Origin of the sequence: Corynebacterium faecium, from assembly GCF_027257105.1 — a bacterium.
GTDB lineage: Bacteria > Actinomycetota > Actinomycetes > Mycobacteriales > Mycobacteriaceae > Corynebacterium > Corynebacterium lehmanniae.
In genome coordinates this window covers 226,227-280,684 of record NZ_JAPYJX010000003.1, presented here as the reverse complement: position 1 = coordinate 280,684, position 54,458 = coordinate 226,227, and the positions used below count along the sequence as shown (strand labels likewise).

60 protein-coding genes and 1 tRNA gene (1 of these 61 only partly in view) are annotated in these 54,458 nt (G+C 66.6%); 32 read left to right on the top strand and 29 right to left on the bottom strand.

Annotation, left to right across the window (positions count from 1 at the left end; genetic code table 11):
- Positions 1–129: 129 nt before the first annotated feature.
- Positions 130–843 carry a resuscitation-promoting factor Rpf1 domain-containing protein gene (locus O5O53_RS04870; RefSeq protein WP_181890030.1) on the bottom strand — a complete coding sequence of 238 codons (714 nt, stop codon included), beginning with the start codon at positions 841–843 and terminating at the stop codon, positions 130–132.
- A 252-nt stretch (positions 844–1,095) separates the two neighbouring features.
- On the opposite strand from O5O53_RS04870, the gene O5O53_RS04865 reads away from it, so the two are divergent.
- Complete coding sequence (locus O5O53_RS04865; protein WP_181890031.1) at positions 1,096–1,479, top strand: cold-shock protein; 384 nt, start codon at positions 1,096–1,098, stop codon at positions 1,477–1,479.
- Here O5O53_RS04865 and O5O53_RS04860 read toward each other — a convergent pair.
- Positions 1,476–1,979: a DUF2771 family protein gene (locus O5O53_RS04860; RefSeq protein WP_269509511.1), complete on the bottom strand. Its 504-nt coding sequence runs from the start codon at positions 1,977–1,979 to the stop codon at positions 1,476–1,478. The genes O5O53_RS04865 and O5O53_RS04860 overlap by 4 nt on opposite strands.
- 11 nt (positions 1,980–1,990) lie before the next feature.
- Positions 1,991–2,779, bottom strand: coding sequence for a glutaminyl-peptide cyclotransferase (locus O5O53_RS04855; RefSeq protein ID WP_269509509.1), 789 nt, complete (start codon positions 2,777–2,779; stop codon positions 1,991–1,993).
- 39 nt (positions 2,780–2,818) lie between these two features.
- Here O5O53_RS04855 and O5O53_RS04850 point away from each other — a divergent pair, with 39 nt between their 5' ends.
- From O5O53_RS04850 to O5O53_RS04840, 3 genes are all read left to right on the top strand, one after another.
- Positions 2,819–3,499, top strand: a complete 681-nt coding sequence (locus tag O5O53_RS04850) for a DUF3027 domain-containing protein (RefSeq protein ID WP_269509507.1) — start codon at positions 2,819–2,821, stop codon at positions 3,497–3,499.
- A gap of 64 nt (positions 3,500–3,563) precedes the next feature.
- Positions 3,564–5,033, top strand: coding sequence for an NCS2 family permease (locus tag O5O53_RS04845; protein ID WP_269509505.1), 1,470 nt, complete (start codon positions 3,564–3,566; stop codon positions 5,031–5,033).
- Positions 5,034–5,834: a TrmH family RNA methyltransferase gene (locus O5O53_RS04840; RefSeq protein WP_269509503.1), complete on the top strand. Its 801-nt coding sequence runs from the start codon at positions 5,034–5,036 to the stop codon at positions 5,832–5,834.
- On the opposite strand, the gene O5O53_RS04835 is transcribed toward O5O53_RS04840, so the two are convergent.
- Positions 5,831–6,676 (bottom strand): DUF6928 family protein, encoded by an 846-nt coding sequence (locus tag O5O53_RS04835; protein WP_269509501.1) that lies wholly within the window; start codon positions 6,674–6,676, stop codon positions 5,831–5,833. The genes O5O53_RS04840 and O5O53_RS04835 overlap by 4 nt on opposite strands.
- An 18-nt stretch (positions 6,677–6,694) precedes the next feature.
- Entirely contained in the window at positions 6,695–7,696 is a 1,002-nt protein-coding gene (sepH, locus tag O5O53_RS04830) for a septation protein SepH (protein WP_269509499.1), read from the bottom strand.
- 209 nt (positions 7,697–7,905) lie between these two features.
- Between sepH and O5O53_RS04825 the strand changes: the two genes are divergently transcribed.
- The 5 genes from O5O53_RS04825 to O5O53_RS04805 all read left to right on the top strand — a co-directional run bounded on the left by O5O53_RS04825 (position 7,906) and on the right by O5O53_RS04805 (position 12,746).
- On the top strand, positions 7,906–9,201 hold the full coding sequence (locus tag O5O53_RS04825) for a citrate synthase (protein ID WP_239307682.1): 1,296 nt from the start codon (positions 7,906–7,908) through the stop codon (positions 9,199–9,201).
- Between the two features lie 148 nt (positions 9,202–9,349).
- Positions 9,350–9,709 (top strand): FKBP-type peptidyl-prolyl cis-trans isomerase FkpA, encoded by a 360-nt coding sequence (gene fkpA, locus O5O53_RS04820; RefSeq protein WP_063938216.1) that lies wholly within the window; start codon positions 9,350–9,352, stop codon positions 9,707–9,709.
- Between the two features lie 9 nt (positions 9,710–9,718).
- The gene (locus O5O53_RS04815) at positions 9,719–10,546 is read left to right on the top strand and encodes an aldo/keto reductase (RefSeq protein WP_239355692.1); all 828 of its coding nucleotides are present in this window, start codon (positions 9,719–9,721) and stop codon (positions 10,544–10,546) included.
- 208 nt (positions 10,547–10,754) lie between these two features.
- Positions 10,755–11,093, top strand: coding sequence for a DUF485 domain-containing protein (locus O5O53_RS04810; protein ID WP_269509497.1), 339 nt, complete (start codon positions 10,755–10,757; stop codon positions 11,091–11,093).
- Between the two features lie 3 nt (positions 11,094–11,096).
- Positions 11,097–12,746 (top strand): monocarboxylic acid transporter, encoded by a 1,650-nt coding sequence (locus O5O53_RS04805; protein ID WP_269509495.1) that lies wholly within the window; start codon positions 11,097–11,099, stop codon positions 12,744–12,746.
- Between the two features lie 60 nt (positions 12,747–12,806).
- Here the strand turns inward: O5O53_RS04805 and O5O53_RS04800 are convergent, their stop codons facing one another.
- A complete protein-coding gene (locus O5O53_RS04800) occupies positions 12,807–13,646 on the bottom strand; it encodes a DUF1906 domain-containing protein (protein ID WP_437177839.1) in 840 nt (279 codons plus the stop codon).
- Positions 13,647–13,653: 7 nt separating this feature from the next.
- Entirely contained in the window at positions 13,654–14,352 is a 699-nt protein-coding gene (trhA, locus tag O5O53_RS04795) for a PAQR family membrane homeostasis protein TrhA (protein ID WP_269509493.1), read from the bottom strand.
- A 120-nt stretch (positions 14,353–14,472) separates the two neighbouring features.
- Here trhA and O5O53_RS04790 point away from each other — a divergent pair.
- Positions 14,473–14,545 (top strand) — tRNA-Arg (locus O5O53_RS04790).
- Between the two features lie 286 nt (positions 14,546–14,831).
- Here the strand turns inward: O5O53_RS04790 and O5O53_RS04785 are convergent.
- On the bottom strand, positions 14,832–15,866 hold the full coding sequence (locus tag O5O53_RS04785) for a hypothetical protein (RefSeq protein ID WP_269509491.1): 1,035 nt from the start codon (positions 15,864–15,866) through the stop codon (positions 14,832–14,834).
- Between O5O53_RS04785 and O5O53_RS04780 the strand changes: the two genes are divergently transcribed.
- Positions 15,865–17,283 carry a phytoene desaturase family protein gene (locus O5O53_RS04780; RefSeq protein WP_269509489.1) on the top strand — a complete coding sequence of 473 codons (1,419 nt, stop codon included), beginning with the start codon at positions 15,865–15,867 and terminating at the stop codon, positions 17,281–17,283. The genes O5O53_RS04785 and O5O53_RS04780 overlap by 2 nt on opposite strands.
- Here the strand turns inward: O5O53_RS04780 and O5O53_RS04775 are convergent, their stop codons facing one another.
- Genes O5O53_RS04775 through O5O53_RS04760 form a run of 4 tightly spaced genes read right to left on the bottom strand, consistent with a single transcriptional unit; the run spans position 17,284 to position 19,613 of the window.
- Positions 17,284–17,568 (bottom strand): glutaredoxin domain-containing protein, encoded by a 285-nt coding sequence (locus O5O53_RS04775; RefSeq protein WP_269509487.1) that lies wholly within the window; start codon positions 17,566–17,568, stop codon positions 17,284–17,286. It abuts the gene before it with no gap.
- Between the two features lies 1 nt (position 17,569).
- Positions 17,570–18,049, bottom strand: a complete 480-nt coding sequence (locus O5O53_RS04770) for a dihydrofolate reductase (protein WP_269509485.1) — start codon at positions 18,047–18,049, stop codon at positions 17,570–17,572.
- Complete coding sequence (locus O5O53_RS04765; protein ID WP_269509483.1) at positions 18,046–18,843, bottom strand: thymidylate synthase; 798 nt, start codon at positions 18,841–18,843, stop codon at positions 18,046–18,048. The genes O5O53_RS04770 and O5O53_RS04765 overlap by 4 nt, the downstream gene beginning before the upstream one ends.
- The gene (locus tag O5O53_RS04760; RefSeq protein WP_269509481.1) at positions 18,840–19,613 is read right to left on the bottom strand and encodes a 3'(2'),5'-bisphosphate nucleotidase CysQ; all 774 of its coding nucleotides are present in this window, start codon (positions 19,611–19,613) and stop codon (positions 18,840–18,842) included. The genes O5O53_RS04765 and O5O53_RS04760 overlap by 4 nt, the downstream gene beginning before the upstream one ends.
- Before the next feature lie 30 nt (positions 19,614–19,643).
- Between O5O53_RS04760 and O5O53_RS04755 the strand changes: the two genes are divergently transcribed.
- Positions 19,644–24,320 carry an ATP-dependent helicase gene (locus O5O53_RS04755; protein WP_269509479.1) on the top strand — a complete coding sequence of 1,559 codons (4,677 nt, stop codon included), beginning with the start codon at positions 19,644–19,646 and terminating at the stop codon, positions 24,318–24,320.
- Between the two features lie 35 nt (positions 24,321–24,355).
- On the opposite strand, the gene O5O53_RS11705 is transcribed toward O5O53_RS04755, so the two are convergent.
- Both O5O53_RS11705 and O5O53_RS04745 read right to left on the bottom strand, forming a co-directional pair.
- Positions 24,356–25,930 (bottom strand): HNH endonuclease signature motif containing protein, encoded by a 1,575-nt coding sequence (locus O5O53_RS11705; protein ID WP_269509477.1) that lies wholly within the window; start codon positions 25,928–25,930, stop codon positions 24,356–24,358.
- An 89-nt stretch (positions 25,931–26,019) separates the two neighbouring features.
- Positions 26,020–26,259: a hypothetical protein gene (locus O5O53_RS04745; protein ID WP_181890154.1), complete on the bottom strand. Its 240-nt coding sequence runs from the start codon at positions 26,257–26,259 to the stop codon at positions 26,020–26,022.
- Positions 26,260–26,269: 10 nt separating this feature from the next.
- On the opposite strand from O5O53_RS04745, the gene O5O53_RS04740 reads away from it, so the two are divergent.
- From O5O53_RS04740 to O5O53_RS04730, 3 genes are read left to right on the top strand one after another with little or no spacing between them, the layout of a single operon-like run.
- A complete protein-coding gene (locus O5O53_RS04740) occupies positions 26,270–27,106 on the top strand; it encodes a DNA-formamidopyrimidine glycosylase family protein (protein WP_269509475.1) in 837 nt (278 codons plus the stop codon).
- Positions 27,106–28,008: a RelA/SpoT-related domain-containing protein gene (locus O5O53_RS04735; protein WP_239355678.1), complete on the top strand. Its 903-nt coding sequence runs from the start codon at positions 27,106–27,108 to the stop codon at positions 28,006–28,008. Before O5O53_RS04740 ends, O5O53_RS04735 begins: the two co-directional genes overlap by 1 nt.
- Positions 28,005–28,262 (top strand): hypothetical protein, encoded by a 258-nt coding sequence (locus tag O5O53_RS04730; RefSeq protein ID WP_269509473.1) that lies wholly within the window; start codon positions 28,005–28,007, stop codon positions 28,260–28,262. Before O5O53_RS04735 ends, O5O53_RS04730 begins: the two co-directional genes overlap by 4 nt.
- A gap of 53 nt (positions 28,263–28,315) precedes the next feature.
- Here O5O53_RS04730 and O5O53_RS04725 read toward each other — a convergent pair whose 3' ends face one another.
- The 3 genes from O5O53_RS04725 to pgi are packed head-to-tail and all read right to left on the bottom strand — an operon-like array spanning position 28,316 to position 32,085.
- On the bottom strand, positions 28,316–28,945 hold the full coding sequence (locus O5O53_RS04725) for a DedA family protein (RefSeq protein WP_269509471.1): 630 nt from the start codon (positions 28,943–28,945) through the stop codon (positions 28,316–28,318).
- A 15-nt stretch (positions 28,946–28,960) separates the two neighbouring features.
- Entirely contained in the window at positions 28,961–30,448 is a 1,488-nt protein-coding gene (locus tag O5O53_RS04720) for a glutamate-cysteine ligase family protein (RefSeq protein WP_269509469.1), read from the bottom strand.
- Positions 30,448–32,085 (bottom strand): glucose-6-phosphate isomerase, encoded by a 1,638-nt coding sequence (gene pgi / locus O5O53_RS04715; protein WP_269509467.1) that lies wholly within the window; start codon positions 32,083–32,085, stop codon positions 30,448–30,450. Before pgi ends, O5O53_RS04720 begins: the two co-directional genes overlap by 1 nt.
- 110 nt (positions 32,086–32,195) lie before the next feature.
- Here pgi and O5O53_RS04710 point away from each other — a divergent pair, with 110 nt between their 5' ends.
- Positions 32,196–32,525, top strand: a complete 330-nt coding sequence (locus O5O53_RS04710; RefSeq protein WP_239307337.1) for an antibiotic biosynthesis monooxygenase family protein — start codon at positions 32,196–32,198, stop codon at positions 32,523–32,525.
- On the opposite strand, the gene O5O53_RS04705 is transcribed toward O5O53_RS04710, so the two are convergent.
- Positions 32,522–32,815, bottom strand: a complete 294-nt coding sequence (locus O5O53_RS04705; RefSeq protein WP_070472910.1) for a chorismate mutase — start codon at positions 32,813–32,815, stop codon at positions 32,522–32,524. The two genes, O5O53_RS04710 and O5O53_RS04705, sit on opposite strands and share 4 nt — an antisense overlap.
- Between O5O53_RS04705 and pcrA the strand changes: the two genes are divergently transcribed.
- The gene (gene pcrA / locus O5O53_RS04700; protein WP_437177843.1) at positions 32,754–35,195 is read left to right on the top strand and encodes a DNA helicase PcrA; all 2,442 of its coding nucleotides are present in this window, start codon (positions 32,754–32,756) and stop codon (positions 35,193–35,195) included. The genes O5O53_RS04705 and pcrA overlap by 62 nt on opposite strands.
- A gap of 4 nt (positions 35,196–35,199) precedes the next feature.
- On the opposite strand, the gene O5O53_RS04695 is transcribed toward pcrA, so the two are convergent.
- On the bottom strand, positions 35,200–35,898 hold the full coding sequence (locus O5O53_RS04695) for a M23 family metallopeptidase (protein ID WP_269509463.1): 699 nt from the start codon (positions 35,896–35,898) through the stop codon (positions 35,200–35,202).
- A 317-nt stretch (positions 35,899–36,215) separates the two neighbouring features.
- Positions 36,216–36,956, bottom strand: coding sequence for a M23 family metallopeptidase (locus O5O53_RS04690; RefSeq protein WP_269509461.1), 741 nt, complete (start codon positions 36,954–36,956; stop codon positions 36,216–36,218).
- A gap of 306 nt (positions 36,957–37,262) precedes the next feature.
- Between O5O53_RS04690 and O5O53_RS04685 the strand changes: the two genes are divergently transcribed.
- The 6 genes from O5O53_RS04685 to O5O53_RS04660 are packed head-to-tail and all read left to right on the top strand — an operon-like array spanning position 37,263 to position 42,890.
- Complete coding sequence (locus tag O5O53_RS04685) at positions 37,263–38,498, top strand: cell division protein PerM (protein ID WP_269509459.1); 1,236 nt, start codon at positions 37,263–37,265, stop codon at positions 38,496–38,498.
- A gap of 10 nt (positions 38,499–38,508) precedes the next feature.
- Positions 38,509–39,093, top strand: a complete 585-nt coding sequence (purN, locus tag O5O53_RS04680; RefSeq protein ID WP_269509457.1) for a phosphoribosylglycinamide formyltransferase — start codon at positions 38,509–38,511, stop codon at positions 39,091–39,093.
- Positions 39,086–40,621: a bifunctional phosphoribosylaminoimidazolecarboxamide formyltransferase/IMP cyclohydrolase gene (purH, locus tag O5O53_RS04675; protein WP_269509455.1), complete on the top strand. Its 1,536-nt coding sequence runs from the start codon at positions 39,086–39,088 to the stop codon at positions 40,619–40,621. The genes purN and purH overlap by 8 nt, the downstream gene beginning before the upstream one ends.
- A gap of 14 nt (positions 40,622–40,635) precedes the next feature.
- Positions 40,636–41,505 (top strand): serine hydrolase, encoded by an 870-nt coding sequence (locus O5O53_RS04670; protein ID WP_269509454.1) that lies wholly within the window; start codon positions 40,636–40,638, stop codon positions 41,503–41,505.
- Positions 41,506–41,514: 9 nt separating this feature from the next.
- Positions 41,515–42,078, top strand: coding sequence for a hypothetical protein (locus O5O53_RS04665; RefSeq protein ID WP_269509452.1), 564 nt, complete (start codon positions 41,515–41,517; stop codon positions 42,076–42,078).
- Positions 42,072–42,890 (top strand): serine hydrolase, encoded by an 819-nt coding sequence (locus O5O53_RS04660; RefSeq protein WP_269509450.1) that lies wholly within the window; start codon positions 42,072–42,074, stop codon positions 42,888–42,890. The genes O5O53_RS04665 and O5O53_RS04660 overlap by 7 nt, the downstream gene beginning before the upstream one ends.
- Here O5O53_RS04660 and O5O53_RS04655 read toward each other — a convergent pair.
- From O5O53_RS04655 to O5O53_RS04630, 6 genes are all read right to left on the bottom strand, one after another.
- Complete coding sequence (locus tag O5O53_RS04655) at positions 42,887–43,570, bottom strand: TetR/AcrR family transcriptional regulator (RefSeq protein WP_269509448.1); 684 nt, start codon at positions 43,568–43,570, stop codon at positions 42,887–42,889. The genes O5O53_RS04660 and O5O53_RS04655 overlap by 4 nt on opposite strands.
- 146 nt (positions 43,571–43,716) lie before the next feature.
- A complete protein-coding gene (rpsR, locus tag O5O53_RS04650) occupies positions 43,717–43,968 on the bottom strand; it encodes a 30S ribosomal protein S18 (protein ID WP_172796731.1) in 252 nt (83 codons plus the stop codon).
- An 11-nt stretch (positions 43,969–43,979) separates the two neighbouring features.
- On the bottom strand, positions 43,980–44,285 hold the full coding sequence (gene rpsN, locus O5O53_RS04645; RefSeq protein WP_239217378.1) for a 30S ribosomal protein S14: 306 nt from the start codon (positions 44,283–44,285) through the stop codon (positions 43,980–43,982).
- 3 nt (positions 44,286–44,288) lie between these two features.
- Positions 44,289–44,453, bottom strand: a complete 165-nt coding sequence (rpmG, locus tag O5O53_RS04640) for a 50S ribosomal protein L33 (RefSeq protein ID WP_070362828.1) — start codon at positions 44,451–44,453, stop codon at positions 44,289–44,291.
- The gene (rpmB, locus tag O5O53_RS04635; protein WP_181888011.1) at positions 44,453–44,689 is read right to left on the bottom strand and encodes a 50S ribosomal protein L28; all 237 of its coding nucleotides are present in this window, start codon (positions 44,687–44,689) and stop codon (positions 44,453–44,455) included. Before rpmB ends, rpmG begins: the two co-directional genes overlap by 1 nt.
- 202 nt (positions 44,690–44,891) lie before the next feature.
- Complete coding sequence (locus tag O5O53_RS04630) at positions 44,892–46,022, bottom strand: SLC13 family permease (protein WP_269509446.1); 1,131 nt, start codon at positions 46,020–46,022, stop codon at positions 44,892–44,894.
- A gap of 188 nt (positions 46,023–46,210) precedes the next feature.
- Here O5O53_RS04630 and O5O53_RS04625 point away from each other — a divergent pair, with 188 nt between their 5' ends.
- From O5O53_RS04625 to O5O53_RS04595, 7 genes are all read left to right on the top strand, one after another.
- Positions 46,211–46,480 carry a type B 50S ribosomal protein L31 gene (locus O5O53_RS04625; protein WP_181888012.1) on the top strand — a complete coding sequence of 90 codons (270 nt, stop codon included), beginning with the start codon at positions 46,211–46,213 and terminating at the stop codon, positions 46,478–46,480.
- Positions 46,481–46,501: 21 nt separating this feature from the next.
- Positions 46,502–46,675, top strand: coding sequence for a 50S ribosomal protein L32 (rpmF, locus tag O5O53_RS04620; RefSeq protein WP_181888013.1), 174 nt, complete (start codon positions 46,502–46,504; stop codon positions 46,673–46,675).
- Between the two features lie 108 nt (positions 46,676–46,783).
- The gene (locus O5O53_RS04615) at positions 46,784–47,482 is read left to right on the top strand and encodes a response regulator transcription factor (protein ID WP_181888014.1); all 699 of its coding nucleotides are present in this window, start codon (positions 46,784–46,786) and stop codon (positions 47,480–47,482) included.
- Positions 47,479–48,960: a HAMP domain-containing sensor histidine kinase gene (locus tag O5O53_RS04610; RefSeq protein ID WP_269509444.1), complete on the top strand. Its 1,482-nt coding sequence runs from the start codon at positions 47,479–47,481 to the stop codon at positions 48,958–48,960. The genes O5O53_RS04615 and O5O53_RS04610 overlap by 4 nt, the downstream gene beginning before the upstream one ends.
- 101 nt (positions 48,961–49,061) lie before the next feature.
- On the top strand, positions 49,062–50,294 hold the full coding sequence (locus tag O5O53_RS04605) for a S1C family serine protease (RefSeq protein ID WP_239307350.1): 1,233 nt from the start codon (positions 49,062–49,064) through the stop codon (positions 50,292–50,294).
- A 51-nt stretch (positions 50,295–50,345) separates the two neighbouring features.
- A complete protein-coding gene (locus O5O53_RS04600; protein ID WP_181888017.1) occupies positions 50,346–50,906 on the top strand; it encodes a MogA/MoaB family molybdenum cofactor biosynthesis protein in 561 nt (186 codons plus the stop codon).
- Between the two features lie 18 nt (positions 50,907–50,924).
- Positions 50,925–51,122, top strand: a complete 198-nt coding sequence (locus tag O5O53_RS04595; protein ID WP_181888018.1) for a hypothetical protein — start codon at positions 50,925–50,927, stop codon at positions 51,120–51,122.
- 28 nt (positions 51,123–51,150) lie between these two features.
- Here the strand turns inward: O5O53_RS04595 and mscL are convergent, their stop codons facing one another.
- The 3 genes from mscL to O5O53_RS04580 are packed head-to-tail and all read right to left on the bottom strand — an operon-like array spanning position 51,151 to position 52,820.
- Positions 51,151–51,573, bottom strand: a complete 423-nt coding sequence (gene mscL / locus O5O53_RS04590) for a large conductance mechanosensitive channel protein MscL (RefSeq protein WP_181888019.1) — start codon at positions 51,571–51,573, stop codon at positions 51,151–51,153.
- A complete protein-coding gene (locus O5O53_RS04585; protein WP_269509442.1) occupies positions 51,557–52,201 on the bottom strand; it encodes an SAF domain-containing protein in 645 nt (214 codons plus the stop codon). The genes mscL and O5O53_RS04585 overlap by 17 nt, the downstream gene beginning before the upstream one ends.
- Before the next feature lie 34 nt (positions 52,202–52,235).
- The gene (locus O5O53_RS04580) at positions 52,236–52,820 is read right to left on the bottom strand and encodes a 5-formyltetrahydrofolate cyclo-ligase (RefSeq protein ID WP_269509440.1); all 585 of its coding nucleotides are present in this window, start codon (positions 52,818–52,820) and stop codon (positions 52,236–52,238) included.
- A 63-nt stretch (positions 52,821–52,883) separates the two neighbouring features.
- Between O5O53_RS04580 and O5O53_RS04575 the strand changes: the two genes are divergently transcribed.
- Positions 52,884–53,858 carry a UTP--glucose-1-phosphate uridylyltransferase gene (locus O5O53_RS04575; protein ID WP_269509438.1) on the top strand — a complete coding sequence of 325 codons (975 nt, stop codon included), beginning with the start codon at positions 52,884–52,886 and terminating at the stop codon, positions 53,856–53,858.
- An 18-nt stretch (positions 53,859–53,876) separates the two neighbouring features.
- Positions 53,877–54,458, top strand: partial view of a molybdotransferase-like divisome protein Glp gene (gene glp, locus O5O53_RS04570; protein ID WP_269509436.1) — the start only. Its footprint extends 726 nt past the window's final position; 582 of the gene's 1,308 nt are visible here — the first part of the coding sequence; it begins with the start codon at positions 53,877–53,879; its stop codon lies beyond the right edge, outside the window.

Here is a 54,458-nt window from a genome sequence, read left to right as displayed (position 1 = left end):
CAATACGACCTGGGGGAAACGTATGGCGCGGATCGTGATCGTCTAGCAGGCCTGCCCTCCGCGCTAGACGGTCCGCCTTGGGGGGCAAAAAGAAAGCCCGCCCGGAGGCGGGGTTTTGGCGTGTAGTTCTTAGCGCGGCAGGTAGGCCTGCTGCAGGGAAGCCAGGGTGTCGTTGACCTGGTTGCTGAAGTTGGCGCCGACGAGCTGGGCGACCTTGGCGTAGTCGCCGGCCAGGGCGGCGTCCACCAGCGGCTGGTTGGCTGTGTAGAACGCGTTGTAGTCGTTGCGGTTAGCGGCGTAGTTGTCCTGGACGGAAGCCGGGACCTGGAAGCCGAGGCCGTTGATGGCGTCGCGCAGCTTCGCGTACAGCTCATCGGTCTCGGTGCGGTTGGAGGAGGTCTGCGCGGCCGGTGCCGGAGCAGCCGGTGCGGGGGCCGGTGCCGGCTTCGGGGCCGGAGCAGCCTGCGCGTCGCGGTTGGTCGGCGCGGAGTTCAGTCCGTAGCGCGCGGAGCACGCCGGCCATGCGCCCCAGCCCTGCTGTGCCAGGGTGCGCTCAGCGACGATGATCTGCTGCTCGCGGGTGGCCTGGTCTGCGGTCGGCGCGAACTCGCCGCCGCCGTACGCCTGCCAGGTGCCGTAGTTGAACTGCAGGCCACCGTAGTAGCCGTTGCCGGTGTTGATTGCCCAGTTGCCGCCGGACTCGCACTGTGCGAGCTTGTCCCAGTCGGAATCCGGTGCTGCGGTTGCCTGCGGGGCGACGATGCCTGCCAGTGCTGCAACTGCTGCGGTACCTGCCAGAGCCTTCTTGCCCGTGGAGGTGGTCTTCTTGGAGTGGCGTCCCATGATTCGTTTCCTCTCGTCGTTGACCGCCAATTCTCGGGACAGCCTAACCATTTGTAACGATTGTGTCACGCAACCGGCACGAAATGGTGCGTATGTGACTGTGGTGCTCCGCGTTTGCGCAGGTCGCGCCCCGCGGGAGGAATTTTGGTGTTCTGGGCCACAGTCGCGGTTTTCGGGGCGGAGGTGTAAGGTAAAGCCTTTATTTTGGCCTGCAATCGGCGGGCCAAGTACCGGAACCTGAAGGAGGATGCCATGCCTATTGGAAAGGTGAAGTGGTACGACACCGAGAAGGGCTTCGGCTTCGCGTCCAACCCGGGCGACGACGATGTCTTCATCGGCAAGTCCGTGCTTCCCGATGGCGTGGACGAGCTGGTCGCCGGCCAGCGCATCGAGTTCGATTTCGCCGCCGGCCGCCGCGGCCCGCAGGCTCTGCGCGTTAAGGTGCTCGATGAGCCGAAGCGCCGCCCCGTGCACCGTCGCAAGCCGGAGGAGCTGGGCAGCATGCTGGCCGATGTCATGACCCTGATTGAGACGCAGGTCCAGCCCGCGCTGACCAACGGCCGCTACCCGGACCGCAAGGAGGGCCGCCAGGTCGCGGAGATCCTGCGGGCGGTGGCCAGGGAGCTGGACGCTTAGTCGAAGCCGACGGACCACGTGGCGATGACGGGAGTTTCTTCCCCGTCGTCGCCTTTTTCAATGTCCAAGGTGGTCACCTCCGCGACGACGAGCTTCGCGCCGGACTCGGTGACTGCCGGTGCGGTTTCCTCGCCGGACTCGCCGGAGGTGAACACGCGCTCGGTGTTGGCGGCAGGGTCGTCGTAGATGAGCAGCAGGCGCCAGCTGTTGCGCTCGATCTCGCGGGGCACGGTGAAGGTCACGTCCCCCTGATCGGGCAGGCGCACGCTCGGCGGTTCGCCGCCGGGGCACTCCACGTCCAGCTCGCACACTGTATATACGGGCACCTGTTCGGTCTGCCCGCCGGCGGCCACGGCGACCTCGAGGTCGCGCACCGGGGTGCCCGGCTTGTTCTGCTGGTAGCTCATGAAGGCGTAGACCGCCCCTACCAGCACCACCACGCCAACTAGGGCGATGGCCAGGACTTTCCACTGCTGAGTTGCTGCGCGTTTGCGTGCCATGGCGCAAGATCCTACTTGGCGGCGGTCTCAGGCTTAAACGTCACGCGGTACATGTCGGGCCAGCGCTTGCCGGCGAGGTAGAACTCCTCGGTGCCGGGGATGTGCGCGATGCCGTTGAGCACGTTGTTCGGGTCGGGCGCGGCGTTGTTGTCCAGCGCGGAGGCGTCGATGACGGCGGTGACCTTCCCCGAGTCAGCGTCGATGCGCATGATGTTGGTGGTGGTGAAGACGTTGGCGTAGACCTCGTCGCCGACGCACTCGAGCTCGTTGAGGCCCTCCACCGGCTGGCCGTCCATGGTCACGGTGAAGCGCTCGCGTTCCTCGAACGTCTCCGGGTCCATGCGGCGCAGCTCGGCCGTACCGTCGGAGAAGATCAGCTCGTCGGCGCGGGAGCACAGGCCCCACCCCTCGCCGGCGAAGTCTGCCCGGCCGGTCTCTTCCAACGTCGTGGCATCCCGCTTGATTGCGGTGCCGTTTTGCCAGGTCAGTTGCCACAGGATGCCGTCGTGAAGCGTGATGCCCTCTCCGAAGAACTGCGGATCGATGTCCACGGAGCGCAACTCCTCGCCCTCGGGCGTGCGCGTGTACAGGCGCGATTCGCCCACCTGGCCGGTGCCGACGTAGATGGTGCCGTCGTCGGCGACCTCCAGTCCCTGGGTGAAGCTGGTGTCGTCGAAAGGCAGGCGCTCCTCGACGTGCGCGGTGAGGCGCTGCGTGTCCGGCCCCGCGGTCTCGGGGGAGGAGCAGCTGGACAGGAGAGCGAGCGCGGAGCAGACGGCGGCAAGTGTGAATCGACCCATGGCAACCATCCTGCACCACGTGGGCAATAATGGGGAACCGTGTCACGATCCAACAACCGATCCCGCAACCCCCGAAAGCGCAGCCCCCTGCTGTCCACCGACGCAGTCGACACTGCACGGGAGGCGCTGGCCGAGATCGCCGACGGGGAAGTCGGCGAGCACATCGGCGTGACCGGGCTGGGCCGCAACGTGGCCACCCACCGCTTCGCCGCCGACGTGCCCGGCTACGCAGGCTGGGAGTGGAACGCCGTGGTGGCCTGCGCCGACGGCGCGGACTGGGTCACGGTCAACGAGGTCGCGCTCGTGCCGTCGCAAGGCGCGCTCGAAGCGCCGGACTGGGTGCCGTACTCCGACCGCCTGCGCCCCGGAGACCTGGGCCCCGGCGACATCATGGAGCTTTCGCCTGACGACGAGCGCGTCACCGACGACTCCTTTTCCCGCGAGGCCGTCACGTTCACCGGCCGCGACACCAAGCGCTACCTCACCACAACCGGCCTTGAGGACGCGAAGAAGCGCTGGCGCACCGGTGAGTTCGGCCCCAACAGCGAGTTCGCCGAAAAGGCCGCGCTGTCGTGCCGTTCCTGCGCCTTCTACATCCCGCTGGACCAGCCGGTGGGCGAGAACTTCGGCATCTGCGCCAACGAGTACTCCGCGGACGGGCACGTGGTGGCCTCCTCCTACGGCTGCGGGGCGCACTCGGACACCACGGTGGCGGAGTAGGCGTATTCGTTGGTGCACCCCAACGATTGGTGTTTTCGCAGGCAGGGTGCGACACTAATGCGACGTGAGTACCACCACCGGAGCAAAACTGCATAAGGACCAGCCGCAGCCGCGCGGCGCGCTGGACGCCTTCTTCCACATCAGCGAGCGCGGATCCACGGTCGGCACCGAGGTGCGCGCCGGGGTAGTGACGTTCTTCGCGATGGCCTACATCGTGCTGCTCAACCCGCTGATCATCGGCACCAGCCCGGACCGCGAAGGCGTGGTCCTGGGCATCCCGCAGGTCGCCGCAGCCACGGCGCTGGCCGCCGGCGTGATGAGCATCCTGTTCGGCGTGATTGCCAAGTACCCGTTCGGCATCGCCACCGGCCTGGGCATCAACACCCTGGTCGCGGTGACCATGGTGGGGCAGCAGGGCCTGACGTGGCCCGAGGCCATGGGGCTGGTAGTCATCGACGGCATCATCATCGTGCTGCTGGCCATCTCCGGTTTCCGCACCGCCGTGTTCAACGCCATCCCGGATTCTATGAAGGTGGCCATGAGCGTGGGCATCGGCATGTTCATCGCCACCATCGGGATGGTGGACGCCGGCTTCGTCCGCCGCATCCCCGACGCCGCGATGACCACCGTGCCGGTGCAGCTGGGCACCGGCGGCTCGATTGCGTCCTGGCCCACCTTCGTGTTCATTATCGGCCTGTTCATCTGCGGCTTCATGGTTGTGCGCAACGTCCGCGGCGGTCTGTTCATCGGCATCCTGCTCACCACCGTCATCGCCATGGTGGTCGAGGCGCTGACCGGCGCCGGCTCCTCTGCCGACAACCCGGAGGGCTGGGGCATGGCGGTTCCAGGCCTGCCGGAGAGCTTCGGCGGTGTCCCGGACCTGTCCATCGTGGGCAACGTCGACCTGTTCGGCGCGTTTGTGAACATCGGCGTCATCTCCGCGTCGCTGCTGGTGTTCACCCTCGTGCTGGCGAATTTCTTCGACGCCATGGGCACCATGACCGCGCTCGGCCGCCAGGCCGAGCTCACCGACGAGCACGCTGTGCTGCCGGACATGAAGCGCGCCCTGGTGGTTGAGGGTTTCGGCGCCGTCGTCGGCGGCGCAACCTCCGCGTCGTCGAACACTGTGTTCGTGGATTCGTCGGCAGGCATCGCGGACGGCGCACGCACCGGCCTGGCCAACGTGGTCACCGGCGTGCTGTTCCTGGTCGCGATGTTTTTCACCCCGCTCTACGAGATCGTGCCGATCGAGGCCGCGGCCCCCGTGCTGGTGGTCGTCGGTGCGCTGATGATGATGCAGGTCGGCCAGATTAACTGGTCCGAGTTCACCGTCGCGCTGCCGGCGTTTCTGACCATCGTGACTATGCCGCTGACCTACTCCATCGCCAACGGCATCGGCGTCGGCTTCATCTCGTTTACCCTGATGAGCCTGTTCGCCGGCAAGGCGAAGGACATCCACTGGATCATGTGGCTCATCTCCGCCCTGTTCGTGGTGTACTTCGCGCAGGGACCGATCCTGGCGGCGCTGAGCTAAATGCTTGTGCCTATCGACGACCCGTCGGACCCCCACCTCGACGACATCCGCGACCTGAAGCACTCCGACAAGGAAAAAAGGCTGGTCTTCGCCGAAGGGCCGCTCGTGGCCGGGCGGCTGGTGGAGTCCCGCTTCCCGGTGCGCGCCGTGTTCGGCTTCGGCGGGCGGCTGGAATCCTTCATGGCCGACTACGGCGACGAGCTTGAGCGCCGCGGCGTGCCGGTGTACCAGATCACCCGCGAAATCATGGGCGAGGTCGCCGGCTACGACATGCACCGCGGGCTGCTGGTCTCCGCCGACAAGCCGGAGCCGCTTTCCGTCGCGGAGGTGCTCGACGGCGCACGCACCCTAGTGATCCTGGAGGGCGTGGGCGACCACGAGAACATCGGGTCGATCTTCCGCAACGCCGCCGGCATGGGCGTCGACGGGGTGCTTTTCGGCGCCGCCACCGCCGACCCGCTGTACCGTCGCAGCGTGCGCGTGTCCATGGGGCACGTGCTGCGCACCCCGTTCGCGCACTTCGACGGCACGCCGACGACGTGGCAGCGCTCCCTGGATGAGCTGCGCGAGGCCGGCTGGTGGCTCGTCTCGCTGACCCCGGCCGACGACGCCGTCGAGCTGAAAGAGGCGATCCAGGGCCACGACAAGGTGGCCTTCCTAGTCGGCGGGGAGGGCCCGGGCCTGACCCCGCACGCGATGCGCGCCACCGACGTGCGCGCCAAGATCCCCATGGCGCCGGGCACGGACTCGCTCAACGTGGCGACGTCCGCCGCGATCGCGTTTTACGAAAGAAATCGCTAGCGGTCGAAGTGGCGGATGCGCTGCGCAAGCGTCTTCCACAGCTCTGCCGCGCGGGAACGCAGACCCCGGCCGATGCGCTTTGCGGCGGCCACGGAGGCGTCGGCAAGCTCGGCGAACTCGTCGCCGCGCTGGTCGTCGGGGGTGTCCTCGTAGTCGTCGTACGCCTTCGACTTCTCCGCGAACTTCGCGGCCACCGCGTCCACAGATTTCACCGCGGGCGCCTTCTTTTCCTCGATCTTCGGCTCCGGGCGGCCGTCTACCGCGTAGCCGACGACGTTGATGTCGGGGCCGTCCTCGCCGATGTCCACGCCCAACCAGTGCCGCTCCGCGGACAAGGCCAAGTCGCGCGGCTCGAACGGCAGCGAGATGCCCCCGGCGGCCTCGGCGCGCTCGCCGGCCCAATACGGCGCCTCGAACGGCTCCGGCAGGCCGAGGTCCTCGATGACCTGGGTGCGGGTGGCGCTGAAGCTGCGCACCACGGTCTCGCCGGTGAAGTGGGCGAACCCGCCGTAGTCAGAGTCCGTGCCGGTGGCGATGACAAACACGTCAGAGGCGGGAAGAGCCGAAAGCCACGGGGTGGTGGTGGACAGGGCCGAGCAATCGTCGACAAGCATCCGCACCACAGAGACCCCGGGGAAGCCCGCGATGTAGAACTCGTCGCGGCCCGGCACCGAGGAGCGGTTCAGCGGGAACGAACCGATCGGGGTGATCGGCCACGCCGGGTTGACCTGGGAAAGCAGCTTGCGGCCGAACCCGCGGTCGGCCTTCGGCTCGCGCTCGAGCACGCCAGCCGGATCGGCGGTGTTGACAAACCAAAGCGTAAGAACCGCTGGGAAACTCATGCACACATCCTAAGGTGCTCAGCGCTTCGGGCGCTTGGTGTTCGTGCGAACCCCCAGCAGCACGTCCTCCCAGTGCGGGGTGACAGCCTTGCGGCGGCGCTTCTTCGGCTGCTCGTCCTCGTCCGGGTGGCGCAGGAAGTCGCCCTCGAGCACATCGTCTCGCGTATCGACGACCTCCGGTTTGCCCTCCACCGGCAACTCCGTGACACCAGCTTCGGGAGCGTCATCGGCCACGTCCTCGTCACTGACGTCGGCACGGTCCGCGCGCACCGCGGACAGCGAGCGCACCGGCTGCGCGAAATCCGGGTCCGTCAGGTCCGCGGCCATGGCGTTGCGCGCCTCCGTCTGGGCGGCGGAGCCCATGGAACGCTTGAAGGTCCACAGCGCCTCGTTCTCCGTCAGCCCTGCCTTCCAGGTGACGTGGACGACCCAGCTGTCACCCTGCTCGCGGGTGGCGTCCCACTCCGCGTCGCTGATCGAGTGCCCGCGGGCCGCGAACGCCGTGGCCAGGATCTCAAACAGGGTCTGCTTGGCCGGGCCGTCCTCGCGCACCGGGTGGGACTGTTTCGCGGCCTCCGCCACCTGAGCGCGCTCGAGGCGCACCGGGTGGGCGTAGACGTCCAGACGGCTTTCCGCCACGCCCATCTCCTCGGCCAGCTCGGTGGCGGTGGCACCGGCGCGCAGGCGCGCCTGGATCTCGTTCGGGCGCATGGACAGGGGAGTGGCGTAGAGCGGGTCCGGCTCCGGCAGGGAGCGCTCCACCGGTGCCGGCTCGGGCGCGGCGGGTTCCTCTACGTCGGCGGCCTCGGTCCCGGGTGCGTCGGCGGTGTCCTCCAGTGGGGCCGGCCCGTTGTCGTCGGCGGGGGTGGAAGGGGTAGAGGCAGAATCGGTGACGGAATCGCCGTCGATAAGCGAAGGCTCAAGCTCGGTGCGCGCCAACTGGTAACGCATCCCGTTCTCGTCGCGGAGGACGAAAAACGTCTCCGTCGACTCGTCTTCCAAGAAGTACAGCTCGCGCATACGTCACCTTTCCGCCGGGCAGATACCCGACCAGCTTAACGGACGTGCCCGCACCAGCGGGCGTACCCGCCCGGTTATCTGTGGTGTGTCCAGACAGTTGCCATTGTTGTCAGACGGGTCACAAACTTTGATACAGTGCCTTACGTAAAAACAGGTTGCCGGGAGGTATCCCAAAGACAGCCGAGAAAACTACCTGGAAGGGGAAATCAGTGGCTACTGAGAACAAGGACAAGGCCGTACTCCACTACCCGGGCGGCGAGTATGAGATGGACATCATGCGCGCCACCGAAGGCAACGACGGCGTCGTGCTGGGCAAGCTTCTCGGCGAGACCGGCCTGGTCACCTTCGACCCCGGCTACGTCTCCACCGGCTCCACCGAGTCCAAGATCACCTACATCGACGGCGACGAAGGCATCCTGCGCTACCGTGGCTACGACATCGCTGACCTGGCAGAAAACGCCACTTTCAACGAGGTGTCCTACCTGCTGATCAACGGCGAGTTGCCCACCACCGACGAGCTGGACAACTTCAACTCCGAGCTGCGCCACCACACCCTGCTGGACGAGGACTTCAAGGCCGCGTTCAACATCTTCCCGCGCAACGCCCACCCGATGGCCGTGCTCGCCTCCTCAGTGAACATTCTCTCCGCCTACTACCAGGACCAGCTCGACCCGCTGGATGAGGAGCAGCTGGATAAGGCAACCGTGCGCCTCATGGCCAAGGTGCCGATGCTCGCCGCGTACGCCTACCGCGCATCCCGCGGCAAGCCGTACATGTACCCGGACAACTCCCTGAACCCGCGCGAGAACTTCATGCGCATGATGTTCGGGTACCCGACCGAGGACTACCACGTCGACCCGGTGCTGACCAAGGCCCTGGACAAGCTGCTCATCCTGCACGCGGACCACGAGCAGAACTGCTCCACCTCCACCGTGCGCATGATCGCCTCGGCCCAGGCCAACATGTTCGTCTCCATCGCCGGCGGCATCAACGCCCTGGCAGGCCCGCTGCACGGCGGCGCAAACCAGGCCGTGCTGGAGATGCTCGAGGACATCAAGAACAACCACGACGGCGACGCCACCGACTTCATGAACCGCGTGAAGAACAAGGAAAAGGGCGTGCGCCTGATGGGCTTCGGCCACCGCGTGTACAAGAACTACGACCCGCGCGCGGCGATCGTCAAGGACACCGCGCACGAGGTGCTCGAGCACCTCGGCGGCGACGAGCTGCTGGACCTGGCCATGAAGCTCGAGGAGATCGCGCTCAACGACGAGTACTTCATCCAGCGCAAGCTCTACCCGAACGTCGACTTCTACACCGGCCTGATCTACCGCGCCATGGGCTTCCCGACGGACTTCTTCACCGTCCTGTTCGCCATCGGCCGCCTGCCGGGCTGGATCGCCCAGTACCGCGAGCAGCTGGAGATGAACACCAAGATCAACCGCCCGCGCCAGATCTACACCGGCTACCAGCAGCGCGAATTCGTGCCGCGCGACCAGCGCTAGGCGCAACCGAAGGGCGTCGATAAGCAGCATGCTTCGGCGCGCCACCGCCGAGAACTGAGCTTCCCTTATAATTTCGGGAGGAAGTTCTCGGCGGTTTTGTATTGGGCCGCACAACTTGCCCACATAATTTGCAAGGAGTTTCAACGCTATGGAAAAGCCGTTCATCGACAAGCCGGAGGGCCCGGCGCCTGCAGACCTCGTCATTGAGGACATCACTGTCGGCGAGGGCGCAGAGGCCGTGGCCGGCGGTTTTGTCAAGGTCCACTACCTTGGCGTGGACTTTGAAACGGGCGAGGAGTTCGACTCCTCCTGGGACCGCGGCGAGGCCGCAGAGTTCCCGCTCACCGGCCTGATCCAGGGCTGGCAGGAAGGCATCCCCGGCATGAAGGTCGGCGGCCGCCGCCAGCTGACCATCCCGCCGGAAAAGGCATACGGCCCCGCGGGCGGCGGACACCCGCTGTCCGGCCGCACCCTCGTGTTCATCATCGACCTGCTCGACGCCAGCTAGGAGGCTGCCATGCGCATCCCGGTCACCACGCTTAACGACGGCTACGATTTCCCCCTCCTCGGCCTCGGCACCTACAAGCTGACCGGCGACGAGGTGGAGCCCATCGTGCGCACCGCGATCGAGCTCGGCTACCGCCACATCGACACCGCGGCGCTCTACGACAACGAAGTTGAGGTGGGCAAGGCCATCAACGCCGCGATCAAGGCTGGCGACGTCACGCGCGAAGAACTGTTCGTGACCACGAAGCTGTGGAACGACGACCAGGAGCGCGTGGCCGAGGCCTACCACGAGTCGCTCAAGCGCCTCGACCTGGAGTTCATCGACCTCTACCTCGTGCACTGGCCGTGGCCGCAGCACGGCACCTACGTCAAGGCCTTCGAACAGATCGCGGAACTGCAGGGCATGGGCCGGCTGCAGTCCGCTGGCGTGGCCAACTTCTACCCGGAGGTGCTCGACGAGATCATCGCGGCCACCGGCATCACCCCGGTGCTCAACCAGGTGGAGCTGCACGCCGGGTTCACCCAGCCCGAGCTGCGCGCCTACCACGACGAGCACGACATCGTGACCGAGGCGTGGGCGCCGCTCGCGCGCGGCGGCAACTTCGACGACCCGGCCATTCAGGCAGTGGCCGACAAGCACGGAGCCACCCCGGCGCAGGTCTCGCTGGCCTACCTGATGCAGCTCGGCTGCTCGGTGGTGCCGAAGACCGCCAACCCAAAGCGCCTGGAGGAAAACCTCGGCGCGGTGGGCATCACGCTGGATAGCGAGGATGTCGCCGCCCTTGATGGGGTCGCAGGCGAGCGCCTCTCGGGCGACCCGCTGACTTTCCCGGGGTAGGGGATTTATGAAGAACCGCCCGGCCGCGTTTATTGCGACCGGGCGGTTTTGCATTGCTGCGATTTTTCCTGGGAGAAAAATTAAAGCGATTTACGGAACAACCAACATGTGACTGTGTGTTAGGTTACATTCACATTGTTGAGTCGGAGATCACATACTTCCGGCGCGGCAAAGACCTAATTCCCGTGCACTAGAAAGGATCGAGGCCATGGCCGGTTCCACCGCTGTCCCGCAACGCCGCGAGCCAACTCCTGACGAGTTCGTGGCCATGCAGCAAAGCCCCGAATTCCAGGACCTGCGAGGCACGTTCCGCGGATTCACCTTCCCGGTGATGATCGCGGCGTTCCTCTGGTACGTCTTCTACGTCGTCTTCGCCACCTTCGCCCCCGACGTGATGGCCAAGGATTTCCTTGGCCTCAACGTCGGGCTCTGGCTCGGCTTGGTGCAGTTTTTCACCACGTTTTTGATCACTTGGATCTACGTGAAGTGGGCGAACAAGAACATTGAGCCGCGCGCGGCTCACATCCGCGAAGAGATGGAGGGCTAAACCATGCAGACCCACCTGCTCGCAGCCGAAACCGGGCAAGAAACCGGGAACCCGCTGCTCAACATCGCCATCTTCGGCGCCTTCATCGTGGTCACGCTCTACATCGTGACCCGCGCCGGCAAGACCACAAGCGAATCCGCGGACTTCTACACCGGCGGTGCGTCGTTTAGCGGCACGCAAAATGGCCTCGCCATCGCCGGCGACTACCTGTCCGCCGCATCCTTCCTCGGCATCGTCGGTTCGATCGCGCTCAACGGCTACGACGGCTTTTTGTACTCCATCGGCTTCTTCGTCGCCTGGCTGGTGGCGCTACTGCTGGTGGCCGAGCCGCTGCGCAATGTCGGCCGTTTCACCATGGCCGACGTGCTGTCGTTCCGCCTGCGTCAGAAGCCGGTGCGCGTCGCCGCGGCGTTCGGCACCCTGTTTGTGTCGCTGTTCTACCTGATCGCCCAGATGGCCGGCGCCGGCTCGCTGGTGTCCGTGCTGCTGAACCTGCACTCCTTTACCGCCCAGGCGATCTGCGTGGGCATCGTCGGCGTGATCATGATCATCTACGTCCTCGTCGGCGGCATGAAGGGCACCACCTATGTGCAGATGATCAAGGCCGTGCTGCTCATCGCCGGCGTGGTGATCATGTCGGTGCTGGCGTTCATCATGGCTAAGGGCGGCCTGACCGCCGTGTTCGATCAGGCCATCGACACCCACTCTGCCTCCAGCTACCTCGCGGAAAAGGGCTACCAGGCCGAGGAGATTATGAAGCCGGGCCTGAAGTACGGCGCGACCACCACCTCCAAGCTGGACTTCGTCTCCCTCGGCCTTTCGCTGGTGCTCGGTACCGCGGGTCTGCCGCACGTGCTGATGCGCTTCTACACCGTGCCCACCGCCAAGGAGGCGCGTAAGTCCGTGACCTGGGCGATCGTGCTCATCGGTTCCTTCTACCTGCTCACCCTGATCCTGGGCTACGCTGCGGCCGCCTTCGTCGGCCCGGACCGCATCCTCGCCGCCCCCGGCGGCGCGAACTCGGCGGCCCCGCTGCTCGCATTCGAGCTCGGCGGCTCCATCTTCATGGCGCTGATCTCTGCGGTCGCCTTCGCGACGGTGCTTGCGGTGGTCGCCGGCCTGGCCATCACCGCCTCGGCCTCCATCGCCCACGACGTCTACGACGCTGTGCTTCGCGACGGCCAAGCCACCGAAGAAGAGCAGGTCCGCGTCTCCCGAATCACCGTGGTGATCCTGGGCATTGTCGCCATCGTCCTGGGCATCCTCGCGATGCAGCAGAACGTGGCCTTCCTGGTCTCCCTGGCGTTCGCCACCGCGGCGTCCGCGAACCTGCCGACCATCCTGTACTCCTTGTACTGGAAGCGCTTCAACACCACCGGTGCGGTGGCGTCGATCTACACCGGCCTGATCTCCGCGCTGGTGCTGATCGTCCTGTCGCCGGCGGTCTCGGGCAGCCCGACCGCGATGTTCCCCAACGCCGACTGGTCCATCTTCCCGCTGACCAGCCCGGGCCTGGTGTCCATCCCGCTCGGCTTCCTCGCCGGCATCGTCGGCACCTACCTGGGCAAGCCGGACAACTTCGACGAGCTGCAGGCCGAGATGGAGGTCCGCTCCCTGACCGGCGTCGGCGTCGAAGCTCCCGTCGACCACTAAAGCGGCGCGTGATTTCGCAATAGAAAATGGCCCGGTTTGTCCGGGCCATTTTTTGTTGCGCTACCTGCTGAACAGCGAAGATGACATCTGGCTGCTGCCCTGGAGCAGCGCGGACCAGTCGTCCGGCGTCATGTTGGTCAGGGCGTTGGCCTGCCCCGGGGTCCACTGGCCCCAGTCGGAGGCGTAGACGTTGTTGATGTCCACCTGAATCCCCTGGATGGTGGCCTGCTGCCCGGCGACCTGGTGCAGGTTCGCGCGCGAGTGGACCTTGCCTTGGGAGCCCCAGTCGTGCTGCCAGAAGTAGGAGCCGATGCCGTCTTCCAGGCACCAGGCGATGGTGTAGTAGTTGCCGTACACGCCCAGCTGGTAGCCGGCGGCGCTGAACGCGGTGCCCATGGCCTTCAGGTACGGGTTGATCTGGCTGTTGAACTGCTCGAGGGTGGGATTGTCGTCGATAGCCACGTAGATCGGGCGGCCTTGCGGGCCGCCGGCGGCGGTGTGCAGCGCTATCGCCTTCGGGGCGTGGGCGGCGGCACCGAGCGCGCCGCGCTTCCAGTCGGCGGTCTCGGCGCGACCGAACTGGTACACCGAGGCGACGGCGAGGCCGTTGGCCTTGTAGTCGCGGGTCTCGCCGATGGTCACCGGCTTGCCGCGCATCCACTCGGCGCCGGGGCGGCGGTCGGAGACGTAGCGCACTGCGCCCATGTGGCCCGCGGCCTTCACAGCGCTTGCCGACGGCACGCCAGCCGAGTAATCAACCACCGTGCCCAGCACCCGGCGCCGCTGCGCCTGGGCGGCGGGGGCGGTGGTGCCGGCGGTTGCGGTTGCGGTGGCGGCGGCTGCGGCTGCACCGGCGGATTTGAGGAACGTGCGGCGGTTAAAAGTAGTCACATGCGCCACTCTAGTCTCAGTGGCCCACAATCACCATCCAAATGGCGACGAGGTGGCACACGGCGGCGACGACGGTCGCGGTGTGGAAGTGCTCGTGGTAGCCGTAGTAGCGCGCGGAACGCCCCGGCCACTTGAAGCCGTACACCAGCGCGCCGAGCGTGTAGACGGCCCCGCCGGCGAACAATAGCCACACCACCGCGGGCCCGGCGGAGTGCCACAGCGTCGGCAGGAGCGGCACGATGATCCAGCCCAGCCCCACGTAGACCACGACGTCGAGCCACCGCGGGTGGTTAATCCACACCAGGTTGAGCACGGCGCCGCCGAAGCCGCCCGCCCACGCCACCGCGAGCATGATCGCGGCGGTGCGCGGCTCGAACACGATCAGGCACGGCGGGGTGTAGGTGGCGGCGATGAACACGGAAATGGTGGCGTGGTCGGCCCGGCGCCACCACTGCACCGCCGCGGGAGAGTGCCACGGCCAGCGGTGGTACATCGCGGAGACGGCGAACAGTAGCACCATGCCGGCACCGTAGATGGTCACGCCGAGGGCCTGCGGCCACGGCAGGGTCATCCAGCCGAACGTGATCAGCACGGCCGAGGAGATGGCCGACAGGGCGGCGGCCACGAGGTGGAACCAGCCGCGCACGGCTGGCCGGTCGCCGCGGTCCGCGACCACGTAGGTGCGCTGGACTTGGCCGGTTTTCAGGGCAGTCATGGGCGCCTCGCAGGGTAGGGGAGCGTTTCGCCCAAACCCTACCGGACCGTAGGTTGTGGTGGAAGGGCTTGCGAGCCTGTTTTCGGCGCGCGCAATGGCTGCGGTACTCTTTACCCCATTGCCCTAGTAGCTCAGTGGATAGAGCACTTCTCTCCTAAAGAAGGTGTCGGAGGTTCGATTCCTCTCTGGGGCGCAAATTTTTTTGCGAGAGTTTCGGTGACATCGTTCCGCTGGGTGTTGAGTAAAGACCACGAGGGTCGGCGGACGAACCCAGCCTCTGCATCCCAGGTCGGTGAGTGGCAAAGAGAGCCCTGGACGAACCAGACCTCAACGCAAAACCAGACCTCAAGCGCGGTCGCGACCTGGGGTTTTGCAGGTGTGCTCGGCTTGAAGTCTGGTTTCGGGTTGCCACTTCGCGCGCCCGCCGTAGTTGGCGCCCATGGTCAAGGTCAGGCTGGTGTTGTTACCACCCGCCCGACCTACCGGTTGAACGGCGGGGAGACCCACGTGAACGGCCGGTCCAGCAGGGTGGTGCCCAGCTTGGAGGGGGTCAGCTCGAAGGCGTCGGCGGTGCCGTCGATACGCGAAAGCTCGAGGCCATCCCCGTCTTTGCGCCAGGTGAACTCCAACGTCTCCTCGATGGGGCCGCGCGGGGCGGCGTTGACGCCGTCGTCGGTCATGGGGGCGGTGAGCTGGATGGTCACGCGGTCGCCGTCAAGGGTGTAGAAGCCTTCGTGGAGGTCGCCGGAGGCTCGTCGCAAAGCAGCGAGTCCGTGGAACTCGCCGTCGGGGGTTTCGCCCTCGACCCGGTAGAAGTTGCCGGCCTCGAAGCCGTCGAAGGAGCCGAACGCGATCTCGGACCAGCGGCGGTCATCCGCGAGTACAGGCGCGGGCTCGATGTCGCCGCCGGCGACCGAGTACACGCCGGACAGCTCGGTGCCCTCGCGGTCGAGCGCGCGCGGAATGCCGTTGGCCATCACGAATCCGCCCGCGCCGAGCGCGACCACCGCGGCCACGGCGGGGAAGAAGCGGGTCACGCGGTGGACCTTGTCGTTGGTGATCACCCGCGGCGCCTCCACGGCCTCCGTCGCACGACCGGCGAGGAAGCGGAACAGCCGCGGCAGCCACGGCGCCAGCACCAGCAGGTACAAAAGCGCCTGGAACGCCGAGGGAAGCTTCACGGGCACGTCGAAGGTCATGTTGAGAAGCCACACCACGGCCAGATCGATGAAGCCGATCAGCCCGCCGAGCCAGGCGGTGCGCCGCCACAGCAGCAAGATGGCGGCGACGAATTCGGCCAGACCGGCGAGGAACTGCACGACGGGGGAGAACCCCATGAACGTCCACAGAAGCCCCATCGGGGACTTCTCGCCGAGGGTGATCAGCAGCTCCGGGAAGTCCGGCTTGCTCATCTGCATCAGCCCGAGTTTGAATACCGCGTACGGCATGAGCAGCCCAAACGCCGCCATGCGCACGACCCAGTGCAGTGCCCATCCGATCTGTTTCGCGTTCATGGGCAGCAGTCTAGCTATCATCGGCGCGGTGAAACCTTTGGCAGTTGTCGTCGGCGCCGGGCCCAACGGGCTCACGGCCGCCGCACGCCTCGCGGTCAGCGGGTGGCGGGTCGAGGTGCTCGAGCGCGCCCCTGAGATCGGGGGTGCGGCGTCGACACAGCAGCTTCACGACGCCACGCTGGTCGACCTCGGCGCCGCCTGCCACCCCTTCGGGGCCGCGAGCCCGGCCTTCCGCGCGCTGCGGCTGGAGGACTACGGGGTGCGCTGGCTGCGCGCGCCGCACGAGATGGCGCACCCGCTGGGCAGCGGCGCGGCGGTGCTGGCGGGCACGCTGGAGGAGACGGCGGCGGGGCTCGGTGCCGATGGCGGGGCGTGGGAGCGGCTGCACGCACCCGTTGTGAGCCACATCGACGAACTCCTGGAAGACGTGCTGGCGCCGATGCCGCGCGTGCCCCGTCACCCTTTCGCGCTGGCTCGGTTCGGCGCGCGCGGGCTGTGGCCGGCCACCGCGCTGGGGCGCGCCGCGTTGCGCACCGAGGAGGCCCGCGCCCTGTTTGCCGGCAGTGCGACGCACGCGATCACCTCGCCGGCACGGCCGTTTACGGGGGCGTTCGGCCTGCTCTTCGGGGCGCTCGGCATGACGCGCGGGTGGCCGGTGGCTTCAGGAGGCTCGGGCGCGGTCACGGCCGCTTTAGCCAGGATTGTGGAGGAGCACGGCGGGGTGGTGCGCCGCGGCGAGGAGGTCCGCGTGCTCCCAGACGCGGACGCGGTAATCCTCAATCTCACCCCGAAGCAGGTGCTGCCTCTCGACGCCACGTCGCTGCCCGCCCGCCGCACCCGGTCCATGCGCCGGTGGCGCTACGGGCCGGGGGTGCACAAGGTGGACTTCCTGCTGGGCGCCCCGGTGCCGTGGGCCGATGCCAGGGTGGGTAAGGCCGCGACGGTGCACGTCGGCGGCACCGCGGACGAGATCGTGCGGGCAGAAAGGCAAGTGGCCCGCGGAATCATGCCCGAGCGGCCGTTCGTGATGGCGGCGCAGCAGTACGCCGCCGACCCCTCCCGGGGGCTGGTGCTGTGGACCTACGCCCACGTCCCGCACGGCTACCGGGAGCGCCACCCCGGCGAGGTGGCGGAGAAGATCACGAAGCAGATCGAGCGGTTCGCGCCCGGTTTCCGCGGTGTGGTCCGAGGAAAGATAGAGACGCCCCCGCACGAGCTGGAGGCGTGGAACCCCAACCTCGTCGGCGGCGACATCGCCGGCGGCGCGATGGACGGGGCGCAGCTGCTGCTTCGCCAGCCGCACCGGCTGCGCAAGGGGCTGTACCTGGCCTCGTCCTCGACCGCGCCCGGCGCCGGGGTGCACGGCATGCCGGGGTGGTGGGCCGCCGAGGCAGCAATGAGGGACTTCGGAGGTTAATTACTCCTCGCCGGTGAGCTCGCGCAGCTTCGCGCGCACCGCGGAGGCCTCCGGGTTGGTGGCATAGGTGCCGTCGGAATACAGCACGGTGGGCACGATGCGGTTGCCGTCGTTGACGGACTCGATCCAGGCGTTGACCTCGTCCATCCCGTCGGCGTCCGCGTCGACCAGGTCGTACGGGGTCTCGGTGCGGTCGAGGCGCTCGCGCAGCTTGCGGCAGAACGGGCACCAGTCCGCGGCGAAGATGGTCACGTGCGAGGAGGTCTCAGGTGCGGCAACGGTCATGTCAAACCCTTTCAAATCGTTGGAACTTGTAGCGCAGCCCGGTCGTGGAGGTCTGCCATTCGCCGTCGCGGACCAGCTCGAAGGCGTCGTCGATGCGGGGCGCGTGGACGGCTTTGTTTGCGGGGAGGTCCGGATGGACGTCGATAAGTGTGCGCTCGATGACATCCACCTCGTCGAGGGTGGCCTCGTAGACCTGGGCGCCGCCGATGATCCACGCGTCCGACTCCAGGTCCGGGATGTCGCGGCACACGGACGCGCCGTCGGACCACTCGTCGTCCTCGCGCGAGGACAGCACGATGTTTTTACGCCCCGGCAGCGGCTTGACCGGCAAGGATTCCCAAGTGCGGCGCCCCATGATGATGGGGCTGCCCAGGGTGGTCTCCTTGAAGTGCTTGAGGTCCTCGGGCAGGTGCCAGGGCATGCCGGCGCCGTCGCCGATGACGCCGTCGAGGCTTTGGGCCCAGATTGCGCCCAAGGTCATACGGACACCTCCGCCTTGATGGTGGGGTGCGGGTCGTAGCCCACAACCTCGATGTCGTCGAAGTCGTAGTCGAAGATCGACGCGGCCTTGCGCAGGCGCAGCTGCGGGTACTCGCGGGCGTCGCGGGAGAGCTGCTCGCGCACCTGGTCGAGGTGGTTGTTGTAGATGTGGCAGTCGCCGCCCGTCCAGATCAGCTCGCCGACCTCGAGGCCCGCCTGCTGGGCGAACATGTGGGTCAACAGCGCGTAGGAGGCGATGTTGAACGGCACACCGAGGAACATGTCGGCGGAGCGCTGGTACACCTGCATACTCAAGCGGCCGTCGGCGACGTAGAGCTGGAACAGCAGGTGGCATGGCATCAGCGCCATCTTGTCCAGCTCGGCCACGTTCCAGGCGGACACCAGGTTGCGGCGCGAATCGGGGTTCTCGCGCAGGGTGCGCAGGACCTCCTCGATCTGGTCGATGTGCCCGCCGTCCGGGGTGGGCCAGGAGCGCCACTGCACGCCGTAGACTGGGCCGAGCTCGCCGTTTTCGTCGGCCCACTCGTTCCAGATGCGCACCCCGTTGTCCTGCAGCCAGCGCACGTTGGAATCGCCGCGCAGGAACCACAACAGCTCGCCGACGACGCCCTTGAAGTACACCTTCTTGGTGGTCAGCAGGGGAAAGGACTCGGAAAGGTCGTAGCGGATCTGGCGGCCGAACACGCTGCGGGTGCCGGTGCCGGTGCGGTCGCCCTTCTCGGCGCCGTTTTCCAAAACGTCGCGCAGCAGGTCCTCGTACGGGGTGGAAATCACTTGGCTACTCCTTCAAAGGTGCCGTGCTCGTCGTGGTAGCGGGCGGCGGCGTCCAGAATGTCGTCGGCAAGCTCGGGCCGGCAGATCACAATATCGGGGATGTAGGTGTCCGCGTTGTTGTAGCGCAGCGGGGTGCCGTCGAGGCGCGAGGCGTGCAGCCCCGCCGCGAGCGCGACACCCACGGGCGCGGCCTGGTCCCACTCGTACTGGCCGCCGGCGTGGACGTAGGCGTCGTAGTCGCCCAGCAGCACGTGCATCGCCTTCGCGCCCGCCGAGCCCACGGGTTGCACCTCAAAGTCCAAGGCTTGGGCGACATGCTTCGCGACGGCCGGGGGCCTGTTCCTCGACATTGCCACCTTGCCCGCGAACGGCCCGGAGACGTGGCGGACGTCGGAGGACTTGAACACGACACCCAAATCCGGCAGGCCCACCGCGGCGTGGGTGGGCACCCCGTTCTCCACGAGTGCGACGTGCACCGCCCAGTCCTGGCGGCCGGTGGCGAACTCCTTCGTGCCGTCGAGGGGGTCGACGATCCAGACCCTGTCCTTGGACAGGCGGTCCTGGTTGTCGGCGGCTTCCTCCGACAGGAAGCCGTCGTCAGGCCTGTGCTGCGAAAGCACCCTGGAGATCCAGCTTTGGGCGAGCTCGTCGCCCGCCTCGCCGAGCTCGCGGCCCCGCAACAGGCCCACGCCGCGCACGCCCTTGAGGATCTCGCCGGTGCCCTCGGCGATGAGGTTGGTCAGCCGGGAATCCGAGTACTGAGCAGTCATGCAACCGACTCTACCGCTAAGGTTGGCGTGATGAACGCGCCGATCCTCAGCCGCTTCCACCCGCAGGTGGCCCAGTGGTTCGGGGACGTCTTCGCGGCGCCGACCGCGGTGCAGGAACAGGCGTGGCGCGCGATCTCCGACGGCGAAAACGCGCTGGTGGTCGCACCCACGGGCTCCGGTAAGACGCTCGCGGCGTTTCTGTGGTCGCTGAACTCCTTGGTGGAGCGCGCCGGGCAGCAAGCCTTGCCTATCGACGGAGCTTCCGCCTCCACCCACGGCGGCGTGCGAGTCCTGTACATCTCGCCCCTGAAGGCGCTGGGCGTGGACGTGGAGAACAACCTGCGCGCGCCGCTGGCGGGCATCGCGCGGGTGGCGCAGAAGCTGGGCCGCGACATGCCGGACATCTCGGTCGGGGTGCGCTCCGGCGACACCCCGCAGTCCGAGCGCAACCGGCAGGTGCGCAAGCCCCCGGACATCCTGATCACCACGCCGGAGTCGCTGTACCTCATGCTCACCTCGAAGGCGGCGGGCATCTTGCAGACGGTGGACACCGTGATCGTGGACGAGATCCACGCCCTGGCCGGCACGAAGCGCGGCGTGCACCTTGCGCTCTCGCTGGAGCGGCTGCGGCGGCTGGCGGGGGACTTCCAGCGCATCGGCCTGTCGGCCACGGTGCGCCCGATCGAGGCGGTGGCGAACTTTCTGGGGCCCAAGACCACCATCATCAACCCACCTGCGGAGAAGCGCTGGCACCTCGACGTGCGGGTGCCGGTGGACGACATGTCCGACCTGCCGGTGCCGGAGGACGCCTCCACGATCGGCGACGCGGTCTTCGATGACGCGCTGGACGAAGCTGAGCCTGCAGCGCCGCCGGGCGCCGTGAACTCCATCTGGCCCCACATCGAGCGCGCGGTGTACGACGAGGTGATGGCGCACCGCTCCACCATCGTGTTCGTGAACTCGCGTCGCACTGCGGAGCGGCTGACCAGCCAACTCAACGAGCTGTGGGCCAAGGAGCACGACCCGGAGGCGCTCGCTGCGCCGACGCGGCGCCCGCCGGCGCAGCTGATGAAGTCGGTGGACACCGCCGGCCACGCCGCCAAGGTGATCGCCCGGGCCCACCACGGCAGTGTGAGCAAAGACGAGCGCGCCCAGACCGAAACGATGCTGAAGGAGGGCACCCTGCGCGCGGTGGTGTCCACCTCCTCGCTGGAGCTGGGCATCGACATGGGCGCGGTCGACCTGGTCATCCAGGTGGAGTCGCCACCCTCGGTCGCCTCCGGCCTGCAGCGCGTGGGCCGCGCCGGGCACACCGTCGGCGCGGTCTCGGAGGGCACCTTCTACCCGAAGCACCGCTCCGACCTGGTGCAAACCGCGGTGACGGTGCCGCGGATGCGCGAGGGCCTCATCGAGGAACTGCACACCCCGCGCAGCCCGCTCGACGTGCTGGCGCAGCAGACCGTGGCGGCGGTGGCGGTGGAGGACCTCGACGTCGACGAGTGGTACGACACCGTCCGCCGCGCCTGGCCGTACAGGGACCTGGCGCGCGAGGTGTTCGACTCGGTGATCGACCTGGTCATCGGCATCTACCCGTCCACGGACTTCGCCGAGTTGCGGCCCCGCGCCATCCTCGAGGGCACCACCCTCAAGGCCCGCCCGGGCGCCCAGCGGGTCGCGGTGACCAACGCCGGCACCATCCCGGACCGCGGCATGTTCGGCGTATTCCTCGTCGGCGCGGACGACAAGGCGCCCCGCCGCGTCGGCGAGCTCGACGAGGAGATGGTCTACGAGTCCCGCGTCGGCGACGTGTTCACCCTCGGCGCCTCCAGCTGGCGCATCGAGAACATCACCCGTGACCAGGTCCAGGTCAGCCCCGCGCCGGGCCACACCGGCCGCCTGCCGTTCTGGACCGGCGACGGGCTGGGCAGGCCGTATGAGCTGGGGAAGGCGCTGGGCGCGCTTCGTCGAGAAGCAAAAGGCTCCTTGGATGCGAGCCTGGACGAGCGGGCGCGCAGCAACCTGCTGCAATACCTGGAGGAGCAGGAGGAGGCCACCGGCATCCTGCCGGACGAGAAAACCCTGGTGCTGGAGCGGTTCACCGACGAGCTGGGGGACTGGCGCGTGGTGCTGCACACCCCGTTCGGCAAGGGCGTCAACGCGGCGTGGGCGTTGGCGACCGGGTGGCGGGTCGCGCAGGAAACCGGCATGCACGCCCAGGCGGTGGCGGGCGACGACGGCATCGTGCTGCGCCTCCCGCAGGGCGAGAAGGAGCCCGACGGAGCGATCTTCCAATTCGACGCCGACGAAATCGCCGACATCGTCACCGAACAGGTGGGCAACTCCGCCCTGTTCGCCTCCCGGTTCCGCGAGTGCGCCGCCCGCGCCCTGCTGCTGCCGCGGCGCAACCCCGGCAAGCGCGCGCCGCTGTGGCAGCAGCGCCAACGCGCCGAGCAGTTGCTGGACGTGGCCCGCAACTACCCGAGCTTTCCCATCATCCTCGAGACGGTGCGCGAATGCCTCCAGGACGTCTACGATCTCCCGGCGTTGCAGGAGGTCATGCGGGACATCAACACGCGCCGGGTGCGCATCGCCGAGGTGACCACGGACCAGCCCAGCCCGTTCGCCTCGTCGCTGCTGTTCAACTACACCGGCGCGTTCATGTACGAGGGCGACACCCCGCTGGCGGAGAAGCGGGCGGCGGCGCTCTCGCTCGACCCGTCGCTGCTGGCCAAGCTGCTCGGCACCGTTGAGCTGCGGGAACTGTTGGACGGCGACATCATCGCGGAGGTGGACGCCACGCTTCGCCGGCTCGGCCGCGCTTCGACGAGCGAGCAGTTCGCCGACACCCTGCGCATCGTGGGGCCCGTGCCTATCGACGAGCTCCGCCTCCACACCGAAGTCCCCCTCGAGTCGTTGGAGCAGGCCTTGGGGGCGCGGATGATGCGGGTGCGCATCGGCGGGCGCGAGCACGTCGCCCAGGTGCTGGACGCGCCGCTGCTTCGCGACGGCCTCGGCGTGCCCGTCCCGCCCGGCGTCGCCGCCCAGGTGCAGACCATCCCCGACGCGCTGGCGCAGCTGGTGGGCCGCTGGGTGCGCACCCGCGGGCCCTTTACGCTGCGTGATTTGGCCGACGCATTCGGGCTGGCGGTCGGCGCGGCGCACGCGGCGCTGCAGCCGCTGATGGACAAGGACAAGGTCATCCCGGGCCGCTACCGGCAGGGCATCGAGGAAGAGGAATACGTCGCCGCGGAGGTGCTGCGCATCATCCGCACCCGCTCGCTGGCGGCGGCGCGCGCACAGACCCGGCCGGTGTCGCAGTCTGCTTATGGACGTTTCCTGCCTGCGTGGTCGAACGTCGCCCCGGTGGGGGTGACCCCGGCGCTGCGCGGAGCGGACGGTGTGTATTCGGTGCTGGAGCAGCTCGCCGGGGTGCGGCTGCCGGCCAGCGCGTGGGAGTCCCACATCCTGCCGGCCCGGGTGGGCGACTACTCGCCGGTGATGCTCGACGAGCTCACCGCCTCCGGCGAGATCACCATCGTCGGCGCGGGCAAGGCGGGCGCGCGCGACCCATGGATCATGCTGCTGCCCGCGGACTACGCCGCACAACTGATGCCGCAGGTGGACGAGCCGTTGCTGTCGCTGACCCAGTCCCAGGTGATGGAGAAGGTGCGCCGCGGCGGCGGGTTCCTGTTCACCGACCTGCTCGAGCCGACCACCACGACCGAGGAGCTGCGCGAGGCCATGTGGGACCTGGTCGAGGCCGGGTTTTTGGCCCCCGACTCGTTCGCGCCGATCCGGGCGCGGCTCGCCGGCGGCAAGGCGGCGCACAGGGCGAGGCGGAGGCCGTCGAGAAGCAGGGTGCGCTCGGGGCGGACCTCGTTCGCGGCGAGTGTGCCGCCGGACATGGTGGGGCGGTGGTCGCTGACGCCTACGCCTGACGACGACGCGACCCGCCGGTCGGTGGCTCTGGGCGAGTCGCTGCTGGACCGCTACGGGGTGGTCACCCGCGGCTCGGTGGTCGCCGAGGACATCCTCGGCGGGTTCGCGCTGGCCTACAAGACGCTGTCCGGGTTCGAGGCGTCCGGCAAGGCGATGCGCGGCTACCTGGTGGAGGGGCTCGGCGCCTCGCAGTTTTCCACCCCGGCGACGATCGACCGGCTGCGCGGCCACCAGGACTCCGACGACGTGGTCGGCTGGCCCTCGGGGGCTCGGGAGCCGCACGTGCACGTGCTGGCGGCGACCGACCCGGCGAACCCGTACGGGGCGGCGCTGCCGTGGCCGGCGCAGGGGCCGACCCGCTCGGCGGGCGCGATCGTGGTGCTGATCGACGGGCTGTTGGCCGCCCACGTCACCCGCGGCGGCAGGACCATGACCACCTTCTTCGACACGTTTCCGGACGGGGTCGGCGACCCGATGCCGCTGGTTGTCGGCGCCCTTACCGCCGCGGTGCGGGCCGGCCGGATGCAGCCGCTGGCCGTGGAAAAGCTCGACGGCGGGCCGGCCTTCTCGCTGCAGGAGTACGGGGCGACGGCGACCCACAAGGGCGCGAAGATCGGCGGGCGTGCCTCGGCGCCCCCGAAGCGGCGCGGCAGAAGCGTGGCGGAGGCGCTGGGGGAGCTCGAAGGTGACGAAGGCAGTGACGGCAACGGTCCAGGCATGCGCGACGGCGCGCGAGGTCCTGCCGAAGGTCTCACCTTCGACGATTAAAGGCGACGATTAATTCAGGGTGCGGCGCATGCTGTTTAGGGCCGCATCGGCATGCGGTGACCAGGTCGATTGGGTCGGTGGTTTGGCTGATTCGCATGGGCAGCATGACCCGCGCGCCCCGGTGGTGGCGGTGGGGAGGTGGGCCAGTGCGTTTCCGCAGGTGGCGGTGCCGATGCTGAGGCCCGTTTCGCCTTTAACCGGTTGACCGCCGAGTGCATCGCGGGGTCCGTGGTGTTGGTGTGGCGGGTGCCGTCGGCTTTGACCAGGACGGCGCCGCCGGTGTCGGGGTCGTAGTCCATGTACCCCTTGTTGAACGAGCCGTCCCTGTGGTCGTTGTTGCACCTGTGGTGGGTGGGGCACAGGCCGGTGAGGTTCTCGATGTCGGTCGCCCCATACCGCAGCCAGGAAATGATGTGGTGGGCCTCGCACTCGCTCATTGAGGTCGTGCAGCCGGCCCAGGAGCACACCCCTTGCACCGCGAACATGGCGATGCGCTGGCCCACCGACGCGAGCCTCCGCGACCGGCCTAGGTGCAGCGGCACCCCGGAAAGCCCGTCGACGGTGAGCAGGAAATCGCTCGTGCCGTCCATGCCCAGCCGGACCAGGTCGAAGGCGTCGAGGTCCACACCGACGTTGGTTTGGAACAAGGTGTTGGCGTCGGCCTCGGCGAGGTCGTCGAGCGTGATCGACACAACCACCGACGCGGCGCCGCCGTTCGCGGCCTGTTGCCCCTCCTCGTACTGGCGCAGGATAGACATGTACTGGTCGTATCGGCGCTGGCCTTTGGTGCGCGGGTCGCGGTCGCCCTGGAGCTCCTCCGGGATGTTGGAGTTCGGTGACAACCCCTTGTCGGTGAGCGCCTTGTACAGCGCGTAGTCGGCGCGGGTCATCGACAGCGTCACGTCGAAGGTGCCGTCCACGTTCTCCCTGCCCAGCGAGGCGTCGCGCTTTTCAAAGCCCGCGTTCGGGTTCGCCTTCACGTAGGGCTTGTTGGCCTCGGCGACCAGGCGCTTCACAAACAGTCGCAGGTCCTTCTCGTCGCGGTATTTCGCCTGCTCCATCGCGCGGGCGTAGATGCGCATCCGCTCGCCCTCGGCGGCCTTGAGTAGCTTGTCTAGCTCGCGGCGGATGATGTCCTGCTTGGCGGCCGGGACCTCGTCGGCACGCTTGCGCGCCTCCTCCTGGTCCTTGCGGCGGCGCTCGGCTTCCTCCTCGGCGGTCTTGCGCGCGGCCTCTTCCGCGGTGGAGCGGTCCTCTTCAGTGCAGTCCTCCTCGAACAAGAGGTCTTCAGGCTCCGGCGGCGGGGGCGGAGCGTCGAAAAGCGCCTTCGCCCGCGCGATGCGGTTGTACGCCTCGCCGCGCGAGATGCCGAGCTTTTCGGTCAGGTACGCGTCCGGGTGGTTCGCGCCGACCAGCTTTCCGGCGTCCGCCAGCACGCACGCCTGCGCGAAGGCAGCGTCCAAGTAGGCCTTCTTGTCCATCGCGCGTTCGAGGCGGGCGATGTCGCGGGTGATGGTGGCGAGGGGGAGGGCCGATGGATCGTCGAGAAGCTGGCGCAACTGCGACAGGCCGTCGGCGACCTGGTCCACGAGCTCAGCGATTCCGTTCACGACACCCTCCTTTCCGCAACATTTCGCGGGTGTTGGGTGTCAATGTAACAACGCGTCCGACACGTAAAACTCAAATTCGAACAAACATTCTAAACTAGCTGCTTCACCAGGTGATTCGCCGCCGCAAGGCCAAGTCGAGGATTCGCCTCGCGCACGTCTTTCACCGCGCGCACAAACTGCTCTTTGGGGTCGGTGCCGGTCTCCGCGAGCACCCCGCGCGCCCACTCGACCGCGGCGTCCATGTCCGGGAAGAACCCCACAAGCGACTCTTCCGGCGTCGGCCCGGAGTTGAAGACAGTGTTGAAGATTTTGCGCAGAAATTGGAACATAGACCCCACTATGCCCGAAGGTGATTCCGTCTATCAGCTGTCAAAGCGCCTGCAGTGGATGCAAAACCGCGAAGTGACAGCCACCAGCATCCGCGTCCCGCGCTACGCCACCGTCGACTTCGCGGGCATGACCTGCGAGCGCGTCTGGCCGCACGGCAAACACCTGTTTATGCAGTTCGCCAAAGACGGCTACCAGCCGCAGATCCTGCACACCCACCTGAAAATGGAGGGCACGTGGTCCATGCACCGCGCCGGCACCAGGTGGAAAAAGCCCGCTCACGCCGCCCGTGTGGTGCTTTCGCTTAGCGACGAACCAAAGGCCGACATCGAGCTCGTCGGCTTCTGGCTCGGGCTGGTCCGCGTCTTCCCGGCCAGGCAATACCAACAGGAGATGGGCTACCTCGGACCCGACCTGCTGGACCCGGACTTCGACCTCGACGAGGCGGTCCGGCGCATCGAGGCGGAGCCCGACCGGGAAATCGGCCGCGCCCTGCTAGATCAGCGCAAGCTCGCCGGCATCGGCAACGAGTACCGCGCGGAAGTCAACTTCCTGGCTGGAACCCACCCAGGGGAATTGGTGCGAGACGTGGACGTCGAGAAGCATGTGCGCCTCGCGCGACGGCTGATGTGGGCGAATAAAGACGCCCCCGTCCGCGTGACCACGGGGATCAAGCGGGCGGGGGAGACGAACTACGTGTTCGGCCGCAACAACAAGCCGTGCAGGCGGTGCGGCACGCTGATTACCAAGGGCTTCCTCGGTGGGGAGGGCGACCTGGAGCGGGTTATCTGGTGGTGCCCGCAGTGCCAGCCTGAGCCTTGCTATATTCCGAGGCGAAAGGGGGAGTGATGTTTGACTTTGATTTCTTCAAAGAGAAACGCCCGTGGAGCAAGCAGGAGATTAACGAACTGGGGGAGTACTTTGCGGGATGGGCGGAGATGCCCGCCGAAGCCTCAGAAATGATCTACTGGCATGATGAGATAGCCAGGCGCACAGCTGCATCATGCGCGGATTTTGCGAAGCAACTTTTCGGTGGAGAAGGCCAGCGTCCGGACATCGTCAGCGCCTACCGGGTCAAGTCACAATCAACTATCGGTGACAAAATCCGCAGATCGAAAAAGGACCCGGGTGCGAATGTTCAGTTGGGCCGGATGTGGGATTTTGCGGGAGCACGAATTACAGCCAACGTGCTTCACGATGATCTTCGCTACCTGGGGTACGAGCTCCGTCGACGGCTAGTCGCGGAAGGGCATCGCGTCACTGAGCGGGACTACATCGCGCGTGCTCAGCCTGGCGGCTACCGCGCCCTTCACTTGATTATCGACTCAGCCGCGGGAATCGTTGAGTTGCAACTACGGACTTTGCTTCAGTCCGAGTGGGCCAACGCTTTTGAAAAGCTAGCAGATAAGACTGGGCGTCGAATCCGTTATGAAAGGAATTATCGGCCAGAAAACAGGAAGCTTGCTGAAGTCGCCGCTCACCTCGGGTCTATAGCGAGTGACATTCACGACATGGAGCGGACGCGAGCTGCGAGCAACCGGCACAGTCAGACCTCAATGAGAAATCTTGCAACTATACCTCCGGGGCTTCCATTGAATCCTCGGTTGCATGAGTTGCGTTCAAGATCTTTCGAAGCGCTGTCGCGATCCGAGGCTGTCGCTGGAGATCAGGCTTCGAGTATTCTGAGCCTCATTCGATCACTACGAGACCTATCACAAAGCCTGAGCGCTTTCGAGCTTGAAAGCGAGTGAAGAAAATGAAGCACTTTCTCATCGTGTTCAACCGGAAAACCGGCGAGCGCCAAATCACGGAATACGCGGATTCTCGCGAAGCGATCAGGCAGCGTCTCGACGAGGAGCAGTCCAACGAGAACCCTGACGTCGAAATCGTGGTGATCGGGTCGCCCTCACTCGAAGATTTGAAGGTGACCCACTCCAGGTACTTCCGGGTTGATGAGCTCCCTGATTTCGTTGAATATTGGACAAGAAGTGAGAGGGTTTCCTAGAACGTAAAAGGCAGCCGCCACATCTGTGAACGGCTGCCTGGGGTTGTGTTTTCCTACGCAGATGGATCCGCGTTCTTTTCACGCACCGCACGGCGGATGAAGAACACCAAAAAGCCCAGGATGATCAGCACCAGCACCACGTAGATCACGTTGGAGTAGGTGTCGGCGTACTCGGTGGCCTTCTCCCAGTTGTCGCCGAGGACGTAGCCCAGGTAGATCAGGATGGCGTTCCAGATGCCGGAGCCGAGGGTGGTCCACAGGCCGAAGGTGACCAGGTTCATCTTGCCCAGGCCGGCGGGGATGGAGATCAGCGAGCGCACGCCGGGGATGAGGCGGCCGATAAACACGCTGGGCTTGCCGTACTTGGTGAAGAAGTTCATCGCGGCGTCCACGTCGGAGGCGCGAACGAGCCACATCCAGTCGGCGATTCTGCGCAGCCGCTCCAGGCCCAGCCACACGCCGATGCCGTACAGCACATACGCGCCGATGACGGAGCCCAGCACGGACCAGATGAACACGTTGACCATGTTCAGCGATCCTTGCGCGACGGTGAAGCCGGCGAGCGGCAGCACCACCTCGGACGGGATGGGCGGGAAGAGGTTCTCCAAGAGGATCGCGATGCCGACGCCGGGCGCGCCGAGGGTCTCCATGAGGCCCACAATCCAGTCGATGATGCTCTGCATTGGGCCTATCTTGCCCTACTCAACCTCGAGCGTCCAAGTATGCACCGGCGCGTCTGCCTGGGAATTTTTCATGTACTGGCGTAACACGCGGGCGAGCCCGTCCGCGCGCTCCGTGGTCAGGGCCTTCGACCCGCCGGCCACGCGCTCGAGCGCGGCGAGCTGCCACGTCGCACCGTTTTGCCGGGCCCGCACGCGCCCCTCGATCACGCCGAGGTACTCGTCGGCGCAGGCCTCGTCCACGTCCAGCGTGCGCAGCCCTTCGTGCGCGAGCTCGAGCAGATGCTTCTCGACGAGCTCCGCCACCGCCACCGTCCCCAGCGTCGGCCACTCCACCTCGGCGTTGATGCCGTCGCGGGCGCCGGCGAGGAAGTTGTCGTTGGCCGCCTCGAAGCTCAGGCGCGACCACACTGGCCGGGTCTGGTTGCCGAGCGCCTTGACCAGCCCGTAGTAGAACGCCGCGTCCGCCACAATGTCCTTCACTGTGGGGCCCGCGGGCAGCAGGCGGTTTTCCACGCGGATGTGGCTGAGCTCGCCGGCCGGGTCGTAGATGGCGCGGTTCCAGCGCCAGATGGTGCCGTTGTGCAGGTTGAGGTAGTGCAGGCCGGGGTTGTCGCCGTTCATGAACGGCGCGCCGGCTGCCATGCGCCCCTCGGGCAGCAGGGGAGAGAAGTAGCGCACGTTCTCCTCGAACAGGTCGAACACGCTGGTGATCCACCGTTCGCCGAACCACACGCGCGGGCGCACGCCCTGGTTGATCAGCTCCTTGGTGCGGGTGTCGATGGCCTGCTTGAACACCGGGATGCGCGACTCGTGCCACACCTTGTGCCCCATGAACAGCGGGGAGTTGGCGGACAGTGCCACCTGCACGCCCGCGATCGCCTGGGAGGCGTTCCACGCGTCCGCGAACCGGTTGGGTGCCACCTGCAGGTGCAGTTGCATGGAGGTGCAGGTGGATTCCGGGGCGATGGTTTCGAAGTAGTGGGTGTACTTTTCGTCTCGGCGCAGGTCGATCTTCACCAGCTCGCCGCGCGATTCCAGGATGGAGTTGTTCAGCCCGGCGTAGCGGTTTTCCTGGGTCATCCATTCGTCGCTGTCCAGAAACTGCGAGGTCATCGTCGGCAGCGTGCCGATCATCGCCAGCTGCGACCCAGCCTGCTCCGCGGCGTCGCCCACAGTGGCAAGGCGCTTCTCCACGCCCTCCGCCAGCCGCGCCAACCCGTCGCCCTCGATGCCCAGCGGCGGGTGGTTCATCTCCACGTTGTAGGCACCGATCTCGGACTGGTATTCGTCGCCAAGTATCTCCAGCACCGCCTGGTTGTTGGGGTGCGGCTGCATGTCGCCGTCCACCAGGTTGAGCTCGAGCTCGAGCCCGATTGTGCCGTGGTCCACGAAGTCCGCGTCCTGCAGATGGCGGTCGAAGCGCTCCAGCTCGTCTTCAAGCCGGCGCCGGTAGGTGGTGCGCTGGCGCGGAGTGTAGGACTCCGAAGAAACGGCGTCGCCCATTAGCGGTGCTTCCTGTACCAAGCGATCAGGTTGTCGGTGGAGGAATCGCCCGTGTCCGGCGCCTCCTCGCCAGCGACGGCGGCGGCGAGGTCGTTCGCCTGCGCCTTGCCCAGCTCCACGCCCCACTGGTCGAAGGCGTTGATGCCCCAGATCGCGGCTTCGACGAACACGATGTGCTCGTACAGCGCGATCAGCGCGCCCAGGCTGAACGGGGAGAGCTCCTCGGCCAGAATCGTGGTGGTGGGGCGGTTGCCCGGCATCACCTTGTGCGGGGCCAGCGCGTGCGGCACGCCCTCGGCCTCAATCTCCTGCTGGGTCTTGCCAAACGCCATGACCTTCGTCTGCGCGAAGAAGTTGCCCATGAGCAGGTCGTGCATGGAGCCCTCGCCGGTGGCGGTGGGCAGGTCCGCCCGGGGCTTGGCAAACCCGATGAAATCCGCCGGCACGAGCGTGGTGCCCTGGTGGATCAGCTGGAAAAACGCGTGCTGGCCGTTGGTGCCCGGCTCGCCGAAGTAAATTTCGCCGGTGTCGTGGTCGACGCTTGCGCCGTCGATACGCGTGTGCTTGCCGTTGGACTCCATGGTCAGCTGCTGCAGGTACGCGGGGAAGCGGGCGAGGTCCTGCGAATACGGCAGCACCGCGTGCGTCTGCGCCTTGTGGAAGTTGCGGTACCAAACGTTCAAAAGCCCCATCAGCACAGGCACGTTCTCCTCAAACGGAGCGGTGCGGAAATGCTGGTCCATGGCGTGGAAGCCGTCGAGCATGCGCATGAAATCCTCCGGGCCGATGACGGCCATGAGGCTGAGCCCGATCGCAGAATCCATGGAGTAGCGGCCGCCCACCCAATCCCAGAACGGGAACATGTTCGCGGTGTCGATGCCGAACTCAGCCACCTTCTCCGCGTTGGTGGACACGGCCACGAAGTGCTTCGCAATCGCGGATTCGTCGCCGCCGAACTGCTCGAGCAACCAGCGCTTCGCGGCGTGCGCGTTGGCCAGCGTCTCCTGGGTAGTGAACGTCTTGGACGCGACGATGAACAGCGTTTCTTCCGCATCCACCTCAGCGAGCACACGCGTCATATCCGCCGGGTCCACGTTGGAGACGAACTCGGCGGTGATGCCAGCAGTAGCGTAGGTGCGCAGCGCCTTCGCGGCCATGGCAGGGCCCAGATCCGAGCCGCCAATGCCGATGTTGACCACCTTGGAAATCGTCTTGCCGGTGTGGCCCACCCACTCGCCGCTGCGCAGCTTGGTGGCGAACTCGCGCATCTGCTTCAGCACCGCGTGCACGTCCGCGGTGACATCCTGGCCGTCCACCTCCAGCTGGGCGTCCTCGGGCGCGCGCAACGCGGTGTGCAGCACCGCGCGGTCCTCGGTGGAGTTGATGCGCTCGCCGCTGAACATCGCCTCGATGCGGCCTTTCAGGCCAGCCTCGTCGGCCAAGGCGAGCAATTGCTTTGCGACGTCTCCGTCCACCAAGTTCTTCGAAAGATCGACGCGGAGTCCAGCCGCGTCGAACGTGTAGCGCTGCGCGCGCTCAGCGTCCGCCCGGAACAGGTCCCGCAGGGTGGTGCGGGACTTTTCCGCGTGGAGTTTTTCCAGCTTGCCCCAGCTGTCGGTGGACGTGATGTCGTGCATGTCAGCCTCCCAGGTGGCGGTTCAATTCGCGGTTGGGTTGTCCTTGATCAAAGGTAGCCAAAACTCGGAGGGAACGTCCGTGTGCCGGGAATGCGTGGATAATGGCGCCCATGGCAATTGTGAAGATCAACGCGATCACTGTCCCTGAAGGTGCCGGCGCGGAGCTGGAGCGCCGGTTTGCTGCCCGCAAGCACTCCATCGACGGCCACCCCGGCTTCGAGGGTTTCCAGCTGCTGCGCCCGGTCAAGGGCGAGGACCGTTACTTCGTGGTCACCCGCTGGGCCGACGAAGAGTCCTACAGCGCGTGGTGGGAGGGCGCGGGCCGCGCCGGGCACGGCGAGTCGAAGGACGCCTATAGTGAAAAGCCCCGCAAGCCGGTCTCGCAGTCCGCAGACCTGTTGGAATTCGAGGTCGTGCTCGACTCCCTCGAGCAGGACTAACCCAGCTTGCCTCGGCCGAGGCGCAGCAGGATCTGCGCCAGGCCGGGGCCTTCCTCGCCCAGTTCGTCGCGGAACTGGTTGATAATGGCCACCTCGCGCGTGTGCACCAGGCGGGTGCCGCCCGATCCCATGCGGGTTTTGCCGATGGCGCTGGAGATCTCGCTGCGGCGTTTCACCGCGTCGAGGATCACGCGGTCGAGCCGGTCGATCTCCTTGCGGTACGCCTGAATCTCCGCGTCCGAGAGTGGGTCATCTGTGCCGGAAGGCATGCGGATTTCAAGCTCGCTCATGGCTGACCATTATGCCAGTTCGAACACCCGCGCGGGTGATGTCGGAGGCGTTAGTACAGTAACGGCCATGACTGATCTGACCCTGGGTTTGAATCCGCAGCAGCAGGCCGCCGTCGTCCATGAAGGCAGCCCGCTGCTTATCGTCGCGGGCGCGGGTTCCGGCAAGACGGCGGTGCTCACCCGCCGCATTGCCTACCTGCTGCACAACCGCGGCGTGGCGCCGTGGCAGATCCTGGCCATCACCTTCACCAACAAGGCGGCCGCGGAGATGAAGGAGCGCGTGGGCCAGCTGGTCGGCCCCGAAGCGGAGCGGATGTGGGTGGCCACCTTCCACTCGGTGTGCGTGCGCATCCTGCGCCAGCAGGCCCAGCTGGTGCCGGGGCTGAACACCAACTTCACCATCTACGACTCGGATGATTCGCGCCGACTTTTGGGCATGATTGCCAAGGACTTCAACCTGGATTTGAAGAAGTTCACGCCCCGCACCCTGGCAAACGGGATCTCCAATCTGAAAAACGAGCTGATCGGCCCGGAGGAGGCGCTGGCGAACGCGGAGCGCACACACAACCCGTTCGAGACCACGGTGGCCAAGGTGTACGTGGAGTACCAGCGTCGCCTGCGCCAGTCCAACGCGCTGGACTTCGACGACCTGATCGGCGAGGTCGTGCGCATCTTCAAGGAACACCCGCAGGTCACCGACTACTACCGCCGCCGCTTCCGCCACGTGCTTGTGGACGAGTACCAGGACACCAACCACGCCCAGTACGAGCTCATCCACACTCTTGTCGGCGACGGCCCGGACGCGCCGGAGCTGGCGGTCGTGGGCGATTCGGACCAGTCCATTTACGCGTTCCGCGGCGCGACCATCCGCAACATCGAGGAATTCGAGCGCGACTACCCGAGCGCCACCACGATCATGCTGGAGCAGAATTACCGCTCCACGCAGAACATCCTGGGCGCGGCGAACGCGGTGATCGCGCAGAACGAGGGCCGACGCCCGAAGAAGCTGTGGACGGACCAGGGCTCCGGCGAGAAGATCGTCGGCTACGTCGCGGACAACGAGCACGACGAGGCGCGCTTCATCGCCTCCGAGATTGACACCCTGGCCGACAGGGGAGTGCCGTACTCGGACATGGCGGTGATGTACCGCACGAACAACGCCTCGCGCGCGCTCGAGGACATCTTCATCCGCTCCGGCATCCCGTACAAGGTCGTCGGCGGCACGCGCTTCTACGAGCGCCGCGAGATCCGGGACATCGTCGCCTACCTCAAGGTCCTGGAGAACCCGGACGACACGGTGAGCATGCGCCGCATCGTCAACGTGCCAAAGCGCGGCATCGGCGACAAGGCGCAATCGATGGTGGCGCTGCACGCAGAAAACAACAACCAAAGCTTCGGGCGCTCGCTTGTCGACGCCACCTCCGGCAACGTCGACATGCTTGCCAAGGCCGCGACCAACTCGATCACGCGCTTTGTGGAGATGATCCGCCAGATCCGCGACGACATGCCGTCGATGCGCAATGAGGCCACGGGCATGCCGGACCTGGGCGCCCTGATCACCCGGGTGTTGGACGACACGGGCTACCGCGCCGAGCTGGAGGCGTCGAACGACCCGCAGGACGGCGCGCGCCTGGACAACCTCAATGAGCTGGTCTCTGTGGCCCGGGAGTTCTCCTCCGAGGCCGCCAACCAGGTGGCGTACATGACCGACGAGGAGCTCAACGAGGTGATGCAGGAAGGCGAGCCCGCGCCGGGATCCCTGCAGGCCTTCTTGGAGAAGGTCTCCCTGGTGGCGGACGCGGACCAGCTGCCGGAGCACGAGCAAGGCGTGGTCACGCTGATGACGCTGCACACGGCGAAGGGCCTGGAGTTCCCGGTGGTGTTCGTCACCGGGTGGGAGGACGGGCAGTTCCCGCACCTGCGGGCGTTGGGGGATCCGGCGGAACTCGCCGAGGAGCGTCGCCTGGCGTACGTGGGCATCACCCGCGCCAAGGAGCAGCTCTACCTCACCCGCGCGATCCTGCGCGCCTCTTGGGGCTCTCCGGTGACCAACCCTGCCAGCCGCTTCCTCGCAGAGGTCCCGGAGGACCTCATCGACTGGCGCAGGTTGGAACCGGAGCGCTCATTCAGTTCTGACGCGTGGGGCGCACCCACTCGTTCCCGCCCGCCGGCCCGCTCCCGCCGGGGCGGTTCCGGGGCCAGGGTGCACAAGAACCTCAACCTCGCCGTGGGCGACCGGGTCAATCACGCCAAGTACGGGCTCGGCACCGTGATGGCGGTTGAGGGCTCAGGCGTGCGGGAGACGGTGACGATTGACTTCGGCTCCTCGGGCACCGTCCGTTTGATGACGATCGGCGGCGTGCCCATGGAGAAGCTCTAGCCCGCTAGATCTTGATGCCTTGGGCGGCGAACCACGGCACCGGGTCCACCTGGTTCACGCCGTCTGGCTTGATCTCGAAGTGGAGGTGCGGGCCGGTGGACTGGCCCTCGCTACCGATGGAGGCGATCTTCTGCCCGGCGGTGACGCGCTGGCCCACGGAGACGTCGTAGTAGCGCATGTGGCCGTAGACGGACACCTCGCCGCCGTCGTGCTTGATGACCACCCAGTTGCCGAAGCCGCGTGCCGGGCCCGCGGCAATGACGGTGCCGTCCATGACGGAGTAGATCGGGGTGCCCAGGTCGTTGGCGATATCGATGCCTTGGTGCACGGTGCCCCAGCGGGGTCCGAATCCGGAGGTGAAGCGGCCGGAAGCCGGGGTGATCACGGCGCGGCCGTCGGCGGTGCGGCCACGCTGCGGGGCCACCCAGTCGCTGCCCTTCGCCGGTGCGAACGCGGCGGCGAGCGGAGCCTCGAGTGCGCGCGGGTCGTAGACGATCTTGTAGTCGCCTGCGGTAATTGTTGCGCCGCTTTCCTTGATGGCGCCAGCGGCCTTCGCTACTGCGCCCAGGGCCTGGCCCGCGTCGGAGACGGTTGCGCCACCCACAGTGACGGTCAGGGCGGTAGCAGGCGCGGGCGCGAGGGTGAGCGCCATTGCTGCTGCGGCCGAGACGGCTGCGATGCTCGAAGTGAGACGTCGGTTCATGTTTGGGGGATACCTTTTCTAACTCTGTAGAGGGCTAGGCGCGGTCTCGGCCACGCACACAGGCAGAGAATCTAACCGGCGAAATGAGCCCTGGCAATGCTGTGACGTGCACGTTTGTTCGAATCTGGGGGATAACTTAGGCGTCCGTCCAGCTCACCCGGCGTGTTGCTGATGTGAAAATTGTTGCGCGTGGTATTAGAGGTCGGGGGTAGGGCGTTTACCCCCGTCAAAGAGGCTGCGCGCGTCAACTGCGCAAAAACGGGACCTCCCGCGCGTCGAAAAGCGCGGAAGGCCCCGTTGGAAAAGGGCTGAAATGTTTAGAGGCCGATGCCTCGGGCTGCGAGCCACGGAGCTGGATCGGACGGGGTGGCGCCGTCCGACCAGATCTCAAAGTGGAGGTGGGAGCCGGTGGAGAAGCCCTCGCTGCCCATGCCGGCGATGAGCTGACCGGGCTGCACAACCTCGCCGACGGCGACGTAGAGGGACTGCATGTGGCCGTAAACGGAGATGGAGCCGTCCTCGTGGCGGATACGGATCCAGTTGCCGAAGCCCTGCGCCGGGCCGGAGTCGATCACGGTGCCAGCGGCAACTGCGCGGATCGGGGTGCCCGGGGTGTTGGCGATGTCGACGCCGTTGTGCATCGAGCCCCAGCGCATACCAAAGCCCGAGGTGAAGGCACCCTCGGCCGGCTTAGTAAACAGCGGCGCGCGGGCGGCTTCGTCCAGGCGGGCAACCTCGTCGGAGTGCTGGATAGCCTTGTCCAGCTGCTCGGTGAGGTTCTCCACCGGCTTGTATTCGGCGATGGAGAGGATCTGCGGGGTCTCCTCGGCGGAAGCCTCGTCCACTCCCGGATCGGCGCTCTGGAGCTCGTCGGCGTCTGCGGCGAGCTTGATGTTCTGTCCCTGCTCGGCGTCCTGGTTGCTGGTGAGGGGACCGGCGACCAGGCCGGAGAAACCAGCGGTGGACACAGCGCCAGTGGCTGCTGCGACGACGGCAACGCGCCCCTTGTTGGGGGACTGCTTGCGGTGCTTGCCGCCCTGCTTCTTGGAGTTGAACATGAGCCCTCTTTGAGATCTTCCGTTGGCCATCTCCTCCGCTGTTCACAGCGGAATCGTGACCTTCCTGTTATCTACGAGAGGTTACTGTAACGAATCGGTCTCGTCGGAGCAAGACAGAAGCTGAAATATTTCTTAAATCGTGCTTATTCGGGCGAACGTTACACCCCCGCCGCGTTAGAGATGTGCGCCACGCCGTTGCGTAGCGGCGATGAACCGCCGCATTTCGCCAGGTGACGCCGCCAGGCAGCGGGCCGGGCGGGTGTCACTGTGGTGGGGGTTGTCGCCGGGGTGGCAGAGTAGGACGCGATGAGCACCACACCCAATCAGAGGCCGCGCCAGTCGGATGCGCGCCGTCAGCGTCGCAAAGGCGCAGCCAAGCGGAAGATCACGGGCGTCAAACGCCCGGCTGCGAACGACAAGGTGCCTGCCACCGCCAAAGAGAGGGTGCGCCACTACCTGCCGTACGCGCTCGTGCCGAACCTGGCGCTGGTGCTTGGGCTTGTCGCGCTGTGCTTCGCGGTCATCCTCATCGCCGGCTGGAGCCTCACGTATTTCCCCGGCGCTGTCGGCGAGGCATGGTTCGCTCTCCACGGCGTGCCTTTGCTTATCGACGGCGTCTCGCTCACCGCAATGCCTCTCCTTCCCGCGGTAGGGGTGGCCGCCGTGGTGGCGGTGCAGGTGCGCAAAGCCACCGCGGGCCGCGTCAGCGTGCTGGATCTGCTGACGCTGCTCGGGCTCGCGCTCGGCCTGCCGCTGCTAATCAGCGCCATCGCGCTGTTCATGGTGTTCGACGCCTCGCACGTATACCCGGTGGGGATGCCGCCCGTCGTCGCGGCGTTCGTCTACCCGCTGATCGTGCACCTGGTGGGCTTCATCATCGGCGTGCGGCGCGTGGTGTGGCACGCGCTGGCCAAGCGCAGCGGCGTCCCGGCGGAGGCGGTGGACGCGGGGGCGCACGCGGCGAACCTCATTCTCCGCCTGATTGCCGCGGCCACGGTGGTCTTCCTCGTCGCCCTCGCGTTCGGCTACGGCCGCGTTAGCGAGCTGGTCTCCCAGTTCCCGCAGCTCGGGGTCGGCGGGGCAGTAGCCCTGGTGGTCTTGAGTCTGCTGTACCTGCCCAACGCGGCGGTCGCGCAGCTCGCGGTGCTGCTCGGCGGCAGCTTCGAGGCCGCCGGCGCGGGCGTGAGCCTGTTCGCCACCTCCAACGTGGCCTACCCGCCGCTGCCGCTGTTCGCGGCGATCCCGGCGGAAATGCCGCAGTGGGCACCGGTGCTGCTGATTGTGCCGGCGGCGGTGCTTGCGCACGCGTTCGTCGTCAAGCCTTTGAGCCTCGAAAGCGTCGCTGCGGCCGCCACGTGGGCCGCCCTGATGGGAGCGCTGCTGGGCATCTTCTCGTCCGGGGGTGCCGGGGCTTACGGGCTTGTCGGCGCGGATCCGTTCGCGCTCGCATTGTCCCTGTTTATTTGGGTCGCGCTGACGGGCGCGCTTGTGCGCGGCGTGGCGCTGGTGAGGCAACGCGCATCCGCGCGAAGCGGTAGTTAGACTTGGGTGTGTGAGTGACTCTGCGAAATCGGTGGCCGTCCTCGCGTCGGGCACCGGCACCCTGCTGAAAGCGATCATCGATAACCAGGAGAACCGCTACCGCGTCGACCTCGTGGTGGCGGATCAAATTTGTCCGGCACTGCAACGCGCCAAAAATGCCGGCATTCGCACCGCCGTGGTGCCGATGGAAACCAACCGCAACGCCTGGAACGACAAAATGGTGGCCGCAGTGGCCTCCGTCGAGCCGGACTTGGTGGTTTCCGCCGGCTTCATGCGGCTGCTCGGCCCGGCGTTCGTGCAGGAATTTGAGGGGCGCACGATCAACGCCCACCCGTCCCTTTTGCCCTCGTTCCCGGGCGCGCACGCGGTGCGCGACGCGCTGGAGCACGGGGTGAAGGTCACCGGCTGCACGGTGCACTACGTGGACGCAGGCCTGGACAGCGGCGAGATCATCGCCCAGCGCGCCGTTGAGGTGCAGCCGGGGGACACGGAGTCGGAGCTCCACGAGCGTATTAAGAAGGTGGAGCGCGAGCAGATCGTTCATCTGCTGCACAACGTCGAAATTGTCAATGGAAAGGCTGTCTTCAATGTCTAAGCGGGAAATTAAGCGCGCTCTGATCAGCGTCTACGACAAGACCGGGTTGGAGGAGCTCGCCCGCGCGCTTGGCCAGGCGGGCGTGGAGATCGTCTCCACCGGCTCCACCGCGAAGCGCATCGCTGACGCGGGTGTGGCGGTCACCGAGGTTGCGGACGTGACCGGCTTCCCGGAGGTGCTCGACGGCCGCGTGAAGACGCTGCACCCGCGCGTGCACTCCGGCATCCTCGCGGACCTGCGCAAGGACAGCCACGTGGACCAGCTGCAGGAGCTGGGCATCGAGCCGTTCGATCTCGTCGTGGTCAACCTTTACCCGTTCGAGGAGACCGTCGCGTCCGGCGCCAGCTTCGACGAGTGCGTCGAGCAGATCGACATCGGCGGTCCGTCCATGGTCCGCGCCGCGGCGAAGAACCACCCGTCGGTCGCCGTCGTCACCTCGCCTGCGCGCTACGGCGAGGTCGTCGAGGCCGTCAAGGGCGGCGGCTTCGACCTTGACCAGCGCAAGCAGCTCGCTCTCGAGGCATTTACGCACACTGCGCTTTACGACGCCGCGGTCTCCTCCTGGCTGTCCAACCAGCTCGGCGCGGACGCCTCCGGCGCCGACGAGACCACCACCCTGCGCTACGGCGAGAACCCGCACCAGGCCGCACGACTGGAAAACGAGGGCTGGGGCCTGGCTGCCGCCACCCAGCACGGCGGCAAGGAGATGAGCTACAACAACTACCAGGACGCCGACGCCGCGTGGCGCGCCGCCTGGGACCACGAGCGCCCGTGCGTGGCAATCATCAAGCACGCCAACCCCTGCGGCGTGGCCGTGTCCGACACCTCGATCGCGGACGCGCACAAGAAGGCCCACGCCTGCGACCCGGTGTCCGCCTACGGCGGCGTGATCGCTTGCAACCGCGAGGTCACCCTGGAGCTGGCGGAGCAGATCAAGCCGATCTTCACCGAGGTTGTCGTCGCACCGTCCTACGCAGCGGACGCGCTTGAGCTGCTGCAGACGAAGAAGAACCTGCGCATCCTCGAGGTCGAGCCGAAGCAGCCAGGCGAGGAGCGCAAGCAGATCGCCGGCGGCTGGCTCGTGCAGGAGCGCGACCGTTTCCAGGCCGAGGGCGACAACGCCGCCAACTGGACCCTCGCCGCCGGCGAGGCGGCCGACGAGCAGACGCTGGCGGATCTCGAATTCGCGTGGCGCGCAGTGCGCTGCGTGAAGTCGAATGCAATTCTGATCGCGGCCGAAGGGGCGTCGGTAGGCATTGGCATGGGCCAGGTCAACCGCGTGGACTCCGCGAAGCTTGCCGTGGACCGCGCCAACACCCTCGACGAGGGGCGCAACCGCACCAACGGTGCCGTGGCCGCCTCCGACGCGTTCTTCCCGTTCGCGGACGGGTTCCAGCTGCTGGCTGATTCCGGCGTGAAGGCCGTGGTGCAGCCCGGCGGCTCCATCCGCGACGAGGAAGTCATCGCCGCCGCTGAGGCCGCCGGCGTGACCATGTACCTGACCGGCACCCGCCACTTCGCCCACTAGAAAGACCGTTTCCCGTGCCCTCCAAGATTGCAGCCCTGGCCCTGACCGCGGGCCTGGCGTTCCCTATGTCATCGGTGCCGACGTACACGGCGATCGACCAGATTCCCGTGATCGGCCAGCCAATCGTGCAGGCCTACAACCAGCTGCCGCCGCAGGTGAAAAACGCCATCCGCCTGCCGCTGCCGCTGACCACCCCGAAGCCCGGCAAGGCGCAGCACGTCTCGTCCACGGTGGACGTCCAGGCGCAGCTGGACCGACTCGTGGCGGACGTGGTGGGGCGCCACGGCGGCCGCGCCACCGTGGCAGTGGGCAGCTTCACCGCCGGCGACAACCGGCCCGAGCCCGCGTTTTCCACGATGAAGGTGCCGCTGGCTATCGCCGCGCTGCGCCAGAGCCAGGCGTTCTACCCGGACGCTGAGGCCGCCGTGACCCGCTCCGACAACCCCGCCGCGCACCACATGTTCGGCCAGGTGCCTGCCGCTGGCTACGAGGGCGTGATCCGCGAAGCGGGCGCGCGCACGACCACCCCGGCCGGCTACCAAATGGGCACGCTGTGGACCACCAGCGACCAGGCCGAGTTCGCCTCGGGCTTGCGCTGCGTTGCGGGCCACGAGCCGGTGCTGGACATGATGGGACGCATCGTGGACTACCAGCACTGGGGCCTGGGCCGCATCGGCGGCGCCCGCTACAAGGGCGGCTGGAACTACCACGAAGGCGGGCACCTGGCCCGCCAGTTCGGCCTCATCCCGGGCCCGAACGGCGACATCGCCGTGGCAATCACCGCCCACAGCCCGAAGGGCCACGAGGGCAGCTTCGCCATGCTGAACGAGCTCGCGGACGGGCTCAACGCCATGCGCGGCGACCTGCCCACGTCGCGTTGTTAGGGGGTTGCCATGAATAACCAAGGCTCCAGCCAATGGAATCCGGACCAGACGTACTCCACGGATCCTGATATCGGACAAACCCAGCAGTTCGGCGCCGTGACGCAGCAGCAGTACGGACAGCCCGACGAGTACGCCTCCAGCTACCAGCAGCCGGAGAAGCGCGGCGGCCCGAGCCCGTGGCTCTACGTTCTGGGTGCGCTGCTGCTCGCCGCGCTTGTCGGCGTGTTGGCGTTCATGGGCGGCTCTGGTGCGTTTAACCGCTCCAGCGAGCCGGTGACGAGCACGGTGGTTGAGACTCGCACGCTGCCGAGGTCGGAGGCGCCCGAACAGCCCAGCAAGGAGCCAGCGAAGCGAACGTACTCGAACTACGCCCCGGACACGGACGTGACCACAGCAGGTTTCGCCACCAACGTTTACGAGGCGTTCCAGGAGTCCTACGGTCGCACTGGCACGGCAGATATGACGGTGTCGGTTTACAGCCCGGCCACCGGCATCACCTACCGCATGACCTGCTCTGGCGGGGAGACGGTGTACTGCACCGGCGGCAAGAACGCCCGGGTCAAGATTTGGTAGCTCGCCGGCACCTCGGACTCGCCGCAGCCGGCGCGCTGTTCTTGTCCGCCTGTTCCGGCGGCCACGAAACCGTGGTTGTCACCTCAACCGTTACGGAGGCGCCACCGTCGGCCCCCGATGAGCATTTGCCTCTCGACGCCACCGTCGCCCACGTCGAATCCTCCTACGGCGGCCAGCTGGGCGTTGCCACAGTAGGAAAGGAAGGGCCGGAATCGGCAGGTTTTACCGACCCGAGCCCCGCCTGGTCCACCATCAAGGTGCCCATCGCCGTGGCAGCTTTGCGCACCAACCCCGGACTCGAGCCAGACGCCCGTGCTGCGGTGAGTGCGTCCGACAACGCGGCGGCGCAGAGCCTCTTTGACGCCGTCGGATCAGAGGCCGTGAACTCGGTGCTCGCACAGGCGGGGATTGCTGCGCAGGTGAACACAGAACCGCTCCGCCCAGAGTTTTCCACGTTCGGGCAGACGCACCTCAGCGTGGCCGACGAAGCCGCGCTAGCGGACAAGCTCGCCTGTGCGGAAGGCGCCGAACCGGTGCTAGCGCTCATGGGGCAGGTGGAGCCTTCGCAGGCGTACGGACTGGGGACGGTCGGGGCGCTGTTCAAGGGCGGGTGGGGGCCGGACACCACCGGCGCATACCAGGTTCGGCAGTTCGGCCTCGTCCCGCGCGGCGACGGCACGTGGGCACCGGTCGCGCTCACGGCGTTGCCTGCGGACGGAACCTACGAAACGGGGCAGGCCATGCTCACCCTCGCCGCGGAAATACTCGCCAAGGATCTGGCGCAGTTGCCGGCTGCGGCCTGCCAGCCCTAGTTGTCTTCGTCCTTGCGGGAAACCAGGTCCACCAGCTCGAGCATGCGCTCGGTGCGGCGTTCCGGCAGATCCGTGTGGAGCACGTCTAGCACGGCGTCGGCGATGGTGACGGCGGGGGCGGGCAGGGCGTCGTCGACAAGCGGGTAGGGCGCGGTGCCTGTGTTGTCGCGCATTTCGATGGCCGCGAGCGTCATGTGGAACGGCAGGTCGATGCGCGGGTCGTCCTCGCCGACAATCTGCCCCGACAGCTTGCGGAAGATTCCCTCCAGCTCCTGGCGCGCCTCGTGGTACTCGGCGAACTCCTCGGACAAAAGCACAGGCAGTTGGTAGAGCCTGCCGATGTTCCAATTCGAGGACAGCAGGATGCGCGACTCTGCGGCCACGAGCGCCCACAGCTTCACCGCCGCCGACTCGTCGGTCTTTGCCAGATCCGACGCGAGCGCCAGCGCGGGCTGGATCGTGCCCATCAGCAGCGTGAGAAAGATGTCGCGCTTGGAGGGGAAGTGGTAGTACAGCGAGGCTTGGCGCATGCCCACCGCGTCCGCGATGTCGTGGGTGGAGGTGGTGGCGAAACCTTTGCGGGTGAACAGTTCGGAGGCGGCGTCGAGGATCTCTTCGCGCGCGGTGGCGCCTCTGCGGCGGGGGCTTTGCTTGCGTGGCCGTCCGACCGGTTTCGCCATGCCTTCCGTCCTTTCGGTGGGGCTCGCTAATTATGGTTGCGCGGGACAACTATAGACGAAAAGCACCCGCTCTCGACCCTCCGGGGAGGGGAGTGCGGGTGCTTGAAAGAGCCGAAGACTCTACGCTGTCATCGTCAACCGGCTAATTAGCGGGTGGTGAACGGCAGAAGAGCCATCTCGCGCGCGTTTTTCACAGCGGTAGCGACCTGGCGCTGCTGCTGCGGGGTCAGACCCGTGACGCGGCGGGAACGGATCTTGTGGCGGTCGGAGATGAACAGACGCAGGGTCTCAACATCCTTGTAGTCGACCGACTCGATGCCCTTCGCCTTCAGCGGGTTCTTCTTCGGGCGGCGGGACTGCTCAATGCGCGGCTTACGCGAATTGTTGCGCTTCATAATGTGAGTCCTCCTTACCACGAAGACTTACGGACGCCAGGCAGCTCACCACGGTGAGCCATCTCGCGCATACGGACACGGGACACACCGAACTTGCGGAGGTAGCCACGGGGGCGACCGTCACGCGAGTCACGGTTGCGCACGCGAACCGGGGAGGCGTCGCGCGGCTGACGGTTGAGCTCGAACTGTGCATCAAGACGGTCCTCGTCAGAGGTCTCCGGGTTCTTGATGATGGCCTTGAGCTCCTGACGACGCTCCGCGTAGCGGGCGACGATCTCTTTACGCTGCTCGTTCTTAGCGATCTTGGATTTCTTCGCCATGAATTATCGCTCCTCGCGGAATTCGACGTGCTTGCGAACAACCGGGTCGTACTTCTTCAGAGAGATGCGATCCGGGTTGTTGCGCTTGTTCTTGCGGGTCACATAGGTGAAACCGGTGCCCGCAGTGGACTTGAGCTTGATGATCGGGCGGATATCGTTACGTGCCATTAGATCTTCTCACCTCGTGCGCGGATCTGAGCGACGACGGACTCGATGCCGTCGCGGTCGATGATCTTCAGACCCTTGGTGGAGACGTTCAGGGTGATGGTACGGCCCTCGGAGGGCAGGTAGAACCGGCGCTTCTGCACGTTGGGGTTCCAACGGCGCGAGTGGCGGCGGTGCGAGTGCGAGACGGTCTTGCCGAAAGACGGCTTACGTCCCGTGACCTGGCAATGTGCCGACATGGGTTAGCTTCCTTACTCTTCTTGCCGCCCACGACACGATCGCTATGTGAGGTAAAGCGCCAGGTGAGAAGCGGAGTGAGGGTCCGCGACCAGCGCAAGTGCAATCGGTTGACGCAGGCGTAAACGTGTACTTCGACAACAGCGAGAGACAACCATACCGTCTTAGGCCTCTATCTCATAATCGCGTCTGGCTGGCTTTTCTCTAGCCTGCCGCCAGCAATGCAGCGGTGGCGGCAGTGACGGCTACCGGGGCGAGCACTAGGCCCCACAGGATGAAGTGGCGCCAGGGCACCGCGGCCCCTGCCCGCTTCAGCTGGTCCGCCCAGAGCAAGGTGGCTAGCGACGCCCAAGGTGTCACCAGCGGGCCGGCATTGACGCCGATGAGTAGGGCCATCACGCCGTCTTGGCCGCCGGCCGCGGGCTCGAGCGCGAGGAATGCGGGCAGGTTGTTGATGCCGTTGGCGAGAAGAGCGCCCGCCGCGGCGATGGCGCCGGGGTGCGCGCCGTCGAGAAGGCCCACCGCAGCGGCAACGGCATCGACGTGGAGGGCCAGCGCCGCTGCGGCTGAGAGTGCGGCCGCGAGGAGCAGCGCGTGCCACGGGATCAGCGAAGCGGCACCTGCCTTGCGGCCGTTCGTGCCCACCGCGAACCACATCGCAACAGCGGCGAGGCTGCCGGTGAGCCAATAGGGAACCGGGCTCAGCAGCGCGGCGACGGTTGCGCCGAGGACAATCAGCGCCGGCGTCGGTCGCGCAACCGCCGTCGGTGCATCGTTGGGAGCGGAGCTGGCGCCACGGTAAATAAGGCGGGCGCTGTATGCGGCCGCAACGGCAACCGCGATCGCCGCGGCGGCGGGCGCGGCGGCCGCACGGATGTAGTCGTGGTTGGAGCTGAATGCGCCGCCGCTGAGCGCCAGGAGGTTAGTCAGGTTCGACACAGGCAGCGGCATGGAGGCGAGGTTGGCAATCCAGACGACCGACAACGCCACCGCGGGCTGCGGAAGCCGGAAGCGGGACGCCAGCTGCACGGCGAGCGGGGTGAGCATTATGGCCGTGGTGTCGAGGGAGAAGAACACTGTCGACACTGTTGCCAATGCCAGAAATCCAGCGAACACCGCCTCGCGGCTGCTTGTGCCGCGTTCGAGTGCTGACACGAGCCACTCGAACATGCGGACGCGCGCGGCCAGGTTCACCACGGCAGACATCCCAGCGGCAAAGGTGAGTACAGGTATCAGGCGTGCAGCGAGTGCGACAGCGTCGGCTGAGCTGGCGGCAGTGAGGCCGGCAAACGCCGCAATCGCGGCGGCGGGTAAAAGGAATCGTTGGTGTGGCATGGGGAGGGGGACCGGAGGGGCGTCGATAGGCAAAGTGCGCAATTAGGTAAACGCGCACGTGAACTGTAAGATACTGCGGGTTATCCGGCGACCGTCGGATGAAAAGACCATTTCGCACCCAACTCGGGCACGATCCGCGGGACTTCGCGGAACCGACCCGTAGTTCAATCCTGAGGGAGACGAATCTAATGAAGAAGGATATTCACCCGGATTACCACCCGGTGATTTTCCAGGACGCAAACACGGGCCACAAGTTCCTGACGCGCTCCACCCTGACCTCCGCACGCACTGAGCAGTGGGAAGACGGCAACGAGTACCCGCTCGTGGTCGTGGACGTCACCGCCGAGTCCCACCCGTTCTGGACCGGCGCGCAGCGTCTCATGGACACCGCCGGCCGCGTGGAGAAGTTCAACCAGCGTTTCGGCGGCATGGCCCGCCGCAAGAAGAAGGCCAACTAGAGGGGATAAAGGAGACTCGTCATGGCAACACCGAAGTTCAAAAAGTCCCGCGCGAACACGCGCATGCGTCGTTCCCAGTGGAAGGCCGACAACGCCGACCTGCAGACCGTCAAGGTCGACGGCCAGGAGGTGCGCATCCCGCGCCGCCTGATCAAGGCCGCTCAGGCTGGTCTGATCGACGTCGAGCAGTTCTAAGCTTTTAAGGGTCGTATTAGACCCGTTGAACTAACCGGGATCCCCAGGTGGGACCCGGTTTTTTCAGCTCAATTCAACTCTGAGTAGAAAATAAGTCATAATAATCCTATGAAGATTCTCGTAGCCGACGACGAGCAGGCTGTCCGCGAGTCGCTCCGACGCTCGCTCCGCTTCAACGGATACGACGTGGTGCTCGCCGTAGACGGCGAAGACGCGCTCGATCAGATCCGCATTGAGCAGCCAGACCTGACCATCCTCGACCTTATGATGCCCAAGCTCGACGGCCTGGGCGTCTGCCGTACCCTGCGCTCCTCCGGGTACGACGGGCCGATCCTCATGCTCACGGCTCGCGACGGTGTGTCCGACCGCGTGGCCGGCCTGGATGCGGGCGCGGACGACTACCTGCCCAAGCCCTTCGCCCTGGAGGAGCTGCTGGCGCGCGTGGGGTCGCTGCTGCGCCGCACCCGCTCCGAAGCACGCAAGGCGGCGGAGAAGGACCAGACCCGCCTGCAGTTCGAGGACCTGGTCATGGACACCTCCACCCGCGACGTCACCCGTGCAGGCCGCGCCATCTCGCTGACCCGCACCGAGTTTGCGCTGCTGCACCTGCTGCTGCAGAACCCGCGCCATGTGCTTGCCCGCCAGACCATCCTGGAAGAAGTGTGGGGCTACGACTTCCCGACGTCTGGCAACGCGCTCGAGGTCTACATCGGCTACCTGCGTCGCAAGACTGAAGCAGGCGGCGAATCGCGCCTGATCCACACCGTCCGCGGCGTCGGCTACGTGCTGCGGGAGACCGCTCCGTGATCTTGCGGCGCTTCACAGGCGAAGCTGAGCCGCAGGGGCAGGCTGGCACAGGCCGGTCCCTGCGCAACAGCTTGGCCGTACTCGCCGGCGGCATCGTCGCCGTGGTCATTCTGCTGACCGCGCTGTTTACCTACCGGCTGTCAGAAACGACTCGTCTGACCGTCATGGACGACGACCTGCGCACCCGCAGCTACGGCGTGTCGCTGCAGCTGAAGGACCTGGATTCGGACGACCGGGAGGGCTTTGAAAAGGCCCTCGCCGAGTTTCGCCGCGCAACCCCGTGGGCGAAAGTCTCGGCCGCGCCCGCTGGTTCCAACGTGTTCTACGGCGACCCGGTGCCGGTGGCGGGGCCGTACGCGGCGACGTCGTCAGGCGACATGCTCTCCCAGCACACCGTGGCGGGGGAGCGCGTCGTGGTGCGCCGCAGCACCTCCGGTGTCACCGTGGCCATGTCGCAGCCGCTGGACGTGTTCAGCATTGTCTCCGGCAGCTGGGGTGCAGCCGCGCTGGTGATTGCGGGTACCGGGGGTTTGCTCGCCTGGATCGCGGGCGCGGCGATTTCCGCCGTCGGCCTCCGCCCCGTGCGCAGACTGCACAGGGCTATCGACGCCGCGAACGAGTCCGACCAGCTCACCGAGCTCCCCGTCGACGGCAACGACGAGTTCGCTGAAATCACCACCTCCGTGAACAAGATGATCTCCACGCTGGAAGACTCGAAGACGCGCCAGGCGCAGCTTGTGGCGGACGCGGGCCACGAGCTGAAAACCCCGCTGACCTCGATGCGCACCAACATCGAGCTGTTGATGATGCTGTACAACTCCGGCCGGCAGGACCAGATCTCCGAGCCGGACCGAAAGGACCTAGAGCGCGACGTGATGGCGCAGATGGAGGAAATGTCTATCCTGATCGGCGACCTGGTCAACCTGGCGCGCGACGAAGCGCAGCAAGGTGCCGAGCCTGAGGACTTCCGTCTGGACGAAGTGCTGGAGGAAGCGCTCGACCGTGTGCGCCGCCGCCGCCCGGACCTGGCGTTCCAATTCGAGGCGGACCCGTGGGTCATCACCGGCGACCGGTTCGCCATGGGGCGCGCACCGATCAACCTCATCGACAACGCCGCGAAGTGGTCGCCGCAGGGTGGCACCGTGCGTGTGTCGCTGAAGGCGGCGAAGCGCAACGCGGTGCTCATCGTGGACGATTCCGGCCCCGGCATTCCGGCGGACCAGCGCGAGAAGGTGTTCGAGCGCTTCTACCGCGCGCCCGAGTCCCGGTCGATGCCGGGCTCCGGCCTGGGCCTGGCCATTGTGAAGCAGGTCTTCGACCGCCACAACGCGACCATCGTGGCGGAAGAATCCGATGACGGCGGCGCGCGCTTCCGCGTGGTGTTTCCGGGACGCCCGCCGGAGGTGGACGGCGCGGATGTGCAGGAGGCTCCCGCGGAGACCACCGCACGCGTGATCCCGCGCAAGAGCTACAGCTAGACCCGCAGGCCAGCGCACACAGCAATCGTCCAGCAAACATTGCGAATTACGGTGCATGCCCTCAAGACCTGCCACAGGACGGCGGTGCATAATAACCCCTCATGAGTGAACTGAACTATCCGGGAGACACCGCAAGTTTCCCGGCAAACAACGGTGTCTACCAGGTGCAACCGCAGCCCCAGGGGCAGCAGGAGCGTCGCGGTAAAGGCATCGGCGCGGCGTTCGCCGTCGCGCTGACAACTGCGCTGGTCGCCGGCGGCGGCGCCGGGTACCTCGCCGGGTCATCCCAGTCTGACAACGCGGCGGAAACGGCGGCGTCGAATTCGCCGTCCAGCAGCGTGTCGTCTGCAAGCGATTCGCAGGGCGAGCTGCGCAACCCGACCGTCGCGGACCCGGCCGAGGCACCCGAGGGCTCCGTGGAGCAGGTGGCGGCCGCGGTGCTGCCTGCGGTGGTCTCCATTGAGGTGGACACGCCCCGCGGCAGTGCGGAAGGCTCCGGCTCCATCATCTCCGCGGACGGCTACGTGCTGACAAACCACCACGTCATTGCCGGAGCGGAAACGCCAGGTTCGGAGGTGCAGGTCACGCTTAACGACGGCTCACGCCACAGCGCACAGTTTGTCGCCTCCGACGTCAACACCGATGTCGGCGTGCTGAAGATCGACGACGTGCACGACCTGCCGGTGATGCAGTTCGGCAACTCCGACGAGCTGCGCGTGGGCCAGGAGGTCGTCGCGGTGGGCTCCCCGCTGGGGCTGTCCGCGACGGTGACCAGCGGCATCGTCTCCGCGCTGAACCGGCCGGTGCGCGCTTCCCAGGGCGGCGGCGAGAGCTCGCTCATGGACGGCATCCAGACCGACGCGGCGATCAACCCCGGCAACTCCGGCGGGCCCCTGGTGGACCGCAACGGCAAACTCATCGGCATGAACTCCGCTATCGCTTCGCTGTCCTCGGGCGGCATGAGCCAAGGTGGCCAGGGCGGCTCCATCGGCCTCGGCTTCGCCATCCCGTCGAACTTTGCCAAGCGCGTCGCTGACCAGCTCATTGAAAAGGGCGAGGCCACGCAGCCGATGCTTGGCGTGCGCGTGAGCGTCATGCAGAGCCTCAGCGGCGGCGCCGTGGTGGCGGGGGTGGAGCCGGACAGCCCCGGCGAGAAGGCCGGCCTGAAGCCGGGCGATGTGATCACCCGCCTCAACGACCGGCCCATCGACTCTGCTGACGCCCTCATCGCCGCGACGCGCTCCAAAGCGTTTGGAGAGACGGTGACGCTGCAGGTGCAGCGGGAGGGGGAGTCTGAGTCGGTTCCGGTAGAGGTGACCTTGAGTTCCGAGTAACTTCTTATCTGTCCAATTCGCCCCGTTTTGTGCCAAGGGAGTCTGACCACGATGCCGGAACTGTTTGACGCGCTCGACATCACCGAGCCGGACGATGCGACGCTGCGCGCCTCAGAGCTGGAGAGCGACTCCCCGACGTCGCCCTGCGCGATCGTCGTGCTGGTGGGCGACCGCCGCTACGACGCGCCGGGCGACAACACCGACGAGATGGTGGTGGAGCTGCTCCGCGAGGTCGGCTACCAGGTCGACGGCGTGGTGCGCGTGAAGTCGAAGAAGTCCGAGATCCGCAAGGCCATTGAGACCGGCGTTGTCGGCGGCGTGGACCTCGTGCTCACCCTCGGCGGCACCGGCGTGGGCCCGCGCGACAAGACCCCGGAGGCGACCCGCGCGGTCATCGACAAGGTGGTGCCGGGTGTCAGCCAGGCCCTCCGCGCGTCCGGCCAGGCGTGCGGTGCCGTGGACGCGTGCACCTCGCGCGGCATCTGCGGCGTGTCCGGCTCCACTGTCGTGGTGAACCTCGCGTCGTCGCGCCAGGCGATCCGCGACGGCGTATCGACGGCAGCTCCGCTCGTGCGCCACCTCATCGACGAGCTGAACCAGCACTCGGTCTAGGCCAGGGCAGAGGGTTTCATGGAGCGCAAGCGCAGGCGCGCTGTACGCAAGGCGGACGTGGACTACGACCGCTCCGCGGACGCCGCGCCGAATACGCAGGCAAACGAAAACCCGGCTCTGGACGCTGAGCGCGAGGTGCTGCTCGGCGACGAAGAGCCGGGTTTGACGGGCCGCGATTTTTATGAGGCGGAGCGGCCGCCGCACTACGGGGACTAGCTTTCAGCCAGCCCCGCTCAAGGACGAACTAGTTCAGCGGCTTCTGCACATTGTTCGGGTTCTGGCCTGCGAGCAGGTCGCGGATTTCCGCGAGCAGCTCGGTGTCGGTCGGCTCCGGCTCGTCCGGGTCGATGCCCTTGCGGCGCTTCTGCGCCTCGTCGAGCTTGTTCATCGGAGCAACGAGCAGGAAGTAGATCACTGCCGCGATGAGCAGGAAGTTGATGATGGCGGTCAGGACAGCGCCGAAGTCGACGAAGGTCGCCTCGTTGCCCTCGCGGACGAAGAAGCCCAGGCCGGAGTAGTCCACGCCACCCAGGGCAGCGAGGAGCGGGTTGATGATCGCGTCAGAGAACGCGGTGACAACTGCGGTGAATGCCGCACCAATGACAACGCCGACGGCAAGCTCGATGACGTTGCCGCGCATGATGAAATCTTTAAATCCTTGAAGCATGGTTGGGGATATTAAACTGACGTTGACGGTTGCTCAACACGAGAGTCAGCGGCTCAGACAGGGACGCAGCCGCAACGGCAGCTGCCTCACCCTGCCTGAGCAGCACCAACACTGCGTCGCCTTCCCCAGATGTGACGACAATCCCATTTTCAGCAACCACACGAGGCCCTTGGCCCACAACGTCAACAACAGTCCCGTGGTGGAGCATAGGCAAGATGTCCGGTTCCGCCAGGGGGACCGGCACCATGGAGAACTCCTCGCCGTCCGGCATGTCCTGGGTGAGCAGCCCCGCCAGGTCCGGACCGACCAGGCGCGTGGCCGTGACCACCTCGCCGCGGGAGGCGGCCGCCGCGAGCAGTTGCCCCTCGGCCAGCGCCGCATCATCCAGCGCGTTGTCGGGCACCGACTCCGCGGGCAGCCGACGCAGCTCCAGATCGTCCGAGGTAAGCACTGTGCCGGGGGCGACATCGCGGGCGAAGGTTAGGGCGGGCGGGTCGGACCGTGAGGCGTCGATAAGCACATGCAACACAGCAGCGACGACGAGGAACACGGCTACCGCCCTGCGGATGATCACGGAGCGGCGGTAGCCGGGGGAGCGGAGGGTGTTCAGGCGCGCGGAGAAGTCCATAGGAATAGGACGGTGAAAGCGGCGCACCGGTTCCCTAGATGCGGAAGAAACCTTTCGTGGTGATCACCGCGTCCACCGCCTGATCGTGCGCGTCGTGGGGCACCGCGTCCACGACCTCCCAGTCGTAGACCACCGCCGCGACGGGGACATCCAGGCCCGCAAGCGCGCGGTCGTAATAGCCGGCACCTTTGCCCAGACGCATGCCTTGCCTATCGACGGCTAACGCCGGCGCCACCACCAGCCCGCAGGAGCGCAGCACGTTTGAGGTGAAGCGCGGGCCGTCCGGCTCAGAGATCCCCAGCGCGCCAGCCGCATCCGCGCCCCCGAACTGCGCCCAAGCCAGCACCCCGGCCGGCAGGGAAATCGGCAGAAACAGTGTGCGTGCCGCGGCGGCGAGCCGTGCTGCGAAATCCGCCGGACCCGGCTCGGAGCCGAGCGGGTTGTAGGCGGCGATGTTCGTGCCCCGTGCGCCGAAGTCGTCGACACATGCCAGGGTCGCCGCAACGATTGCCTGGTCGAGCTCGTGCTTGCGCTCGGTGCCGCGCAGGTCGCGCCGGGTAGCCGAGTGCGCGGCGCGCATTGCAGCCTTCGGGGGAGGGGTGGTTGTGTTCGTGTGCATACTCCTCGCTTCTTACGGGTCGCAGCCCGGTTGTGAGGGTTGGGGGCTGTAGGCTTTGCGTTTATGCAGAATTCTACTGACCGACCCGTTGATGCTGCGCGCGCTTCGGTGAAGACTGTTGTGGTGCCGGCTGCGGGTATGGGGACGCGTTTTTTGCCGGCGACGAAGACGGTGCCGAAGGAGCTTCTGCCGGTGGTGGATACCCCGGGCATTGAGCTGATTGCGGAGGAGGCTGCAGCTTGCGGTGCGCAGCGCCTGGCTGTGGTGGTCGCGCCGAATAAGGAAGAGATCATGCGCCACTTCGGCGAGTTTTCGGACTTGCAGGAGCTGATGGTTTCTCGCGGCAAGCAGGCGCAGGCGGACAAGGTGGCGCGCGCGAACGGTCTGATTGAGGCTGTGGCGGTGACCCAGGACGAGCCGCTCGGGCTTGGCCATGCTGTCGGTTGCGCGGAAGAGGCGCTGGATGACGACGAGGACGCGGTTGCTGTGATGCTGCCGGATGATCTGGTGTTGCCGGCTGGTGTGATGGACAAGATGGTCGCGGTGCGCAACGAGTTGGGTGGCTCTGTGTTGTGCGCGTTTAACGTCTCGCGTGAGGAGGTGTTCAACTACGGCGTGTTCGACGTCGAGGACGCCCAGGCCGAGATTGATGGTGTTGAGGTGTTGAAGGTGCGCGGCATGGTGGAAAAGCCTGCTGTGGAGGATGCGCCGTCGACGCTTGTGGCCACCGGCCGCTACCTGCTTGACCGCGGCATCTTTGACGCGCTGCGCCGTATCAAGCCGGGTAAGGGTGGTGAGTTGCAGCTCACGGATGCGATTGAGTTGATGATCTCTGAGGGGCATCCGGTGCATGTGGTGGTGCATGAGGGCAAGCGGCACGACCTTGGTAACCCGGGCGGGTATATCCCGGCGAATGTGGATTTCGGTTTGCGGGATGAGAAGTACGGCCCGGCGTTGTACACCGCGGTGAAGAAGATCATCGCCGACTTCGAGGCAGAACACCCCGAGGTTGCAGCAAAGGCGCAGGACAACGCGTAAACGAAAGGGGCACGGGCTATGCGCAGCGTAGAGGACCAGCTTGCGGCTGTAGTGGACGCCGCAGCCGCCCCCGAGCCGATCCGGGTGGCGCTGACAGACGCGCTCGGCCTGATGTGCGCCGAAGAGGTCACCTCAACCAAGCAAGTCCCCGGCTTCCCCCAGGCCGCGGTGGACGGTTTCGCCGTGCGCGCTGTCGACGTGGGCGGCTCCGCCGGCCTGCGCAGGCCCGAGCGCCGCGAAGAACACGACGATAACGGCGAGGAAGCCCCCGCCGACCCGCCGCAGCCGAACCGCGAGCGCGCCCTTCCCGTGGTGGGGGAGGTGCCCGCTGGCTCGCAGAAGCCGCTGCGACTGCAGCCGCGCCAGGCGGTGCGCGTCGCCACCGGCGCCCCGCTGCCCACGCTCGCGGACGCGGTGCTGCCGCTGGAGTGGACGGACTGCGGGCGAAAACGCGTCACCCCGCAGCGCCCGGTGCGCACCGGTGACTTCGTGCGCAAGCCTGGCGACGACATCCAGCCCGGCGACATCGCCGTGCGCCAGGGTGCAGTGCTCGGCCCCGCCCAGATCGGCCTCGCCGCCGCGGCGGGCCGCGACAAGCTG

Excerpts from the sequence above, each read along its gene's own strand:
- O5O53_RS04870 (WP_181890030.1), bottom strand. The coding sequence starts at position 843 with ATGGGACGCCACTCCAAGAAGACCACCTCCACGGGCAAGAAGGCTCTG.
- O5O53_RS04865 (WP_181890031.1), top strand. The coding sequence starts at position 1,096 with ATGCCTATTGGAAAGGTGAAGTGGTACGACACCGAGAAGGGCTTCGGC.
- O5O53_RS04860 (WP_269509511.1), bottom strand. The coding sequence starts at position 1,979 with ATGGCACGCAAACGCGCAGCAACTCAGCAGTGGAAAGTCCTGGCCATC.
- O5O53_RS04855 (WP_269509509.1), bottom strand. The coding sequence starts at position 2,779 with ATGGGTCGATTCACACTTGCCGCCGTCTGCTCCGCGCTCGCTCTCCTG.
- O5O53_RS04840 (WP_269509503.1), top strand. The coding sequence starts at position 5,034 with ATGCTTGTGCCTATCGACGACCCGTCGGACCCCCACCTCGACGACATC.
- O5O53_RS04835 (WP_269509501.1), bottom strand. The coding sequence starts at position 6,676 with ATGAGTTTCCCAGCGGTTCTTACGCTTTGGTTTGTCAACACCGCCGAT.
- sepH (WP_269509499.1), bottom strand. The coding sequence starts at position 7,696 with ATGCGCGAGCTGTACTTCTTGGAAGACGAGTCGACGGAGACGTTTTTC.
- fkpA (WP_063938216.1), top strand. The coding sequence starts at position 9,350 with ATGGAAAAGCCGTTCATCGACAAGCCGGAGGGCCCGGCGCCTGCAGAC.
- O5O53_RS04815 (WP_239355692.1), top strand. The coding sequence starts at position 9,719 with ATGCGCATCCCGGTCACCACGCTTAACGACGGCTACGATTTCCCCCTC.
- O5O53_RS04810 (WP_269509497.1), top strand. The coding sequence starts at position 10,755 with ATGGCCGGTTCCACCGCTGTCCCGCAACGCCGCGAGCCAACTCCTGAC.
- O5O53_RS04805 (WP_269509495.1), top strand. The coding sequence starts at position 11,097 with ATGCAGACCCACCTGCTCGCAGCCGAAACCGGGCAAGAAACCGGGAAC.
- trhA (WP_269509493.1), bottom strand. The coding sequence starts at position 14,352 with ATGACTGCCCTGAAAACCGGCCAAGTCCAGCGCACCTACGTGGTCGCG.
- O5O53_RS04780 (WP_269509489.1), top strand. The coding sequence starts at position 15,865 with ATGGGCAGCAGTCTAGCTATCATCGGCGCGGTGAAACCTTTGGCAGTT.
- O5O53_RS04785 (WP_269509491.1), bottom strand. The coding sequence starts at position 15,866 with ATGAACGCGAAACAGATCGGATGGGCACTGCACTGGGTCGTGCGCATG.
- O5O53_RS04775 (WP_269509487.1), bottom strand. The coding sequence starts at position 17,568 with ATGACCGTTGCCGCACCTGAGACCTCCTCGCACGTGACCATCTTCGCC.
- O5O53_RS04770 (WP_269509485.1), bottom strand. The coding sequence starts at position 18,049 with ATGACCTTGGGCGCAATCTGGGCCCAAAGCCTCGACGGCGTCATCGGC.
- O5O53_RS04760 (WP_269509481.1), bottom strand. The coding sequence starts at position 19,613 with ATGACTGCTCAGTACTCGGATTCCCGGCTGACCAACCTCATCGCCGAG.
- O5O53_RS04755 (WP_269509479.1), top strand. The coding sequence starts at position 19,644 with ATGAACGCGCCGATCCTCAGCCGCTTCCACCCGCAGGTGGCCCAGTGG.
- O5O53_RS04745 (WP_181890154.1), bottom strand. The coding sequence starts at position 26,259 with ATGTTCCAATTTCTGCGCAAAATCTTCAACACTGTCTTCAACTCCGGG.
- O5O53_RS04740 (WP_269509475.1), top strand. The coding sequence starts at position 26,270 with ATGCCCGAAGGTGATTCCGTCTATCAGCTGTCAAAGCGCCTGCAGTGG.
- O5O53_RS04735 (WP_239355678.1), top strand. The coding sequence starts at position 27,106 with ATGTTTGACTTTGATTTCTTCAAAGAGAAACGCCCGTGGAGCAAGCAG.
- O5O53_RS04725 (WP_269509471.1), bottom strand. The coding sequence starts at position 28,945 with ATGCAGAGCATCATCGACTGGATTGTGGGCCTCATGGAGACCCTCGGC.
- O5O53_RS04720 (WP_269509469.1), bottom strand. The coding sequence starts at position 30,448 with ATGGGCGACGCCGTTTCTTCGGAGTCCTACACTCCGCGCCAGCGCACC.
- pgi (WP_269509467.1), bottom strand. The coding sequence starts at position 32,085 with ATGCACGACATCACGTCCACCGACAGCTGGGGCAAGCTGGAAAAACTC.
- O5O53_RS04710 (WP_239307337.1), top strand. The coding sequence starts at position 32,196 with ATGGCAATTGTGAAGATCAACGCGATCACTGTCCCTGAAGGTGCCGGC.
- O5O53_RS04705 (WP_070472910.1), bottom strand. The coding sequence starts at position 32,815 with ATGAGCGAGCTTGAAATCCGCATGCCTTCCGGCACAGATGACCCACTC.
- O5O53_RS04695 (WP_269509463.1), bottom strand. The coding sequence starts at position 35,898 with ATGAACCGACGTCTCACTTCGAGCATCGCAGCCGTCTCGGCCGCAGCA.
- O5O53_RS04690 (WP_269509461.1), bottom strand. The coding sequence starts at position 36,956 with ATGTTCAACTCCAAGAAGCAGGGCGGCAAGCACCGCAAGCAGTCCCCC.
- O5O53_RS04685 (WP_269509459.1), top strand. The coding sequence starts at position 37,263 with ATGAGCACCACACCCAATCAGAGGCCGCGCCAGTCGGATGCGCGCCGT.
- purH (WP_269509455.1), top strand. The coding sequence starts at position 39,086 with ATGTCTAAGCGGGAAATTAAGCGCGCTCTGATCAGCGTCTACGACAAG.
- O5O53_RS04665 (WP_269509452.1), top strand. The coding sequence starts at position 41,515 with ATGAATAACCAAGGCTCCAGCCAATGGAATCCGGACCAGACGTACTCC.
- O5O53_RS04655 (WP_269509448.1), bottom strand. The coding sequence starts at position 43,570 with ATGGCGAAACCGGTCGGACGGCCACGCAAGCAAAGCCCCCGCCGCAGA.
- rpsN (WP_239217378.1), bottom strand. The coding sequence starts at position 44,285 with ATGGCGAAGAAATCCAAGATCGCTAAGAACGAGCAGCGTAAAGAGATC.
- rpmG (WP_070362828.1), bottom strand. The coding sequence starts at position 44,453 with ATGGCACGTAACGATATCCGCCCGATCATCAAGCTCAAGTCCACTGCG.
- rpmB (WP_181888011.1), bottom strand. The coding sequence starts at position 44,689 with ATGTCGGCACATTGCCAGGTCACGGGACGTAAGCCGTCTTTCGGCAAG.
- O5O53_RS04630 (WP_269509446.1), bottom strand. The coding sequence starts at position 46,022 with ATGCCACACCAACGATTCCTTTTACCCGCCGCCGCGATTGCGGCGTTT.
- O5O53_RS04625 (WP_181888012.1), top strand. The coding sequence starts at position 46,211 with ATGAAGAAGGATATTCACCCGGATTACCACCCGGTGATTTTCCAGGAC.
- rpmF (WP_181888013.1), top strand. The coding sequence starts at position 46,502 with ATGGCAACACCGAAGTTCAAAAAGTCCCGCGCGAACACGCGCATGCGT.
- O5O53_RS04615 (WP_181888014.1), top strand. The coding sequence starts at position 46,784 with ATGAAGATTCTCGTAGCCGACGACGAGCAGGCTGTCCGCGAGTCGCTC.
- O5O53_RS04605 (WP_239307350.1), top strand. The coding sequence starts at position 49,062 with ATGAGTGAACTGAACTATCCGGGAGACACCGCAAGTTTCCCGGCAAAC.
- O5O53_RS04600 (WP_181888017.1), top strand. The coding sequence starts at position 50,346 with ATGCCGGAACTGTTTGACGCGCTCGACATCACCGAGCCGGACGATGCG.
- O5O53_RS04595 (WP_181888018.1), top strand. The coding sequence starts at position 50,925 with ATGGAGCGCAAGCGCAGGCGCGCTGTACGCAAGGCGGACGTGGACTAC.
- mscL (WP_181888019.1), bottom strand. The coding sequence starts at position 51,573 with ATGCTTCAAGGATTTAAAGATTTCATCATGCGCGGCAACGTCATCGAG.
- O5O53_RS04585 (WP_269509442.1), bottom strand. The coding sequence starts at position 52,201 with ATGGACTTCTCCGCGCGCCTGAACACCCTCCGCTCCCCCGGCTACCGC.
- O5O53_RS04580 (WP_269509440.1), bottom strand. The coding sequence starts at position 52,820 with ATGCACACGAACACAACCACCCCTCCCCCGAAGGCTGCAATGCGCGCC.
- O5O53_RS04575 (WP_269509438.1), top strand. The coding sequence starts at position 52,884 with ATGCAGAATTCTACTGACCGACCCGTTGATGCTGCGCGCGCTTCGGTG.